The sequence below is a fragment of the Janthinobacterium fluminis genome (assembly GCF_028595325.1).
GTDB classification, from domain to species: domain Bacteria; phylum Pseudomonadota; class Gammaproteobacteria; order Burkholderiales; family Burkholderiaceae_D; genus Janthinobacterium; species Janthinobacterium fluminis.
In genome coordinates, this window is sequence record NZ_JAQQXR010000002.1 from 1 (window position 1) to 57,240 (window position 57,240).

The 57,240-nt window shown below is 66.0% G+C and carries 48 protein-coding genes, 2 rRNA genes and 2 pseudogenes (1 of these 52 only partly in view); 29 read left to right on the top strand and 23 right to left on the bottom strand.

The features are described 5' to 3' along the window. Positions 1–100: ribosomal RNA gene (locus tag OIK44_RS05870) — 23S ribosomal RNA — on the top strand; the annotation flags it as partial. A gap of 141 nt (positions 101–241) precedes the next feature. Next, positions 242–354 (top strand): 5S ribosomal RNA (gene rrf / locus OIK44_RS05875). 159 nt (positions 355–513) lie between these two features. On the opposite strand, the gene uraH is transcribed toward rrf, so the two are convergent. Further along, positions 514–867 (bottom strand): hydroxyisourate hydrolase, encoded by a 354-nt coding sequence (gene uraH, locus OIK44_RS05880; protein ID WP_273669805.1) that lies wholly within the window; start codon positions 865–867, stop codon positions 514–516. 109 nt (positions 868–976) lie between these two features. On the opposite strand from uraH, the gene puuE reads away from it, so the two are divergent. The 16 genes and pseudogenes from puuE to OIK44_RS05960 all read left to right on the top strand — a co-directional run bounded on the left by puuE (position 977) and on the right by OIK44_RS05960 (position 22,566). After that, positions 977–1,930: an allantoinase PuuE gene (puuE, locus tag OIK44_RS05885; protein ID WP_273669806.1), complete on the top strand. Its 954-nt coding sequence runs from the start codon at positions 977–979 to the stop codon at positions 1,928–1,930. A gap of 119 nt (positions 1,931–2,049) precedes the next feature. Continuing rightward, a complete protein-coding gene (gene xdhA, locus OIK44_RS05890) occupies positions 2,050–3,528 on the top strand; it encodes a xanthine dehydrogenase small subunit (RefSeq protein WP_273669807.1) in 1,479 nt (492 codons plus the stop codon). After that, positions 3,525–5,870 (top strand): xanthine dehydrogenase molybdopterin binding subunit, encoded by a 2,346-nt coding sequence (gene xdhB / locus OIK44_RS05895; protein ID WP_273669808.1) that lies wholly within the window; start codon positions 3,525–3,527, stop codon positions 5,868–5,870. The genes xdhA and xdhB overlap by 4 nt, the downstream gene beginning before the upstream one ends. Further along, positions 5,870–6,919, top strand: coding sequence for a xanthine dehydrogenase accessory protein XdhC (gene xdhC, locus OIK44_RS05900; RefSeq protein WP_273670347.1), 1,050 nt, complete (start codon positions 5,870–5,872; stop codon positions 6,917–6,919). Before xdhB ends, xdhC begins: the two co-directional genes overlap by 1 nt. Positions 6,920–6,934: 15 nt before the next feature. Further along, positions 6,935–8,248, top strand: a complete 1,314-nt coding sequence (guaD, locus tag OIK44_RS05905) for a guanine deaminase (RefSeq protein ID WP_273669809.1) — start codon at positions 6,935–6,937, stop codon at positions 8,246–8,248. Between the two features lie 61 nt (positions 8,249–8,309). Next, entirely contained in the window at positions 8,310–9,773 is a 1,464-nt protein-coding gene (locus OIK44_RS05910; RefSeq protein ID WP_273669810.1) for an adenosine deaminase family protein, read from the top strand. A gap of 754 nt (positions 9,774–10,527) precedes the next feature. Beyond that, complete coding sequence (locus OIK44_RS05915; protein ID WP_337587191.1) at positions 10,528–13,944, top strand: TonB-dependent receptor; 3,417 nt, start codon at positions 10,528–10,530, stop codon at positions 13,942–13,944. Positions 13,945–14,081: 137 nt separating this feature from the next. Next, positions 14,082–15,770 carry a bifunctional metallophosphatase/5'-nucleotidase gene (locus tag OIK44_RS05920; protein ID WP_273669812.1) on the top strand — a complete coding sequence of 563 codons (1,689 nt, stop codon included), beginning with the start codon at positions 14,082–14,084 and terminating at the stop codon, positions 15,768–15,770. 20 nt (positions 15,771–15,790) lie between these two features. After that, a complete protein-coding gene (locus tag OIK44_RS05925; protein WP_273669813.1) occupies positions 15,791–17,005 on the top strand; it encodes a phospholipase D-like domain-containing protein in 1,215 nt (404 codons plus the stop codon). Positions 17,006–17,099: 94 nt separating this feature from the next. Beyond that, positions 17,100–17,498 (top strand): annotated as a pseudogene (locus OIK44_RS05930) (S1/P1 nuclease); the annotation flags it as partial. Between the two features lie 257 nt (positions 17,499–17,755). Then, entirely contained in the window at positions 17,756–18,094 is a 339-nt protein-coding gene (locus tag OIK44_RS05935) for a hypothetical protein (RefSeq protein WP_273670363.1), read from the top strand. Between the two features lie 151 nt (positions 18,095–18,245). After that, the gene (locus tag OIK44_RS05940; RefSeq protein ID WP_273669814.1) at positions 18,246–18,917 is read left to right on the top strand and encodes a GntR family transcriptional regulator; all 672 of its coding nucleotides are present in this window, start codon (positions 18,246–18,248) and stop codon (positions 18,915–18,917) included. 83 nt (positions 18,918–19,000) lie between these two features. After that, entirely contained in the window at positions 19,001–19,936 is a 936-nt protein-coding gene (locus tag OIK44_RS05945) for a 4-hydroxyproline epimerase (protein WP_273669815.1), read from the top strand. After that, positions 19,933–21,057, top strand: coding sequence for an NAD(P)/FAD-dependent oxidoreductase (locus OIK44_RS05950; RefSeq protein ID WP_273669816.1), 1,125 nt, complete (start codon positions 19,933–19,935; stop codon positions 21,055–21,057). Before OIK44_RS05945 ends, OIK44_RS05950 begins: the two co-directional genes overlap by 4 nt. Further along, positions 21,050–21,313: a 2Fe-2S iron-sulfur cluster-binding protein gene (locus tag OIK44_RS05955; protein WP_273669817.1), complete on the top strand. Its 264-nt coding sequence runs from the start codon at positions 21,050–21,052 to the stop codon at positions 21,311–21,313. The genes OIK44_RS05950 and OIK44_RS05955 overlap by 8 nt, the downstream gene beginning before the upstream one ends. Then, positions 21,310–22,566, top strand: coding sequence for an NAD(P)/FAD-dependent oxidoreductase (locus OIK44_RS05960; protein WP_273669818.1), 1,257 nt, complete (start codon positions 21,310–21,312; stop codon positions 22,564–22,566). The genes OIK44_RS05955 and OIK44_RS05960 overlap by 4 nt, the downstream gene beginning before the upstream one ends. A 185-nt stretch (positions 22,567–22,751) precedes the next feature. Here OIK44_RS05960 and OIK44_RS05965 read toward each other — a convergent pair whose 3' ends face one another. The 6 genes from OIK44_RS05965 to OIK44_RS05990 all read right to left on the bottom strand — a co-directional run bounded on the left by OIK44_RS05965 (position 22,752) and on the right by OIK44_RS05990 (position 29,523). Beyond that, the gene (locus OIK44_RS05965) at positions 22,752–23,549 is read right to left on the bottom strand and encodes an AraC family transcriptional regulator (protein WP_273669819.1); all 798 of its coding nucleotides are present in this window, start codon (positions 23,547–23,549) and stop codon (positions 22,752–22,754) included. A 55-nt stretch (positions 23,550–23,604) separates the two neighbouring features. Then, on the bottom strand, positions 23,605–24,516 hold the full coding sequence (locus OIK44_RS05970) for a dihydrodipicolinate synthase family protein (protein ID WP_273669820.1): 912 nt from the start codon (positions 24,514–24,516) through the stop codon (positions 23,605–23,607). Positions 24,517–24,641: 125 nt separating this feature from the next. Next, positions 24,642–25,688 (bottom strand): bifunctional nicotinamide-nucleotide adenylyltransferase/Nudix hydroxylase, encoded by a 1,047-nt coding sequence (locus OIK44_RS05975; protein ID WP_273669821.1) that lies wholly within the window; start codon positions 25,686–25,688, stop codon positions 24,642–24,644. Between the two features lie 15 nt (positions 25,689–25,703). Further along, the gene (locus OIK44_RS05980; protein WP_273669822.1) at positions 25,704–27,401 is read right to left on the bottom strand and encodes an NAD+ synthase; all 1,698 of its coding nucleotides are present in this window, start codon (positions 27,399–27,401) and stop codon (positions 25,704–25,706) included. Positions 27,402–27,420: 19 nt separating this feature from the next. After that, complete coding sequence (gene pncB, locus OIK44_RS05985) at positions 27,421–28,611, bottom strand: nicotinate phosphoribosyltransferase (RefSeq protein WP_273669823.1); 1,191 nt, start codon at positions 28,609–28,611, stop codon at positions 27,421–27,423. 45 nt (positions 28,612–28,656) lie between these two features. Further along, positions 28,657–29,523, bottom strand: coding sequence for a cysteine hydrolase family protein (locus OIK44_RS05990; protein WP_273669824.1), 867 nt, complete (start codon positions 29,521–29,523; stop codon positions 28,657–28,659). 174 nt (positions 29,524–29,697) lie between these two features. Here OIK44_RS05990 and OIK44_RS05995 point away from each other — a divergent pair, with 174 nt between their 5' ends. Then, on the top strand, positions 29,698–30,363 hold the full coding sequence (locus OIK44_RS05995; protein WP_273669825.1) for an NUDIX hydrolase: 666 nt from the start codon (positions 29,698–29,700) through the stop codon (positions 30,361–30,363). 18 nt (positions 30,364–30,381) lie between these two features. Here OIK44_RS05995 and OIK44_RS06000 read toward each other — a convergent pair whose 3' ends face one another. Further along, positions 30,382–31,137 carry a DeoR/GlpR family DNA-binding transcription regulator gene (locus tag OIK44_RS06000; RefSeq protein WP_273669826.1) on the bottom strand — a complete coding sequence of 252 codons (756 nt, stop codon included), beginning with the start codon at positions 31,135–31,137 and terminating at the stop codon, positions 30,382–30,384. Positions 31,138–31,259: 122 nt separating this feature from the next. Here OIK44_RS06000 and OIK44_RS06005 point away from each other — a divergent pair. Then, a pseudogene (locus OIK44_RS06005) lies at positions 31,260–31,829 on the top strand (NUDIX domain-containing protein); the annotation flags it as partial. 438 nt (positions 31,830–32,267) lie between these two features. On the opposite strand, the gene OIK44_RS06010 reads toward OIK44_RS06005, so the two are convergent. The 4 genes from OIK44_RS06010 to OIK44_RS06025 all read right to left on the bottom strand — a co-directional run bounded on the left by OIK44_RS06010 (position 32,268) and on the right by OIK44_RS06025 (position 36,916). Continuing rightward, on the bottom strand, positions 32,268–33,239 hold the full coding sequence (locus tag OIK44_RS06010; RefSeq protein ID WP_273669827.1) for an ABC transporter permease: 972 nt from the start codon (positions 33,237–33,239) through the stop codon (positions 32,268–32,270). Between the two features lie 4 nt (positions 33,240–33,243). Beyond that, positions 33,244–34,326, bottom strand: a complete 1,083-nt coding sequence (locus OIK44_RS06015) for an ABC transporter permease (protein WP_273669828.1) — start codon at positions 34,324–34,326, stop codon at positions 33,244–33,246. Beyond that, a complete protein-coding gene (locus OIK44_RS06020) occupies positions 34,323–35,852 on the bottom strand; it encodes an ABC transporter ATP-binding protein (protein ID WP_273669829.1) in 1,530 nt (509 codons plus the stop codon). The genes OIK44_RS06015 and OIK44_RS06020 overlap by 4 nt, the downstream gene beginning before the upstream one ends. A gap of 68 nt (positions 35,853–35,920) precedes the next feature. Then, positions 35,921–36,916, bottom strand: a complete 996-nt coding sequence (locus OIK44_RS06025; protein WP_273669830.1) for a BMP family lipoprotein — start codon at positions 36,914–36,916, stop codon at positions 35,921–35,923. 588 nt (positions 36,917–37,504) lie between these two features. On the opposite strand from OIK44_RS06025, the gene OIK44_RS06030 reads away from it, so the two are divergent. After that, positions 37,505–39,787, top strand: coding sequence for a TonB-dependent receptor (locus OIK44_RS06030; protein ID WP_273669831.1), 2,283 nt, complete (start codon positions 37,505–37,507; stop codon positions 39,785–39,787). Here OIK44_RS06030 and OIK44_RS06035 read toward each other — a convergent pair. Genes OIK44_RS06035 through OIK44_RS06045 form a run of 3 tightly spaced genes read right to left on the bottom strand, consistent with a single transcriptional unit; the run spans position 39,784 to position 42,833 of the window. Next, positions 39,784–40,728, bottom strand: coding sequence for a LysR family transcriptional regulator (locus OIK44_RS06035; RefSeq protein ID WP_273669832.1), 945 nt, complete (start codon positions 40,726–40,728; stop codon positions 39,784–39,786). The two genes, OIK44_RS06030 and OIK44_RS06035, sit on opposite strands and share 4 nt — an antisense overlap. Positions 40,729–40,768: 40 nt before the next feature. Beyond that, entirely contained in the window at positions 40,769–41,692 is a 924-nt protein-coding gene (locus OIK44_RS06040; protein ID WP_273669833.1) for a pseudouridine-5'-phosphate glycosidase, read from the bottom strand. 4 nt (positions 41,693–41,696) lie between these two features. Then, complete coding sequence (locus OIK44_RS06045) at positions 41,697–42,833, bottom strand: PfkB family carbohydrate kinase (protein WP_273669834.1); 1,137 nt, start codon at positions 42,831–42,833, stop codon at positions 41,697–41,699. 331 nt (positions 42,834–43,164) lie between these two features. On the opposite strand from OIK44_RS06045, the gene xapA reads away from it, so the two are divergent. The 7 genes from xapA to OIK44_RS06080 all read left to right on the top strand — a co-directional run bounded on the left by xapA (position 43,165) and on the right by OIK44_RS06080 (position 51,724). After that, entirely contained in the window at positions 43,165–44,004 is an 840-nt protein-coding gene (gene xapA, locus OIK44_RS06050) for a xanthosine phosphorylase (RefSeq protein ID WP_273669835.1), read from the top strand. Between the two features lie 77 nt (positions 44,005–44,081). After that, positions 44,082–45,275: a phosphopentomutase gene (locus tag OIK44_RS06055; protein WP_273669836.1), complete on the top strand. Its 1,194-nt coding sequence runs from the start codon at positions 44,082–44,084 to the stop codon at positions 45,273–45,275. Next, entirely contained in the window at positions 45,272–46,228 is a 957-nt protein-coding gene (gene deoC, locus OIK44_RS06060; protein WP_273669837.1) for a deoxyribose-phosphate aldolase, read from the top strand. The genes OIK44_RS06055 and deoC overlap by 4 nt, the downstream gene beginning before the upstream one ends. 12 nt (positions 46,229–46,240) lie before the next feature. Further along, the gene (locus OIK44_RS06065) at positions 46,241–48,625 is read left to right on the top strand and encodes an aldehyde dehydrogenase family protein (protein WP_420213826.1); all 2,385 of its coding nucleotides are present in this window, start codon (positions 46,241–46,243) and stop codon (positions 48,623–48,625) included. Positions 48,626–48,741: 116 nt separating this feature from the next. Further along, the gene (gene deoA / locus OIK44_RS06070) at positions 48,742–50,064 is read left to right on the top strand and encodes a thymidine phosphorylase (protein ID WP_273669838.1); all 1,323 of its coding nucleotides are present in this window, start codon (positions 48,742–48,744) and stop codon (positions 50,062–50,064) included. A gap of 19 nt (positions 50,065–50,083) precedes the next feature. Continuing rightward, positions 50,084–50,494, top strand: a complete 411-nt coding sequence (locus OIK44_RS06075; protein WP_273669839.1) for a cytidine deaminase — start codon at positions 50,084–50,086, stop codon at positions 50,492–50,494. Positions 50,495–50,503: 9 nt separating this feature from the next. Beyond that, the gene (locus tag OIK44_RS06080; protein WP_273669840.1) at positions 50,504–51,724 is read left to right on the top strand and encodes a nucleoside deaminase; all 1,221 of its coding nucleotides are present in this window, start codon (positions 50,504–50,506) and stop codon (positions 51,722–51,724) included. Positions 51,725–51,845: 121 nt separating this feature from the next. Here OIK44_RS06080 and OIK44_RS06085 read toward each other — a convergent pair whose 3' ends face one another. The 5 genes from OIK44_RS06085 to OIK44_RS06105 form a co-directional block, all read right to left on the bottom strand. After that, positions 51,846–52,250 (bottom strand): YybH family protein, encoded by a 405-nt coding sequence (locus OIK44_RS06085; protein ID WP_273669841.1) that lies wholly within the window; start codon positions 52,248–52,250, stop codon positions 51,846–51,848. Next, on the bottom strand, positions 52,247–52,642 hold the full coding sequence (locus tag OIK44_RS06090; protein WP_273669842.1) for a VOC family protein: 396 nt from the start codon (positions 52,640–52,642) through the stop codon (positions 52,247–52,249). The genes OIK44_RS06085 and OIK44_RS06090 overlap by 4 nt, the downstream gene beginning before the upstream one ends. A gap of 43 nt (positions 52,643–52,685) precedes the next feature. After that, positions 52,686–53,108, bottom strand: coding sequence for a VOC family protein (locus OIK44_RS06095; RefSeq protein ID WP_273669843.1), 423 nt, complete (start codon positions 53,106–53,108; stop codon positions 52,686–52,688). Positions 53,109–53,334: 226 nt separating this feature from the next. Further along, positions 53,335–53,598: a hypothetical protein gene (locus OIK44_RS06100; RefSeq protein WP_273669844.1), complete on the bottom strand. Its 264-nt coding sequence runs from the start codon at positions 53,596–53,598 to the stop codon at positions 53,335–53,337. A gap of 162 nt (positions 53,599–53,760) precedes the next feature. Then, positions 53,761–54,267, bottom strand: a complete 507-nt coding sequence (locus tag OIK44_RS06105) for a hypothetical protein (protein WP_273669845.1) — start codon at positions 54,265–54,267, stop codon at positions 53,761–53,763. A 185-nt stretch (positions 54,268–54,452) separates the two neighbouring features. Here OIK44_RS06105 and OIK44_RS06110 point away from each other — a divergent pair, with 185 nt between their 5' ends. Then, on the top strand, positions 54,453–55,400 hold the full coding sequence (locus tag OIK44_RS06110) for a choice-of-anchor A family protein (RefSeq protein WP_273669846.1): 948 nt from the start codon (positions 54,453–54,455) through the stop codon (positions 55,398–55,400). A gap of 72 nt (positions 55,401–55,472) precedes the next feature. Here OIK44_RS06110 and OIK44_RS06115 read toward each other — a convergent pair whose 3' ends face one another. The 3 genes from OIK44_RS06115 to OIK44_RS06125 all read right to left on the bottom strand — a co-directional run. Beyond that, on the bottom strand, positions 55,473–56,111 hold the full coding sequence (locus OIK44_RS06115) for a LysE family translocator (protein WP_273669847.1): 639 nt from the start codon (positions 56,109–56,111) through the stop codon (positions 55,473–55,475). Between the two features lie 67 nt (positions 56,112–56,178). Then, positions 56,179–56,862: a TetR/AcrR family transcriptional regulator gene (locus OIK44_RS06120; protein ID WP_273669848.1), complete on the bottom strand. Its 684-nt coding sequence runs from the start codon at positions 56,860–56,862 to the stop codon at positions 56,179–56,181. Positions 56,863–56,867: 5 nt separating this feature from the next. Next, positions 56,868–57,240 carry the 3' end of an aminotransferase-like domain-containing protein gene (locus OIK44_RS06125; protein ID WP_273669849.1) on the bottom strand. 1,094 nt of this gene lie beyond the right edge of the window, so only the last 373 of its 1,467 coding nucleotides appear in the window; the start codon falls outside the window, past its right edge; the stop codon is at positions 56,868–56,870.

The following is a 57,240-nucleotide window of genomic DNA, read 5'->3' on the forward strand; positions in this document are numbered from 1 at the left end:
TTTGAAGGGTCGTTCGAGACCAGGACGTTGATAGGCTGGGTGTGGAAGTGCAGTAATGCATTAAGCTAACCAGTACTAATTGCCCGTACGGCTTGTCCCTATAACCTTAGCAGGTGTGGAGATAAGAAATGACGCGCTGCCGTTTGTTGACAATACAAATCGCTGCCCAGTTTTACACTTTACTTCTTCCAGATTGAGCCGCTTGCCGCCCCGTTGGGGGCAGGCGGTTTTACAAGTTATGCCTGATGACCATAGCAAGTTGGTCCCACCCCTTCCCATCCCGAACAGGACCGTGAAACAACTTTGCGCCGATGATAGTGCTGCAACCAGTGTGAAAGTAGGTTATCGTCAGGCTAGTTATATTAAAAAACCCCGTTGGCGCCTTGTGCCTGACGGGGTTTTTTTCGTTTGGGGCTTTGCATGCTCCACGTCCAAAGCCGGGGTCAGACCCCAGAAGGCCGGGGTCAGACCCCTGAGTCCTTGCATCTGATTCTGGGGCTTTGGCGCGCGGACCTAGCTGCCGCGGTAGGTCGAATATGACCACGGCGACACTACCAGCGGCACGTGGTAGTTTTGCTCGGCGTGGGCGATGCCGAAGGCCAGCGTGACGAGGTCGATGAAGCGCGGCGCGGGCAGTTCAATGCCCTGGGCCGCGAAGTAGTCGCCGGCGTTGAATACCAGCTCGTATTGCCCGACTTTCATGCTGTCGCCTTCCAGCAGCGGCGCGCCGCAGCGCCCGTCGGCATTGGTGATGTCCATCTTCAGCAGGGTTTTGCCTTCGGCGCCGACGGAGAACAGCGCAACCTTGACGCCCGCCCCCGGTTTGCCTTGCGCTATGTCCAATACGTGCGTGCTCAGTTTGCCCATTGTTTGTCCTATATGTCGAAGTTGAAAATGCTTATCGTGCAAATCATATACTGGTGCGGGTTTGTCACTATATTATTGGGCATATATTTGTCATCGGCGCCGCCCATCCATGTCTACTTACGATAACTATCCTCGCGATCTGATCGGCTATGGCCGCACGCCGCCCCATCCGCAATGGCCGGGCCGCGCCCGCATTGCCTTGCAGTTCGTACTGAACTATGAGGAGGGCGCGGAAAACAATGTCTTGCACGGCGATGCGGCGTCGGAAACGTTCTTGTCGGAGATGATCGGCGCGGCGGCTTTTCCGATGCGTCACCTTAGCATGGAGTCGATTTACGAATACGGTTCGCGCGCGGGCTTGTGGCGCTTGCTGCGCCTGTTCGAGGAGCGCGCTTTGCCGCTGACGGTGTTCGGCGTGGCCATGGCCTTGAAACGCAACCCGGAGGCTGTGGCGGCCTTTCAGGAGCTGGGCCATGAGATTGCCTGCCACGGTTTGCGCTGGATTTCGTATCAGAATATGGATGAGGCGGGCGAGCGCGCGCATCTGCGCGAGGCCGTCGCCATCATCGAGGAACTGACGGGCGCGACGCCGCAGGGCTGGTACACGGGCCGCGATTCGCCGAATACGCGTAAGCTGGTGGTCGAGCATGGCGGCTTCCGCTACGACTCCGACTATTACGGCGACGATTTGCCGTTCTGGGAGTCGGTTGCGTACACCGACGCGGCCGGTGCGGCGCTGGTGCGGCCGCACTTGGTGGTGCCGTACACGCTGGACACCAACGATATGCGCTTCGCGGCGATGCAGGGTTTTAACTCCGGCACGCAGTTCTTCGATTACTTGAAGGATGCCTTCGACGTGTTGTACGCGGAGGGCGATCCGAATGGCTTGAACCAGCCGAAGATGTTGTCGATTGGTTTGCATTGCCGCCTGGTCGGCCGGCCCGCGCGCGCCGCCGCCCTGGCGCGTTTCCTCGATTATGTGCAGGGCCACGAACAGGTCTGGATCACGCGCCGCATTGATATCGCGGAACACTGGCATTCGGCACATCCATATGTAAAATGAATTAGGGCGCATGGCATAGCCGCAGTATGCGACTTGGCTGATAAGCGACATCAGCGCCAGGCCATAATGGTGAGGCGCCCGAGTGTTAATCTGCGCGCTGGGACAAAGCTGAGGCCACCATGTCGGAACCTGTGAAATTTTATTACCGTGGCGCGGTGCGGGAAGTCGCCGATGTGTCGACGACGCAGACTGTGTTGCAGCATCTGCGCGAGGATTTGCATTGCACCGGCACCAAGGAGGGCTGCGCCGAGGGCGACTGCGGCGCGTGCACCGTGGTGATCGGCAGCTTGCAGAATGGCCTGCTGGAATTGAAGGCCGTCAATTCCTGTATCCAGTTGACGCCCACGCTGGATGGCAAGGCCCTGTTCTCGGTGGAGGATTTGCAGCAGGCCGACGGCACGCTGCATCCGGTGCAACAGGCGCTGGTCGAATGCCACGGTTCCCAGTGCGGTTTCTGTACGCCGGGTTTCGCCATGTCGCTGTGGGGCATGTATTTGAAGCAGGAAGGCAGGCCGCAGCGGCGCGAGATCGACGACGCCCTGTCCGGCAATCTGTGCCGCTGCACCGGCTACCGCCCCATCATCGAGGCGGCCCGGCGTATGGGCGACTATCCCCGCGTCGCATTCGACCGCGCGGCGCTGACGCGGCAATTGCAGGCGCTGCGGCGCGACACGATGGCGACGTACCGCGCGCACGGCCGGCAATTCTTCGCGCCGCGCACGCTGGACGAGCTGGTGCAGGTGCGCGCCGAGCACCCGAACGCGTTGTTGCTGGCCGGTTCGACTGACGTCGGCCTGTGGGTCACCAAGCAGATGCGCGATCTGGGCGACATCATTTATCTCGGCCATGTCGACGCCTTGAAAACGCTGCGGGCGGCCGATGGCGTGCTGGAAATCGGCGCCGGCGTGACACTCAACGATGCCTACGCGGCGCTGTGCGCGCACTACCCGGCGCAATTGTCCGATATGTGGCAGCGCTTCGCCTCGCTGCCGATCCGCAACGCCGGCACGCTGGGCGGCAACGTCGCCAACGGTTCGCCGATCGGCGATTCGATGCCGTGGCTGATCGCGCTGGGCAGCGACATTGTGCTGCGCGGCAGCGCCGGCCAGCGCGTGATGGCGTTGGAAGATTTCTACCTCGCGTATCAAAAGAAGGATTTGCTGGCGGACGAGTTTGTTGCGGCCGTGCGCGTGCCCTTGCCGCGCGCGGGCGTGCAGTTCCGCACCTACAAGCTGGCCAAGCGCTTCGACCAGGATATTTCCGCAGTGTGCGCGGCGTTCGCTTTTACGCTGGACGCCGGCCGCATCAAGGAGGCGCGCATCGCCTTCGGCGGCATGGCGGCCACACCGAAACGGGCCAGTCACGCGGAGGCGTTTTTGAACGGGCAGGAATGGAGCGAGTCCAATCTGTATGCCGCAATGCAGTTGATGGAGCAAGATTACGCGCCGCTGTCCGATATGCGCGCGTCGGGCGCCTACCGGATGAAGGCGGCGCAAAACCTGTTGCGTCGTTTTTGGTTTGAAACCCGCAGCGATACCCCCCTGGCCCCTGGCGGCGTCAATGTTTTCGCCTGCCGCGCCGGAGAGGAATCATCATGAACCATCCAGGCACACCAGCATTGAAGGCGGCGTGGGCCGCGGTCGGCGTGCCGCGCGCGCACGAGTCGGCGCAGTTGCATGTGCTCGGCCAGGCCACCTACACGGATGACATTCCCGAGCTGCAAGGTACGCTGCACGCGGCGCTGGGGCTGTCGCAAAAGCCGCACGCAAAGATTCTCGCCATCGATCTGGCGGCGGTGCTGCAGGCGCGCGGCGTGGTCGCGGCCTATACGGCGCAGGACATTGTCGGCAGCAACGATTGCGGCCCCATCATCCATGACGATCCCATCCTGGCCTCTGGCCTGGTGCAGTATGTCGGGCAGCCGATCTTTATTGTCGTGGCGGACAGCCACGACAATGCGCGCCGCGCCGCGCGCCTGGCCAGCGTCACCTACGAGGAGTTGCCGGCGGTGCTGACGCCGCAGGCGGCCAAGGCGGCGCACTCCTATGTGCTGCCGCCGATGCAGCTCAAACGGGGCGACTACCAGGCCGCGTTTGAACGCGCGCCGCACGTCGTCACGGGTGAATTGTCGGTCGGCGGCCAGGAACAGTTCTATCTGGAAGGCCAGATTTCCTACGCGATTCCGAAGGAAGACCAGGGCATGCTGGTGTTGTGTTCGACCCAGCACCCGAGCGAGATGCAGCACGTGGTTGCGCACGCGCTGGGCGTGCACGCGCACAACATCACGGTCGAATGCCGGCGCATGGGCGGTGGTTTCGGCGGCAAGGAATCGCAGTCGGCCCTGTGGGCGGCGGCGGCCAGCATTGCCGCGTCCAAACTGAAGCGCCCGGTCAAGTTGCGCGCCGACCGCGACGACGATATGCTCGTCACCGGCAAGCGCCACTGTTTTTACTACGAGTACGCGGTCGGCTACGATGCCGACGGCAAGATCCTCGCGGCCAAGGTCGACATGGTGTTGCGCGCCGGCTTTTCGGCCGACTTGTCCGGCCCCGTCGCCACCCGTGCCGTCTGCCATTTCGATAATAGCTATTACCTGTCCGACGTCGAGATCCGCGCCGCCTGCGGCAAGACCAACACGCAGTCGAACACGGCCTTCCGTGGCTTCGGCGGGCCGCAGGGGGCGATCGCCATCGAGTACATCATCGACGATATCGCCCGTAATTTGGGCCGCGATGCGCTGGATATCCGCCGCCTGAATTTTTACGGCCGCAACGACGCCGAGGGCCGCAATGTCACGCCTTATGGGCAGAAAATCGTCGACAACGTGATCGTCGAGTTGAGCGCCGAGCTGGAAGCCAGCAGCGCCTACCGCGTCCGCCGCGCCGCCGTCGACGCCTTCAATCGAAGCAGCCCGGTGCTGAAAAAAGGCTTGGCCTTGACGCCGCTCAAATTCGGCATCGCGTTCAACGTCACCCATCTGAACCAGGCCGGTGCGCTGGTGCATGTGTATGTCGACGGCTCGGTGCTGGTCAACCACGGCGGCACGGAGATGGGGCAGGGCATCAACACCAAGGTGATGCAGGTCGTCGCGCATGAGCTGGGGCTGGATATCGCGCATGTGCGCGCCACCGCCACCGACACCAGCAAGGTTGCCAACACCTCGGCCACGGCCGCCTCGACGGGCGCCGATTTGAATGGCAAGGCGGCGCAGGATGCGGCGCGGCAGATCCGCGAACGGCTGGCCGCCCACGCGGTCAAACTGTACGGCGGCGACGCTGCGGTGGTGGACTTTTACGACAACGCCGTGCACGTCAACGGGCATGTCGTGGCGTTCACCGAGCTGGTGCAAAAAGCGTATCTGGCGCGGGTGCAATTGTGGTCCGACGGTTTCTACGCGACCCCGCATCTGCACTGGGACCCGAAGACGATGAACGGTCATCCGTTTTCGTATTTCGCCTATGGCGCGGCGGTGTCGGAAGTGCTCGTCGACACGCTCACGGGGGAGTGGAAATTATTGCGCGCCGATGTGCTGTACGACGCAGGCCAGTCGCTCAACCCGGCCATCGACCTGGGCCAGGTGGAGGGCGCGTTTATCCAGGGTATGGGCTGGCTGACCACCGAGCAACTGTGGTGGAACGCGGCGGGAAAACTGATGACGCACGCGCCGTCGACGTATAAGATTCCGGGCGTCTCCGATTGCCCCGAGGACTTCCGCGTGCGCCTGTTCAACAATCAGAATGTGGAGGACAGCATTCACCGCTCCAAGGCCGTCGGCGAGCCGCCGCTGCTGCTGCCGTTTTCCGTGTTTTTCGCGATCCGCGACGCCATCTCCAGCGTCGCCGGCCACCGCGTCAATCCGCCGCTCAATGCGCCGGCCACCTGCGAGGAAATCCTCAAGGCCATCGCCGCGGTCGAGTCGGCGGACGCCGGGGCGGCATGATGGACAATTGGCTGACGGGCGCCGGCGATGCCGGGGCGGTGCTGATCACGGTGGCGATCGTCGAGGGTTCCGGCCCGCGCGAAGCCGGCGCGAAGATGCTCGTCACCGCCACGCAGCGGTTTGACACGATAGGCGGCGGCCACCTGGAAATGCGCGCGATCGAGTTGGCGCGGGGCATGCTGGCCGGCGCCGCCGCGCCCGCGCGCATCGAGCGCTTCGCCCTCGGTCCCAGCCTGGGCCAGTGTTGCGGCGGTGTCGTGCATCTGGCCTTTGAACGCGTCGACGCAGACTTGGCCGCCGTGCTGGAGGCCCTGCGCCGGCGCGGCCAGGAAGATAGCTGGCGCGTCAGCGCCATCGACGGCGCGGCCGCATCCCTGCTGTTGGATGCTGCTGGAAACGTCATCGCCGGCACGGGCAAGGACGCGCTGGCGCCGTGCGCGCTGGAACGCGCCGCGCATGTGCTGCGGGACGGCGCCGGGCGGCGCTGGCTGGTCGATCCCTGCCTGGCGCCGCGCGCCCATCTGACGCTGTTCGGCGCCGGCCACGTCGGCGCGGCCATCGTGCGCGCGCTGGCCGAGTTGCCCTGCAATATCACCTGGGTCGACGAACGCGAGGACATGTTCCCTGCGGTCGTGCCGCAGCATGTCCGCATCGAAGCGACGGACATGCCGGAAGCCCTGGTCGGCGAGGCGCCGTCCGGCGCCAGCTTCCTTGTCATGACGCACAGCCACGCGCTCGACCAGCGCTTGACCGAGGCGATCATGGCGCGCGCCGATGTCGGCTGGTTCGGCCTGATCGGTTCGCAGACGAAGCGCCGGCAATTCGAGCACCGGCTGCGCGCGCGCGGCGTGGACCCGGCGCGCATCGAGGCGATGGTGTGCCCGATCGGTTTGCCCGGCATCGGCAACAAGGCCCCGGCCGCGATCGCCGTCGCCGTCTGTGCCCAACTTCTCATGGTGTGGGAGGCGGCCGCGGCGGCCACCCGCGCCACCGCGCCGCTCAGGCTGGCAGCCTCGGGCGGCGTCGTCAAAGTAACTCACCAGTTTTAGAAAAAGAAAGCAATCATGTCGACAGCAACACCCACCCCGCAAGCTTACCGGGCAAGCTTGCTGCACTTCCACGCCGATCCCGCGTTCAGCGAGCAGGCCCACGCCTGGCACGAGGACGGCCTGCTGATTATTGCCGACGGCAAGGTCCAGGCGGCCGGCGACTATGCCCAGTTGCATGCCAGCCTGCCGCCCGGCAGCGTCGTCGAAGACCATCGCGGCAAGCTCATCCTGCCCGGCTTCATCGACACCCATGTGCATTTTCCGCAAACGGACATGATCGCCTCGCCGGCGCCCGGCCTGCTGCCGTGGCTGGAGACTTACACCTTTCCGACGGAGCGCCAGTTCGCCGATCCCGCGCACGCGCGCGACGTGGCCGACTTCTTCCTCGACGAGCTGCTGCGCTGCGGCACAACGACGGCGATGGTGTACTGCACCGTGCATCCGGCATCCGTCGACGCCTTCTTCGCGGCCAGCGAGGCGCGCCAGTTGCGCATGGTGGCCGGCAAGGTGATGATGGACCGCAACTGCCCGGAATTCCTGCGCGACACGGCCGAGGGCGGCGCGCGCGACACGGAAGACTTGATACAGCGCTGGCACAAGCGCGGCCGCGCGCTGTACGCGATCACGCCGCGCTTCGCCCCGACTTCGACGCCAGCCCAGCTGGCGCTGGCCGGCGAGCTGGCGCGCGCTTATCCGGACACCTATCTGCAAACCCATGTGGCGGAAAACGAGGACGAATGCCAATGGGTCAAATCGCTGTTCCCGAACGCCCGCAGCTACCTCGACGTCTACGACCACTACGGCATGCTGCGCCCGCGCGCCATGTACGGCCACTGCATCTGGCTCAGCGAGCGCGACCGCGAACGGATGGCGGAAACCCAGTCGGCGGCGGCGGTGTGCCCGAGCTCCAACCTGTTCCTCGGCAGCGGCCTGTTCGACTTCGAGCGCGCCGACGCGGCCCGCGTGCCGCTGTCGCTGGCGACGGACGTCGGCGGCGGCACCTCGTTCTCGATGTTGCAAACGATGAATGAAGCCTATAAAGTAGCGCGCATGAAAGGCAGTTATTTGCCGGCAATGCGTATGTTTTACCTGGCGACACTGGGCGCCGCCCGCGGCATGCAACTCGAAGGCACGATCGGCAACTTCGCCGCCGGCGCGGAAGCGGACTTCATCGTCCTCGACCCGAAGGCGACGCCGCTGCTGGCGCGCCGCACCGCGCGCTGCAACAGCCTGGAAGAGTTGCTGTTCGCGCTGGCGCTGCTGGGCGACGACCGCGCGGTCGCCGTCACCTTCGCCGCCGGCCGCCGGGTGCACCAGCGCGCCGCCTAGCTATTTTTTCGGCCGACGAGCCCCGCTCCGACAGTGTCCTTAATCCAATAGAAAGCACCACATGCAAAAGAAATTCCCCTGCCTGATGATCGCGCTGGCCCTGGCGGGCGGCGCCCATGCCGCCACGGCGGCGTCGAATGAAGAGGTGACGAAACGCCATTTCGCCGCACTCGTTTCCGGCGCGCAGCCGAAGATGGCCGAGCTGACGATGTTCTTTTCGATGATGCCGAAGGGCGGGGATTTGCACCACCATTACTCGGGCGCCATCTACGCCGAGCAATATCTGGAGTGGGTCGACAAGCAGCACTACTGCGTCGACAAGGCCACTTATCAGATCGTCAGCGTTCCGGCGGCCATCGCCGCCGGCCGCGCCAAGGGGACTTGCCTGTCGTCGGCCGAGGTGATCGCCGACAACGCCATGTACCGCGAGCTGCTGCAGCGCTGGTCGATCAAGGATTTCTCCAACCACGGCGCGCTGCAGTCGCCGCCGGACCGCCAGTTCTTCGACACCTTCGGCTACTTCGGCCCCGTCGCGTCGACCAATACCAACGAAGGTTTGCTGACGCTGAAGCAGCGCGCCATCAAGGAAAACCTGGCCTATATCGAAACCATCTTCGAGCTGGCGCCGTTCACGCAGGACGCCGACTTCGACCAGAAAGTGGCGCAGCCCGGCACCGACCTGGGCGCGCAGATGGCGGCGCTGAGCGCAACGCTGGAGCGTGACGCCGGCTTCCAGCAAAACATTGCCAACTACCTGGCCAATGTGAAGACCAGCAGTGCGGGCGTCGACGACGCCCAGTTCAGCATGCGCTACCAGGCCTATGTGCTGCGCTTCCTGTCGCCGTCGCAAGTGTTTTCGTCGATGCTGGCCGGTTTCAAATTGGCCAGCCAGAGTCCGCAAGTGGTGGGCGTGAATATCGTCGGCGCGGAAAACTTTCATGTGTCGATGCGCGACTACGCGCTGCACATGCAGATGTTCAAATTCCTGAAAGCCAAGTATCCATCCGTCAAGCTGGCGCTGCACGCCGGCGAGCTGGCGCTGGGCATGGTGCCGCCGGAAGGGTTGAGCTTCCACATCAGCGACGCCATCGAGGTGGCCGGCGCCGACCGTATCGGCCACGGCATTGACCTTGCGCATGAAACGAAGGCGCTGGCGATCTTGCAGACGATGCGAGAACGGGGCATTCCCGTGGAAATCAATTTGACCAGCAACGAGTTCATCGCCGGCGTCAAGAACGCGGCGCACCCGCTGGACCTGTACCGCAGGCACGGCGTGCCTTTGGTCATCTCGACCGACGATCCTGGCGTGTCGCGCAACAATCTGTCGGGCGAGTATGTGCTGTTCGCCAGCCGCTACAAGACCGATTATGCGGAAGTCAAAAAGCTGTCCTACAACAGCCTGCGCTATTCCTTCCTGGCGGACGCGGATAAGCAACGCTTGATCAAGCAGCTCGACGGCCGCTTCGCCGCCTTTGAAGCGGCGATCGCTGCGGCGCACAAAAAAACCACAGCGCCTAAACCGTAATCGATGCGGCGCGCGCTCCGCGCGCCGCAGTGCCCCAGTGCGCGGCCGGACTCGCCGGCCGCTTCCTCTCTTTCGTGTTATCGCTACCAATAATATCTTTTTATACATTGTGTGGTGGCCGTGCTACACAATCCGCAGTAAATCCCGTCCTTTTTTTCAATTTGGACGTGAATCAAATTCAAGCAACATTTGCTCATTTATAATCTTGCCCCACGGACTTTTCCCCTTTGATGAAGGGAAAAAACCTTTGTTTTGTTGCGGGCAATTTATATCTTTAATGTATAAATTCTTAAGAAAAAACGTATTTGTCATCCATTTTTCCTTAATGCATAGTGGCGCGAATGTAATGCCAAAAAGTTAAACTATTCGCTATGCGGCAAGTTTTTCGGGGCCCTTACGCGGTCTTTTTTGACTGTTTTCGACGTCATCAATGTGTCATAACCTTGAAATATTTAACCATTACACTCTCGCGTTGCACCGGGCAACGATGAGACGGAAGGGGCCGGCGGGGAAGTTTGCCGAGGCCGCGTATTGGGCATAAATAGGGGTGTGTTTGCGTGAAATGGAAGCGGATGCGCCCGATTTTGTCTGGCGGGGCGGCAGCGTTCAGGCCGGCCGACGTATCAGTTGCAGCATAGTAAAGAAGGGTTTTTCGCGTTATTCGCGCGCAAATCTCACAAAATAAAATAGTCTTTTTTGGGGTTATACAATGATCAATCACAAACGGCTTCGGCTGACGCAGATAGCACTCAGCTTGTCTATCGCGCTGGCAGCGGCACCGTCGTTCGCGCAGAACACCACTTCTGCCATCGGCGGCCGCATCTCCGGCAGCGACGGCCAGCCGGCCAGCGGCGCCACCGTCACCATCGTGCACACGGAATCTGGCTCGGTCAACAATGTTGTCACCGACGCGCAAGGCCGCTACGTTGCGCGCGGCTTGCGCGTCGGCGGTCCTTACACGATCACTATCAGCAAAAACGGCGTGATGGAAAAACGCGAAGGTGTGTTCGTGCAACTGGCCGAGACGGCCAGTGTCGACGCCACCTTGGGCGCCACGGCGATCCAGTCCGTGACCGTGACCGGCAGCGCGGTGCGCTCCGACAAGTTCAGCAAATCGAATATGGGCGCGGGCACGAACATCGGCGCGCGCGAAATGGCGATGCAGGCTTCGATCCAGCGCAATTTGCAGGACTATGCCCGTTCCGATCCGCGCGTGTCGCAAACCGACAAAGAGCGCGGCGAAATGTCCGTGGCCGGCCAGAACTCGCGCTACAACTCGATGACCGTCGACGGCGTGGCCGTCAACGACACCTTCGGCCTGGAAGCGAACGGCAGCCCGACCGCCAAGCAGCCGATCTCGATCGACGCGATCCAGTCGGTGCAGGTGAACGTGGCCAATTACGACGTCACGCAAAAGGGTTACACAGGCGCCAACATCAACGCCGTCACCAAGTCCGGCACGAACACCGCCAAAGGCAGCGTCTACTACGTGTTCCGCAATGACTCGACGGCGGGCGACCGTTACAACAGCAGCAACGACACCTACAGCAAGCCGGCGCCGTTCCGCGAAACGACCAAGGGCATGACCCTCGGCGCGCCGCTGATCGAGGACAAGTTGTTCCTGTTCGCCGCGTATGAAACGCTCGACAGCAGCCGCACCACGGCGCCGTTCGGCCCGCTGGGCAGCAATATGACCAACGTCGGCATCACGCCGGACGCCATCGCCAAGGCCCAGGCCATCGCCAAGAGCAAGTACAACTTCAACGCCGGCAGTTTCGACGCCTCGGGCCAGTCGCTGAAAGTGGACGACCTGTTGTTGAAGCTGGACTGGAACATCAACGAATCGCACCGCGCGATGATGCGCTATTCGCGGACCAACCAGGCCGAGCCGCAATTCCCGAACACCAGTTCCACCGGCCTGTCGCTGTCGTCCCACTGGTTCTCGCAGAAGAAGAGCCTCGAAACCCTGGTCGGTCAATGGTTCGCCGACTGGACCCCGACCTTCGCGACGGAGTTCAAGGTATCGTCGCGCGACTATGACAGCGCGCCGGCGAATAATTCGACGCTGCCGGCAATCGGCTTGTTATTTACCGGCGCCAATCCGGCCGGCACGCCGTCGGCGGTGCCAACCGACCGCCGTTACCTGAATTTCGGTACGGAGCAAAACCGCCACCGCAATATCCTGAACACCAAGACCAAGGACGCCTACCTGGGCGCCAACTGGTCGCTGGGCGCGCACGAGGTGAAGTTCGGCGGCGACTACAGCAAGAACGACGTCTACAACGCCTACCTGCAGAATATGTATGGTAACTATACATTCAGCTGCGTTAGCAGCAGTGCGAACTACACCTATAGTTTCGGCTCGACCAACTGTGGCAATCCGAAGAGCGGGGAGGTCGCGGCGACGCCGGAGCAGATCGCCCAGGCGGTGTTGGAAAACTTTAGTCGCGGCCGGTTTAGCACGTATCAGGTGCAATTCCCGGCCCCCGGCATCGCGCTGGATGACACGGCCGCCCGTTTCAGCCTGAAGAACTACGGCACGTTTGTCCAGGATACCTGGACCGTCAATCCGCGCCTGACCATCTCCTACGGCGTGCGCATCGATTCGGCGCGCATCGGCGAGCGTCCACGCGCCAACACCGCCGCCGCCGCGCCTATGGTGGAAGCGACGGCTGCCAGCGGTTGGCGCCGCACCGGCGGTTTTGGCGTCGACAATACCCTCACCATCGACGGCCAGAATTTGATACAGCCGCGCGCAGGGTTCAATTTGACTCTCGACAGCACGCGCAATATGCAATTGCGCGGCGGCGCGGGCCTGTTCCAGGGCGCGGCTGCGGCCGTGTGGTTGTCCAACCCATTCGCCAACCCAGGCGTGGCGACCCAGGTGCAGGGTTGCGGCACGTCCGGCTATGCATCCTGCCTGAACAAGGATGGTTCCGGCAAGGACGGCGTGTTCAATCCTGATCCGACCAAGCAGCCGAGCATTTCCGTTGGCGCGGCCAACGTTGACGTGCTGGCGCCCGGCCTGCGCCAACCTGCGGTCTGGAAAGCCAATCTGGCATTCGACACGGAACTGCCTTGGTTCGGTATCGTTTTCAGCGCGGAATACCTGTACACCAAGAACCGCGACGGTATTTACTATCAGCACCTGAACCTGGGCGCGCCGACCAAGACCGGCACCGACGGCCGCGCGCTGTACTACACGGCGCAGGGCTATGCCAGCGATTGCTGGGACATGAACGGCAGCGTCAAATCGACCGCTTCCAATGCGGCCGGTTCGTGCAGCAGCAGTCGCGCGCGTGCAGGCAGCAACGTTGCTTACAACAACGTTCTGGCCGCGACCCGGACAGAAAAAGGCGGTGGCAGCCTGGCCACGCTGTCGCTCAGCCGTCCTCTGAGCAAGGGCTTCGGTTGGTCGGTGGCCTATACCTACACGGACGCCACGGAAGTGTCGCCGTTGACGTCGTCCGTGTCGAACTCGAACTGGGCCGGTCGCGCCGTGTTCAACCCGAATGAGGAAGTGGCGGCCAATTCGAGCTATCTGGTGAAGGACCGCATCAACGCACTGCTGAACTTCGAGAAGGCTTTCTTCGGCGCCTACAAGACCACGCTGGGCGTGTTTTATGAAGGCCGCACCGGCAAGCCGTACAGCTGGACCGTCAACAACGACTTGAACGGTGACGGCCTGGCTGGCAACGACTTGATGTTCATCCCTTCGGCGCCAGGCTCGGGCCAGGTAGTGTTCGCCGGCGACGTCGGCGGCAGCCACGCCAACGAGGACAAGTTCTGGTCCGTGGTGAATGCCAACAAGAACCTGAAGAATGCCGCCGGCGGCGTGGTGGGGCGTAACAGCAGCTTCGCGCCGTGGACCAACAGCTTTGACTTGCGCATCCGCCAGGAATTGCCAGGCTTCTCGAAGAACCACAAGGCGTCGTTCACTTTCGACATTTTCAACGTCGGCAATTTGCTGAACAAGAAATGGGGCCGTATCAATGAAGTCGGCTTCCAGTCGAACGGCGGCCAGGCGCGCAGCTTCGTCGATTACGTCGGCCTGGATGCACAGGGCCGTTACATCTACAAAGTACGCGACAAGGTCGAGGACTACGACGTGCGCCAAGCCAAGGGCGAATCCCAGTGGGCGCTCCAGGCAACACTGAAGTACGAGTTCTAAGCTTGTTGCTTCGATAGTGCAGAAACGGCTGGTGGCAACACCGGCCGTTTTTTTTCCCGCTGTGCGGCGCGCCGAGCGCGGCGCCCGCAGCTGATGTACCCTATTGCTTTTTGAAAAATATTACTTTTGCCTACGCCATGAAAACTTACCTGAGCCCCCTCGCGGCCGCCGCCGCCCTGGTCCTGCTGATGGGCGGCTGCGCCACCCGTTCCAGCGGGCCGGTCGACATCAATCTGGTGGCGCTGAACGACTTTCATGGCAATCTGGAGCGCAGCAAATTCCGTTACACCAGCGTCATCGACAAGACCCCGCACACGATCGAGGCGGGCGGCATCGACACGGTGGCGGCGGCCCTGCAGGCCTGGCGCCAGGAAGACCGCGAGCTGCTGCTGGTCGGCGCCGGCGACCTGGTCGGCGCCAGCCCGGCCATGTCGGCGATGTGGGCGGACGAGCCCAGCATCGGCGCGCTGAACCTGCTGGGCCTGCGCGCGACCTCGGTCGGCAACCACGAATTCGACCAGGGCCGCCTGGAGCTGCTACGCCAGCAGGAGGGCGGCTGCGTCTCGCCCCGTCCCGACAAGGCTTGCCAGTACGAACCGACCTACCACGGCGCCAAGTTCAGCTATCTGGCCGCCAATGTGCTCGACAGCGCCACCGGCAAGCCCTTCATGCCGGCCTACCGCGTCGAGACGGCGCACGGCATCAAGATCGCCTTCATCGGCGCCGTGCTGAAAGGCACGGCCTCGGTGGTGCTGGCCTCCGGCATCGCCGGCCTGGAGTTCGGCGACGAGGCCGACGCCGTCAACCGCGTGCTGCCGGAGCTGCGCGCCCAGGGCGTCGGCGTGTTCGTCGTGCTGCTCCACCAGGGCGGGCACAGCAGCGAGCCTTTCGACCAGCCCGACTGCAGCACCCTGAAAGGCCCCATCGTCGACGTCGTCGAGCGGCTGCACCCGTCCATCAGCGTCGTCGTCAGCGGGCACTCGCACACCGGCTACACTTGCCGCGTCGACGGCCGCCTGGTGACCCAGGCCGACATGGGCGGCCACATGCTTTCGCGCATCAAGCTCAGCGTCGACCCCGACAGCAAGCGCGTGCTCGCCGCGAGCGCGCGCAACATCGTCATGACCCAGGGCACCTATCCGGAAGACCCGGTCATGAGCGAGTACCTGAACGCCGTGCGCGAGCGCAGCGCGGCGGCGCTGGCGCGGCCGGTGGCGCGCCTGGCCGTCGCCAGCGTCGGGCGCGAGAAATCGGCCGCGGGCGAGACGGCGCTGGGGAATCTGGTGGCCGACGCCACGCTGGCGGCCGGCCAGGCGGCCGGCGCGCAGATCGCCTTCATGAACAACGGCGGCCTGCGCAAGGACCTCGAAGCCGGCGCCGACCTGGTCAGCACGACGGGGCAGACGCAGATGGTGCTGCCCTTCGGTAACACGCTGGTCGTGATGACGCTGACGGGCGCGCAGATCCGCGCGCTGCTGGAACAGCAATGGGGCCAGGACGGCGCCGATCTGCACGGCGTGCTGCAGGTGTCGGACGGCTTTCAGTACCGCTGGGACGGCAGGCGGCCGCAGGGCCAGCGCGTGCTGCCCGGCAGCGTGCGCTTGAAGGGCGCGCCGCTGGACGACGCCAAGCCGTACCGCGTGGTGGTGAACAACTTCCTGGCCGAGGGCGGCGACAATTTCCCCGTGTTTGCCGAAGGCACGCAGCGCGTCCGCACCCACATCCGCGACACCGACGCGCTGGCCGACTATCTGGGCAAACGCGACCGCGCCGGCAATCCGGCCGGCAGCGCGACGCCGGCCGGCCGCATCCAGCGCGTTCAATAACACTTTACGGAAGCTTTCCCATGCATCGATTTTTATTCACCGCCTTGCTTGGCGCGGCCGGCCTGGCCCGCGCCGATTTCACCATCCCCGGCTACGAGCTGGTGCAGACCGCGCCGCTGGAAACGCGCCTGTCCAATCCCGACCTGCGCGACGCCGTGGCGGTGTGGTCGGAACTGTTCGACGCCGCCAAAACGGACATCGCCATCGGCCAGTTCTACGCCGTCGGCAAGGCCGGCAGCGCCTTCGACAAGGTGCTGGCGCGCCTGACGGCGGCGGGCCGGCGCGGCGTCAAGATCCGCTTCCTGCTGGACCAGAAGGGCGTCGGCCTGTCGGACCCGGCCACCATCGCGCAACTGAAGGCGATTCCGAACCTGGAAATGCGCGTCATCGACTTCAACAAGCTGACCGGCAACGGCATCCTGCACGCCAAATACCTGGTCGTCGACGGCGCCACCGCCTACGTCGGCAGCCAGAACTTCGACTGGCGCTCGTTCGAGCACATCCACGAGACGGGCTTGCGCATCAGCGACGCCAAGGTGGCGGCCCAGGTGCAAGCCGTGTTCGAGCAGGATTGGCGGGCCCAGGCGCTGTCGGCGCAGGGGTTGCCGGTGGCGCCGCTGAACACCAAGGTGGCGCCGGCCGACTATGCGCAAAACGCTTTCCTGCTGGCCAGCCCGAACGCCTACAACCCGGCCGGCGTGGGCGACTCGGAAAGCGGCCTGCCGGCGCTGCTGGCCGAGGCCACCAGCGAGGTGCGCATCCAGCTGCTCGACTACGCGCCGCTCAGCTACGGGCCGAACCGCACGCGGCCGTATTACGCCGTCATCGACAACGCGCTGCGCGCCGCGCTGGGACGGGGCGTCAAGGTCAAGCTGATGGTGTCGAACTGGAACACCGAGGCGCCGGCGCTGGCCTATCTGAAAAGCCTGAGCCTGCTGCCCGGCATCGAAATACGCATCGTCACCATTCCCCCGGCGGCCAGCGGCTTCATCCCCTTCGCCCGCGTCATCCACAGCAAGAACATGGTGATAGACGGCAAGCTGGCCTGGGTCGGCACCAGCAACTGGGCCGGCGGCTACCTGGACCTGTCGCGCAACCTGGAAGTGGTGATGCGCAACGAAAAAATGGCGCAGCGCCTGGGCGCGCTGCACGAGCAGACGTGGAACTCGGCGTATGCGCAACCGCTGGACGTCAACAAGCACTACCCGAAACCGGGCAAGGCCAGCCCCGAGTGAGGCGGGCAGCACATTTTCTAAAGAGATCACCGCAATGATGAAAAAAATAGCCTGCGCGCTGGCGCTGGGCGGCGCCTTCGCCTCGTTTAACGCCATGGCGTGGGGCAACGACGGCCACCGCGCCGTCGGCGCCATCGCCGACCAGCTGATCCAGGGCAGCAACGCGCAGCGCCAGGTGGCGGCGCTGCTGCAGGCGGGCGAGAGCCTGGAGAAGGTCGCCAACTGGGCCGACTGCGTGAAGGGCACCTTCTGCGGCCCGCAAACGGCGGAAATGCTCGAATACACAACGGCCAACCCGAAGCACAGCGAGTACCACTACACCGACATCCCGTTCCAGAACGCCCACTACCATGACGGCGCCGTCGGCAGCGCCGCCGACGACATCGTGCAGACCTTGAAGCAGGCCATCGCCGTGCTGCAGGGGCGTGACGACGCGGCCAGCAACCCGCACCGCTTCAGCAAGCGCCAGGCGCTGATCCTGCTGACCCATCTGGCCGGCGATATCCACCAGCCGCTGCACGTGGGCGCGGCCTACGTCGGCAAGGACGGCGGCTTCGTCGTGCCGGCGGCGCATGGGCAGATCGACGCCGTCAACATGTTCGACGCCCGCGGCGGCAACAATCTGCTGCTCGACGACGCCAGGTTGGCGACGGCCAGCGCCGAACTGATTCCGGCGGCGCCGCCCGGGCCAAGGCCGAGGCCGCCACCAAACCCGTTACCAAGCCCTTCCACTCCTACTGGGACAGCACGGTGGTCGACTACGCGATGCGGCGCATCGGCGCGCGCACGCCGGAGCAATTCGCCCGGCTCGTCATCGCCGCCCAGCCCGCCGTGGCCGCCAACACCGGCGCGCCGGCCAACTGGCCCTACCAGTGGGCCGACGACGCGCTGCAGGCGTCGAAACTGGCGTATGCCGACGTCGCGCCGGGGCAGGCCAGCATACAAACGAGCAAAAATGGCGATCACTACCGCGTCTGGGCGCTGGAAGTGCCGCAGAACTACCCCGTGCCCAGCTCGGCGCTGGCCAAGGCCCAACTGACCAAGGGCGGCTACCACCTGGCGTCGCTGCTGCAGGCGATCTGGCCCTAATCTGGCCTGAACGGCGCCGCCAGCCGGGGACAGACCACGATTTTCGAGAAAGAATTTCTGGAAAATCGTGGTCTGTCCCCGGCTTTTGCCTGGCGCATGGATTATGATGATTTTTATGTCGAACCTTTTCCCCCCCGGAGCCCGCCTTTTGATGACGTCCCTTCCCGCCGATGCCAAGCCGGCCGCGTCCAAGCTGCGCGCCGCCGACATGGCCTATGACCGCATCGAGAGCATGATCGTCACGCTGCAGCTCAAGCCCGGCGCGCCCATTGTCGAAGCCGAGCTGGTCGAGGGCACCGGCATGGGCCGCACGCCGGTGCGCGAAGCCTTGATGCGGATGGTCGCGAATGGCCTGATCGACCAGTTGCCGCGGCGCGGCCTGACCGTCAGCGCCATCGAGGCGGCCGAGCACCTGACGTTGATCGAAACGCGCCGCGTGCTGGAGCGCCTGATCGTCGCCAGCGCCGCGCGCCGCGCCGCGCCGCCGCTGCGCAAGGCCATCCTGGCGAGCGCGCAAAAGATGGTCGGCGCCGCCGCCAAGAGCGATTTGAAGGGGTATATGCTGGCCGACCAGGGCCTGGACCACGTCATCCACGAAGCCTGCCGCAATCCGTCGGCGGTGGCGGCGGTGGTGCCGCTGGTGATCAAGTGCCGGCGCTTCTGGTACGCCTACCAGCACGAGGGCGACATCGAACAGGGCGCCGCCTGCCATCTGCAACTGGCCGCCGCCATCGCCGCCGGCGACGCCGACGCCGCCGTGCGCGGCGCCGACGCGCTGATGGATTACCTGGAATCGTTCACGCGCAAGGTGATCGACGGCTGATACCCGCGGGTGTGCTGAAATCGTCGTTCTCGGTCAGGCTTTCCGGCCAAGACAGCAAGGATTAACTCGATTAATCTGAGCCCATGAAAAAGATCTCGATACTCGACACCCACACCGGCGGCGAGCCGACCCGGCTGATCCTCGACGGCGGCCCCGACCTAGGCGCAGGCCCGCTGGGCGAGCGCCTGGAGCGCTTCCGCCGCGACCACGACCGGCTGCGCTCGGCCACCGTCTGCGAGCCGCGCGGCTCCGACGTCATGGTCGGCGCGCTGCTGTGCCAGCCGCACGCGCCCGATTGCGCGGCCGGCGTCATCTTCTTCAACAACACCGCCTACCTGGGCATGTGCGGCCACGGCATGATAGGTTGCATCGCCTCGCTGGCCCACCTGGGCCGCATCGGCCCCGGCCGCCACCGCATCGACACGCCCGTCGGCGTCGTCGAAGGCGAGCTGCACGCCGACGGCAGCGTCACCGTCCACAATGTGCCGGCCTACCGCGCGCACCGCAACGTCGCGCTGGACGTCGAGGGGCATGGCCGCGTGGTCGGCGACGTCGCCTGGGGCGGCAACTGGTTTTTCCTGGTCGCCGAACATGGCCTGCGGGTCGAGCATTCCAACATCGACGCGCTGACCGATTTCGCCTGGAGTGCGCGGCAGGCGCTGGAGCGCGCCGGCGTCCGCGGCGCCGACGGCGCGCTGATCGATCACGTCGAACTGTTCGCGGCGTCGGCCACGCCGGGCGTCGACAGCCGCAACTTCGTGCTATGTCCGGGCAAGGCCTACGACCGCTCGCCCTGCGGCACCGGCACCAGCGCCAAGGTGGCCTGCCTGGCTGCCGACGGCAAGCTGGCGCCCGGCCAGCTGTGGCGCCAGGAGAGCATCATCGGCAGCGTGTTCGAGGCGTCCTACCGCATCGACGGCGAGCGCATCCTGCCGAGCATCCGCGGCCGCGCCCACGTCAGCGCCGAGGCGACGCTGCTGCTGGACCCGAGCGACCCGCTGGTCTGGGGCATCCGTTGACGGCAGGCGCCGACGTGCTGGTGATCGGCGCCGGCATCGTCGGCGCCGCCTGCGCGGATGAACTGGCGGCGCGCGGCCTGCGCGTGCTGGTCGTCGAAGAGGGCGTGGTCGGCGGCGGCGCCACCGCCGCCGGCATGGGCCACCTGGTGGCCATGGACGACAATCCGGCCGAGCTGGCGCTGACGCGCTACTCGCTGGAGCTGTGGCGGCGCTTCGTCGCCGAGGCGCCGCAGCGGCACGAATACAGCCCCTGCGGCACGATCTGGGTCGCCGCCGACGACGAGGAAATGGCGGCCGCGCGCGCCAAGCGCGGCATGCTGACGGCCGCCGGCATCGCCTGCGAACCGCTCGACGCCGCAGCGCTGTACGCCTGCGAACCGCGCCTGCGGCCCGGCCTGGCCGGCGGCTTGCGCGTCGGCGGCGACGCCGTCGTCTACCCGCCCAAGAGCGCGCGCATTCTGCTCGAACGCGCCTGCGCGCGCGGCGCCCGCCTGCTGGCGGCGCGCGTGCGCAGCATCGACGCGCACGGCGTGGCGCTGGAGGGCGGCGAGCGGATCGCCGCCGGCATGGTCGTCGTCGCCAACGGCGTCGCTGCCGCCGCGCTGCTGCCGGAGCTGCCGATCCGCCCGAAAAAAGGCCACGTCATGATCACCGACCGCTACCCCGGCTTCGTGCGCCACCAACTGGTCGAACTGGGCTACGTCAAAAGCGCCCACGCGGCCAGCGGCGAATCGGTCGCCTTCAACGTCCAGCCGCGCCCGACCGGACAACTGCTGATCGGCTCCTCGCGCCAGTTCGACAGCGCCGACCGCGACGTCGACGTGCGCCTCATGCAGCGCATGCTGGCGCGCGCCGCCGACTACCTGCCGGGGCTGGCGCAACTGAACGCACTGCGCTGCTGGACCGGCCTGCGCGCCGCCAGCCCGGACGGCCTGCCGCTGATCGGCCCGCACCCGGCGCGCCGCAACGTCTGGCTGGCGAGCGGCCACGAAGGGCTCGGCATCACCACCGCGCTGGCCACCGCACAACTGCTGGCGTCGCACATCTGCGGCTCGGCAGCGCCGATCCCGGCCGAAGCCTACCTGCCGGCGCGCTTCGCGCAACTGGACGCGCATGCCTGAGCGGATCGAACTCAGCATCGACAAGCGCGCCGTCAGCGTCGCCGCCGGCAGCAGCGTCGCGGCGGCCATCGCCATCGCCGGCGGCGGCATCACGCGGCGCTCGGTCGGCGGCGCGGCGCGCGCGCCGCTGTGCGGCATGGGCGTCTGCCAGGAATGCCGCGTCACGATCGACGGCCGCGCGCACCGGCTGGCGTGCCAGACCCCGTGCGCGCCCGGCATGCAGGTGCAAACGGCGGCGCGCGAGGGCGCGGCATGACACAGCACTTCGACGTATTGATCATCGGCGCCGGCCCGGCCGGCCTGGCCGCCGCCGCCGGCGCCGCCACGGCCGGAGGCAGGATCGGCATCGTCGACGACAACCCGCTGGCCGGCGGCCAGATCTGGCGCGGCGGGCCGGAGCACGGCAAGGACGCCCGCGGCGCGGCGCTTTGGGGCGCGCTGCGCAACGCCGGCAACGTCGAATTCCTCGCCCGGACCCGCGTACTCTACCCGTCGGGGGCGCAAGAACTGCGGGCCGAAACGCCCGCCGCCGCACTGACGCTGCGCTACGGCCGCCTGATCATCGCCACCGGCGCCCGCGAGCGGCTGCTGCCGTTCCCCGGCTGGACCCTGCCGGGCGTGACGGGCGCCGGCGGCCTGCAGGCGCTGGCCAAAGGCGGCTACCCGGTGGCGGGGAAACGTATCGTCGTGGCCGGCTCCGGGCCGCTGCTGCTGGCCGTCGGCGCCACCCTGCGCGAGCGCGGCGCCCACATACTGGCCATCGTCGAACAAACGCCGCTGCGGCGGCTGGCGCGCTTCGCGCTGGCGCTGCCCGCCGCACCGGGCAAACTGACGCAAGCGCTGCAACTGCGGCGCCAGCTGAGCGGCGTGCCCTACCACGGCGGCGCCTACATCCGCGCGGCCGGCGGCGACGGCCAACTGCGCGACGTCACCCTACAACAGGGCGCGGCCCGGCGCACAATCGAATGCGAGCACCTGGCCTGCGGCTACGGCCTGATCCCCAACCTCGAACTGGCCGGCGCGCTGGGCTGCGCGATGGAGGACGGCGCCGTCGCGGTCGACGGCTGGCAGCAAAGCAGCGTGCCCGGCACCTACTGCGCCGGTGAAAGCACCGGCGTGGGCGGCGTCGACCTGGCGCTGGCGGAAGGACGCATCGCCGGACTGGCCACCGTCAACGCCACGCGGCAAGCGGCGCGCCACCTGGCGGAACGGGCGCGCTGGCAGCGCTTCGCCGCCCGCCTGTCGCGCGCGTTCGCCCTGCGTCCCGAACTGCGCGGCCTGTGCGACGACGACACCATCGTCTGCCGCTGCGAAGACGTGCGGCACGGCGAACTGGCGCGGCACGCCAACTGGCGCAGCGCCAAACTGCACACCCGCTGTGGCATGGGCGCATGCCAGGGGCGCATCTGCGGCGGCGCCGCCGCCACCCTCTACGGCTGGCGGCAAGACGACATACGCCTGCCGCTGAGTCCTGCGCGCATCGCCAGCCTCCTCGCCGACCCCGAATAAGTACCGAAATCCGCCCCTGGGGTCAGGTCTAGACATGACGGTTTGTCGTTTTATTGGTACGTTTATTTGCGGAAAACCGCCATGTCTAGACCTGACCCCAGTATTGAATTACGCACCTGGGGTCAGGTCTAGACATGCTGGGTTGTCGTTTTTTTGGTACGTTTATGGGCGGAAAACCGTCATGTCTAGACCTGACCCCAGGGGTGTTTGCAAGTTTTTTGGGCGCGGTAGTCGCTCGGGGTGAGGCCGACTTTTTCTTTGAATTGGCGGGTGAAGGCGCTGTGGTCGTGGTAGCCGCAGGCGATGGCGATGTCGGTGATGTTTTGTCGCCCGGCGAGTAGGGCGGTCGCCGCGTCGAGCCGGGTTTTGATGATCATTTGCCGCGGCGTCAGGTGGAAGATGCGCTGGAAGTAGCGTTCGATTTGCGACGCCGATAGCCCGGCGATGCGCGCCAGGTCGCTCAGTTGGATGGCTTGTTCGTAGTTGTCGCGGATGTGGTCGGCCGCCGCCGAGATGCGCCCATATACGGGGTGGGCTTTGTCGGGCATGTTGAGGTCGCGCGAGATGCCGCTCAGGCCGACGATGCGGCCGCTATGGTCGCGCAGCGCCATTTTTTGTGTCATGCACCAGCCGGGGTCGCGGTCCGGGTATAGGTGGAGTTCGAGCCGGTCGCGGATGTCCGGCCCGCCCGCCAGTATGCTTTGGTCTTGTTCGTGGTAGTTGCCGGCGTAGGCGGCCGGGAAGACGTCGGCGGCGCGCCGGCCCAGGAGCGCCGCTTTGTCGCGCAGGCCGCAGCGGTTGGCCAGTGTCTGGTTCACCACGACGTAGCGCCCTTGCAGGTCTTTGACGAAGAAGACGACGTCGGGCAGCAGGTCGAATAGCGGCTCGGTGAAGAAGACGTCGTCGATCAGCGCCGCCAGCCGCCGCCGCGGTGTGTCGCGGCCGCTGGCGTCGGCAGGCTCGGTTGGCGTTGTCTGTGTCATGCGCTTGCGGCTTTCTCCGGTGGCATTGCGGACGCGGCTGGCGCTGCGCCGCTGTCTATCGCAGCCCGCTCAGGTCGGGCCGCCGGTCCAGCGCCGCGCGGACGATGTGCGCGACGTGTTCCCGTTCCGCGCCGCTCAGCGGCTGGCGCGGCCGCCGCACGTTTTCGTTGCCGACGCCGACCAGGGTTTCGACCAGTTTCAGGTTCTGCACCAGTTTGTTGCTGACGTCCAGGTGCAGCAGCGGCATGAACCATTGGTAGAGTTTCAGGGCCTCGTCCCAGCGCTGCGCTTTCATCAGTTGGTACAGTACCACGGTTTCTTTCGGGAATGCCACCACCAGCCCCGCCAGCAGGCCGTCGGCGCCCACCGCCAGGCCTTCGAACGCGAGGTCGTCGACGCCCATGAAGAGTTGGTAGCGTTGGCCGAGGGCGTTGCGCAGGTCGGTGATGCGGCGCACGTTGTCGCTCGATTCCTTGATCGCCACCAGCCATTCGCAGTCGGCCAGGTCGAGGAAGTCTTGCGGTGTCAGGTCGACTTTGTAGCTGACCGGGTTGTTGTAGACCATGATCGGCAGCTGGGCCGCTTCGGCGATGGCGCGCAGGTTGTCTTTCGCTTCGCGCGCGTCGGCCGCGTACAGCACGGAGGGCATGACCATCAAGCCTTGCACGCCCATGTCGGCGGCTTGCTGGACGAAGCGGCAGGCGTTGCGGGTGCGCGTTTCGGAGACGTTGACCAGCACCGGCACGCGTTTGTCCGCCACCGCCAGCGCGGTTGCCGTCACCGCCAGTTTTTCGTCGAAGGACAGGGTGCTGGCTTCGCCCAGCGAGCCGCAGGTCACCAGGCCGTGCACGCCGTTCTCGATCTGGAAGGCGAAGTGCCGTTCCATTGCCGCGTGGTCCAGGTCTTCGTTGTCCTTGAACTTCGTCGTCACCGCCGGGAAGACGCCTTGCCACTTCGTTATAGCCATTGTTTCACTCCTTTTGTTGGGGAAATTGACAACTGGCGTACATGGTAATGCGCATCTAATATATTTACAACATATTTAAATGGCGGGCGGGGGATGCCCGCGCGGGGCTGCCGCGCGGGCCGGTTTCAGTCTTCCCGCGTCAGCCGCAGGAAGTGGTCGAGGATGTGGAAGTGGTCGTCGAAGAACTGCTCTTCCATGCCGGCCAGGTCGGCGATCGGCGTCCAGCGCGCCTGCGCGGCGTCGTCGGCGCCTTGCACCGCCGGCAGTTGTTCGGTTTGCAGGTCGAAGAAGTGGGCGTGGGTGATGGTGCGGCCGCGCAGGCTGCGTGCCGGGTGGTCGAAGACTTTGACGTCGACCAGGGCCGCCGCCAGCGACGAGGCGAGCACCGCCAGCCCGGTTTCCTCGGCCAGTTCGCGCAGCGCGCCCTGCAGCACGCGCTCGTGCTGCTCGATGAAGCCGCCCGGCAGCGCCCACAGTCCTTTGCCGGGGAAGCCGCCGCGTTGGATCAGCAGGACGTGGCCGGCCGTTTTGACGAGGGCGTCGGCGGTGGAGAAGATCGGCGCGTAGGGCGCGGCGCGCCAGGCGGCCCGGTAGGCCTGCACGGCCTTGTGTTCCTGCACCAGCGGCCGGTAGCACGGCAGCAGGCTCCAGGCGCGCAGGTAGTGGCGCACCGCCAGCGGGACCAGCGCGTCGACCACGGCCAGCGAGACGTCGATGTCTTCGGCTTCGAAAAGCACGCTGCGGATCGCGGTGGCGTGGATGTCGGCGGCGTCGCTGATGAAGATTTCCTGCCATTGCGGGAAGTGGTTCAGGTAGTGGCTGGAGTTGTCCTTGATGTAGCCGACCAGGGCGATGCGCCTGGCGCCGGCCGCGCACTGCTGTACTTTTTTGCTGACCACGCCGGCCCAGCGGGCGTCTTCGTAGTAGTCGCGCACGGCCACGTAGCTGACGCGCCCGCGCTCTTCGGGGGCGAGGGTGGCGGTGATCATCGCGGCGCGTTCCTGCCAGGTGAAGGGGTTTTTCGCGCTGCGGGCGTGGAAGGACGAGCCGAGCACGACGATCACTTTGGGCGCCGCGTCGAGGGCCATGCGCAGCAGGCTGGCGTGGCCCTTGTGGAAGGGCTGGAAGCGTCCGATCAGGACGGCGGCGTCGGCGTTTGCGTGGGTGTTCATCAGGTCTGCTTCCCTTTAGTATTTGGCGGTGATGGGCATCTGGCGGCCGCTGCCGAAGGCGCGCGAGCGGACGCGGATGATGGGCGGCGCCTGGCGCCGCTTGTATTCGTTGCGGGCGACCATGCCGAGTATGCGGGCGATCAGTTTTTTGCCGTCTTCGCCTTGCAGCAGTTGTTCGACGAAGGCGCTGGCCGCCGCCGCTTCGGCCTGCGGCAGGCGCTTGCCTTCGATGTGCCACTTGAGGATTTCGTCGAGCACTTCGTATGGCGGCAGGCTGTCGGTGTCTTGCTGCCCCGGCGCCAGTTCGGCCGACGGCGGTTTGCTCAGCACGGCCGCCGGGATGATGTCGCGGCCGGCGTGTTCGTTGACGTGGCGCGCCAGCGCGTAGACCTCGGTTTTGTAGAGGTCGCCGAGCAGGCCCAGGCCGCCGTTGGTGTCGCCGTACAGCGTGCAGTAGCCGACCGAGATTTCGCTCTTGTTGCCGGTGGTGAGCAGCAGCGCGCCGAAGCTGTTCGAGTATTCCATCAGGATGGTGCCGCGCACGCGCGCCTGCAGGTTTTCCAGCGCCAGCCCTTGCAGCGGCGCGTCGAAGGCGGCGCCGAAGCCGGCGCGGTAGTTGTCCACCAGCGCCAGGATGGGGTGGGTGTAGAGTGTCACGCCGAGCCTGTCGCACAGGGCCACCGAGTCCGACACCGAGCCTTCGCTGGAGTAGGCCGACGGCATGGTGATGGCGAAGACATTGTCGGCGCCGAGCGCCTCGGCCGCCAGCGCCAGCGTCAGCGCGGAGTCGATGCCGCCCGAGGAGCCGACCACGGCCTTGGTGAAGTTGCAGCGCCGCGCGTAGTCCTGCAGGCCCAGCACGATCTGGCGGCGCGTGAAGTCCGGCACGGACAGGCCGGCCGGCGGCGGCACCGGCAGGGCTTCGCCGTCGGCGCCGCTGAAGCGGCCGGCGGCGAAGCCGATGACCTGGAAGTCTTCCTTGAAGCGCTGCGCCTCGAAGGCCACGCCCTGGCCCGGCGCGACGGCGAAGGAGCCGCCGTCGAACACCAGCTGGTCCTGGCCGCCGATCTGGTTGACGTAGACGATGGGCAGGCCGGTGCGTTCGGCGGCGGCGCGGAACAGGTCGTGGCGCTGCTGGCGCTTGCCGATGTCGGACGGGCTGGCGTTGATGCTGACCACCAGTTCCGGGCCGGCCGCGCGCAGCGCCGTGAAGGGGTTGACCCGGTAGTCGCGGCCGGCGTCGTTCCAGCCGTCCTCGCAGACCATGAAGCCGATGCGGTGGCCGGCGACGTCGAGCACGCAGGCGCCTTCCGGGCCGGGCTCGAAGTGGCGGCGCTCGTCGAAGATGCCGTAGGTCGGCAGCAGCTGTTTGTAGTATTCGGCGACGACGGCGCCGTCCTGGATCGCCAGCAGGGCGTTGTACAGCGGCTTGCCGGGGCCGGTGTTGCGGCGCACGCTGCCGAGCACCGTTACCAGCCGCGGCACGCGGCGCGAGGCGTCGATGATCTGTTCGAGTGCGCCGTCGAGCCGGCGCAGGAAGGCGGCGTCTTCCAGCAGGTCGGCCGGGTAGTAGCCGCACAGCGACAGTTCCGAGAATACGATGATGTCGGCGCCCGCGGCGGCGGCGCCGGCCATGTGGCGCTCGGTGGCGGCGGCGTTGCCGGCGAAGTCGCCGACGGTGTAGTTCAGCTGGGCGATGGCAAGCTTGAGCATGTTCTGATTCCTCCTGATGTCAGGCCGGGGTGTGGTGGAAGATCTGGCGCAGGTAGGCGAGGAAGGTTTCGTCCTTGCACAGCGTCTTGCCGGCCGAGTCGGACAGCTTGGCGACCGGCTGGCCGTTGCAGGACACCAGCTTCATGACGACGTTCAGCGGCGTCGCGCCGGTGTCGTTGCTCAGGTTGGTGCCGATGCCGAAGCCGGTCATGCAGCGGTCGGCGAAGTGGCGGTACAGCGCGAACGCCGTTTCCAGGTCCAGGCCGTCGGAGAACACCAGGCGCTTGGTGTTGGCGTCGATGCGCAGCGCGGCGTAGTGCGCCAGCGCCTTTTCGCCCCACACGAGCGGGTCGCCGGAGTCGTGGCGCAGGCCGTCGAACAGCTTGGCGAAGTACAGGTCGAAGTCGGCCAGGAAGGCGTCCATGCCGACGACGTCGGTCAGCGCCGTGCCCAGGTCGCCGCGGTATTCCTGCACCCAGTTTTCCAGCGCCGCCTTCTGGAAGTCGCGCAGGCGCACGCCGAACGACTGGTAGGACTGCAGGTATTCGTGGGCCATCGTGCCGATCGGGATCAGGCCGTGCTTCTTGGCCAGGTAGACGTTCGAGGTGCCCTTGAAGTACTGCGGCAGGGCGCGCGCCAGCGTGGCGACGACTTCGTCCTGCCAGTCGCCGGAGAAGCGGCGGCGCACGCCGAAGTCGAAGAATTCAAACGGGTGCTTGCGCGCCGGCTCGGCGCCGAAGGCGCGCAGCAGGGCGATTTTCGCCTCCAGGCGGCGGCGCGCCTCGGCCAGCAGCGGCGCCTGCTCGAAGCGGCGGAAGTACAGTTCGTTGACGATGTAGAGGACGAAGATCTCGAAGCCCATCACATGCACCTGCGGGCCCTTGGCGCGTATCGTCAGCGCGCCGGCGTCGTTGCCGACGCTGATGAATTTGCGCTGGAAGCGGAAGATGGTGAGGAAGTCGACGAAGTCGCTTTTGATGTAGCGCAGGCCGCGCAGGTAGGCCAGCTCGTCGTCGGCGAAGGACAGCGCGCACAGATGGTCCAGCTCGCGCTCTACGTCCGCTTGCAGCTCGGCCAGCGGGTAGGCCGGGATGTTGCGGCAGACGAAGGCGTATTCCGTTTCGGCGCCGGGGTGGCTGTGCAGCAGCGCCTGCCACATCGTGAATTTGTACAGGTCGGTTTCAAGCAGGCTGCGGACAATGGGTTTCATGGTGCGTGATGGCTACGGTAAGGGGGAACAGGATAGTCTTTTTTTTCAGCGCGCCGCGTTCGCCAGCAATTCCGGCAGCACGTCGGCGGCGCTGGCGGTTTGCACGCCACAACGCAGCATGGCGCGGACGAAGTCATGGTACTGCGCGTCGCAGCCGGCGACGGCGCTCATGCAGTCGGTCAGCAGCACGAGTTTTTCCACGTTCGCCGCGCCGATGTGGGCGACGATGTGCTCGGTGGTGGCCTTGACGCAGTGGCTGCCGGCCTCGCCGCAAATGTAGATGCGGTCGTTGCGCGCCAGCGTCGCGATCAGGCCGCGGTTCAGCTGCGTGGCCGGGTCGTCGCGGTCCGGCACTTCGGCCAGCACGGCCGAATAGTGTTCGGTCCACGGGTTTTCGCCCTTGTTCACCATGTTGACGGCGCCGAAGCCGGCGTCCTGCCAGCCGTTGCAGGCGGCGCGCACGTCGGCGTGGATGTTGTGGCCCCAGGCGCCGATTTCGCAGTGCACCGGCCACACCATCAGGCGGTAGCGGCCGCTCGCTTCCAGTGTGTCCAGATAGGCCAGCACGCGCGGCAGCGCGTCGCGCCGGCGCGGCAGGTAGCGGCCGGCGCGCACGTCGGCGGCGGCGATTTCCGTGAAGGGGGCAAGCGCCGCGCCGCCGGCGTCGAACCAGAAGGTCGGGTGGGCGATGTCGATGCGCTGGTGGCTGTCGAGCGTGACGCTGATGCCGCTCAGGCCGCGGCCGGCGCGTTTGATCAGGTCGGCGATGCGCAGCATGTCGGCGTGGGCGCCGCTGACGGGCAGCGCGGGCGCTTCGTTGCCGCCCAGCGGATGCGCCGGCAGATAGTGCGCCGGCAGGTCGCAAAAATCGTTTTGCGGATCGATGACGAGTAGGTGAAGCTTGCGTCTCATGTGGCTCTCCTGTGGTGGCAGTGAGTGTAGTGTAGGCTTGTTAGTTATATTTTGCAACTAAGTAAATTGCATGCGCTCAAAAAGAATATCGACCAGTCCTATTTTTATGCGTGCCCGCCTCTTTTGCGTGTAGACTTAGGATAGATATGGAACTAAGTTGTGCTGGAGCAGAGAATGAACGATGTGATTTGTACTGTAGACGTGGTTTTGCTCACTATCAAGGACAACGGTTTGAGCGTGGCTTTGCTCAAGCGCGACCGCGAGCCCTACAAGGACGTGCTGGCGCTGCCCGGCGGCTTCGTCCATGTGCGCGAGGACGCCGACGCGCGCGGCGCGGCGATGCGGGTATTGAAGGAGAAAACCGGCATTGTCGCGCCCTACCTGGAGCAGTTGGCGACGTTCTCCGGGCCGCTGCGCGATCCGCGCGGCTGGTCGCTGTCGATCGCCTATTACGCGCTGGTGTCGTTTGAGGTGATCGGCCGGGCCGGCCATCCGGACGTGCAGATGCTCAGCGTCGACCAGCGTCTGGAACTGCCGTTCGACCACCGCGGCATCGTCGACGCGGCGGTGGCGCGCTTGCGCAGCAAGAGCCAGTATTCGTCCTTGCCCTGTTATCTGGCCGGCGACACGTTCACGCTGCCGCAATTGCAGCGCATTTACGAGGCGCTGATGGGTGAGCCGCTCAACAAGGTCAGCTTCCGCCGCAAGATGGCGGAGATGGCGATGCTGGAAGCGGTCGAGGGGCGGATGGAGGCGGGCGGCGCGCACCGCCCGGCGCAGTTGTACCGCTTGAAGCCGGCGCTGCGCGAGCACCTGGCCGTGCTGGAACGGGGTTTGTAGAGGCCCTGCCGGCGCCGTTCAGGCCAGCGTGACGGCGATGCCCATCGCGCGGTAGGGCGCGATCAGCGCCTCGGCGACGCCGGCGTTGACGACGATGGCGTCGACCTGGTTCAGCGGCGCGATCTGGAACGGCGAGGCCGTGTCGAGCTTTTCCGGCGAGGCCAGCACGACGGTCTGCGCGGCGGCGTTGCTCAGCGCGCGCTTGACGCAGGCTTCCTCGAAATCGCCGGTGCTGATGCCGGCCTCGGGATGCAGGCTGCACACGCCCATGAAATACAGGTCGGCGCGGACGCGGCCGATGGCTTCGATGGCGGCCGCGCCGACGCCGACGATCGAATGCTTGAACAGGCGTCCGCCCAACATGATCACCTCGATGTGCGCGTGCTCGACCAGTTCGACCGCAACCGACGGGCTGTGCGTGACGACGGTGGCGCGCAGGTCGGCCGGCAGATGGCGCACCAGTTGCAAGGCGGTGGTGCCGCCGTCGATGAAGACCACCTGTCCCGGCGCGATCATCGCGGCGGCGGCGCGGCCGATGGCTGGCTTGGCGTCGCTGGCAATGTGCCGGCGCGCGGCGAACGGCGCCATCGCCGGCGAGGCGGGCAGGGCGCCGCCGTGCACGCGCTGCAGCAAGCCCTCCTTGGCCAGCTCGCGCAGGTCGCGCCGTATCGTGTCCTCCGACAGGCCCAGTTGTTCGCTCAGCGCTTTGGCGACGATCTGGCCGTCCCGTTTCAGCAGCTCCAGCAGATGTTGTTTGCGTTGGCGTGTCAGCATGGTGATGTTTGCATGAATAATCTTGATATTGCACGATATTGCATGATATCTTTTGCAAACACAAGCCCGTCGTGCCAGTCGCCCTGCGCCGACGCACCAATGTCACCTCACCGGAGCACGCCATGCCAGATCGCCGAGTCAGAATCCACACAGTCGAGACTTTGTCGGATGACTGGTATTTGCTGCGGAAGACCACCTTCGACTACCTGCGCCGGGACGGCAGCTGGCAGACCCAGACGCGCGAAACCTACGACCGGGGCAACGGCGCCACCATCCTGCTGTACAACCGCGCGCGCCGCAGCGTGATTCTGATCCGCCAGTTCCGTTTCCCGACCTACGGCAACGGTCATGACGGCTTCCTGATCGAAACGGCGGCCGGCCTGCTCGACCAGGCCAGCCCGGAGGAGCGCATCAAGGCCGAGGTGGAGGAGGAAACCGGCTACCGCGTGGCCGCCGTGCACAAGGTGTTCGAGGCCTTCATGAGTCCCGGTTCCGTCACGGAGCGGCTGTACTTTTTCGTCGCCGAGTACGAGCCCGGCGCGCGCGCCGGCGAGGGCGGCGGGCTGGCGGCGGAAGGGGAGGATATCGAGGTGCTGGAATTGCCGCTGGAGCAGGCGCTGCAGATGGTGGCGGACGGCCGCATCGTCGACGGCAAGACCATCATGCTGCTGCAGTACGCGCAGTTGCACCTGCTGCCGCCGCCGTTGCCGCGCAAGGAGTCGATGATGATCTTGATCGCCGGCCCTTACCGCTCCGGCAGCGGCGACGATCCGGCGTTGATGGCGGCCAATGTCGCGGCGATGGAGGCGTATGCGCTGCCCTTGTACGAGGCCGGCCACATGCCGGTGCTGGGCGAATGGCTGGCGCTGCCGCTGCTGAAACTGGCCGGTTCGACGCGGCCGGGGGATGCCGCCTTCGAGCGGATCTTCCATGCGCACGCGACGCGCCTGCTCGGCAGTTGCGACGCCGTGCTGCGCGTCGGCGGCGCCTCCGTCGGCGCCGACGCGATGGCGGACACGGCGCGCCGCCTGGGCTTACCCGTCTACCATACGCTGGCCGAGATTGACGGCGCTCGCGCTAGTTGAGCCGCAGCCGCCGCGGAACGCGGCGTCCCGCGGCCCGGCGCGCAATCAGCGCGATTTGATGAACGGCGTGCCGAGCGCTTTCGGCGCCACCGATTTGGCCATCAGGCCGGCCAGCACGATGACGGTGACGACATACGGCACCATCTGGATCAGCGAGCCGGGAATGCGGCCGATGCCGGGCAGGTCGACGCCTTCGATCTGGATCTGCACGGCGCCGAAGAAGCCGAACATCAGGCAGCCGAGGAAGGTGTAGACGGGCCGCCAGTTGCCGAACACCATGGCCGTCAGCGCCAGATAGCCGGCGCCGGCCGACATGTCGCGCAGGAAGAAGCCGCTCTGGACGATGGCCAGATAGGCCCCCGAGAACGAGCACAGCACGCCGGCGACGAGCATCGCCAGGTAGCGCGTCGCCTCGACGCTGACGCCGGCGGCGTCGGCCGCGTGCGGGTTTTCGCCGCAGGCGCGCAGGCGCAGGCCGAAGCGGCTGTGGTAGAGCAGCCAGTGCACCAGCGGCACCAGCGCGAACGCCACATACACGAGCGCCGAGTGGCCGCCTATCAGGTGGGCGTACAGCCAGCCGAGGAAGGGGATGCCCTCGACGTAGCTGGTGCCGGGCAGCACGACGTCGAACAGGCGCGCCTGGCCCAGGTCCGGCGTGCGTCCGCCCTGCTGGAAGAAGAACTGGGCCAGCACGAAGGTCAGGCCGCTCATGGCGATGTTGATGGCGATGCCGGCCACCAGCTGGTTGCCTTTCTGCGTGATGCTGACATAGCCTTGCAGCAGGGCCAGCATGACGCACACGGCCATGCCGGCGGCCACGCCGTACCACGGGTTTTGCGTCGAGTAGGCGACCGCGGCCGAGGTGAAGGCGCTGGCCAGGATCTTGCCTTCGAGGCCGATGTCGATGACGCCGCTGCGTTCGGCGAACAGGCCGGCCATCGCGGCGAAAATCAGCACCGGCGCGTTGCGCACGGTCGATACCAGGATGCTGGCGAAATGGAAGTCGTCGAATGTCATGGTGTTAGTCCTTGCGCCGTTTGAGCATGGCCGCCACGGCCGGCGCGTAGAAGTTTTCCATCGCGCCGCAGAAGAGGATGATCAAGCCCTGGATGAAGATGAACGTCTCGGTGGGGATGTTGGGTTTTTCCAGCGACAGGTCGAAGCCGCCCTGGATCAGCGCGCCGAACAGGATGGCCGACAGGAAGATGCCGACCGGATGCTGGCGCCCCATCAGCGCGATGGCGATGCCGATGAAGCCGGCGCCGGCCGTGAAGTTCAGGCTCAGGTAGTGGGTCGAGCCCATGATGGAGTTGACCGAGCCGAGCCCGGCCAGCGCGCCCGAGATCAGCATGACGACGATGATCATCTTGCTGATCGAGATGCCGGCGTAGTGGGCGGCGTGCTGGTTCAGGCCGGTGGCGCGAAGTTTGAAGCCCCAGGCCGAGCGCCACATCATGACGCCGTAGACGGCCAGCGCGACGATGGCCAGCGGGAAGCTGACGTTCAGCGGCGTGTCGCCCAGCATCGGCAGCCAGGTGTTCAGGCGCGGCATCGCGCCGCTGTCGGCGAACAGGCGGCTGGCCGTGTTTTGCTCGCCGGCCGGGATCAGGTATTTGACGATGATGAAGTTCATCAGGCTGGCGGCGATGAAGTTGAACATGATCGTCGTGACGACGATGTGGCTGCCCCGTTTCGCCTGCAGGTAGCCGGGCACGCTGGCCCACAGCGCGCCGAACAGGGCCGCGCCCAGCATGGCGGCGGGAATCAGGGCCCAGGCCGGCAGGCTGCCGTCCAGGGCCAGCATGGCCAGCGTCAGGCCCAGGCCGCCGAAATACATCTGGCCTTCGCTGCCGATGTTGAACATGCCGGCCTGCATCGCCACCGACACGGACAGGCCGGTGAAGATGAAGGTGCTGGCGTAGAACAGCGTGTAGCTCAAGCCTTCCGGGTTGATGATGGCGCTATTGACGAGTATGCCCAGCGATTCGGCCGGGTTTTCGCCGAGCAGATAAATCACCAGGGCGGCCACCAGCAGCGCCGACAGCAAATTGAGTACGGGCAGGACGAAGGCCGTCGCCCAGCGTGGCAGGTCGTGGTTGTTCATGATTTATGCTCCCCACCCATCAGCAGGCCGATGCGGGTGGTATCGAATTGATCGATAGGTAGTTCTCCAGTGATGCGTCCGCCGCACATGACGAGGATGCGGTCGGCCAGCGCGCGCACCTCCTCCAGTTCGACCGACACGAGTAAGATGGCGACGCCGGCGTCGCGCAGCGCCAGCAGTTGCGTGTGGATGCTTTCGATGGTGCCGATGTCGACGCCGCGGGTGGGCTGCCCGACCAGCATCAGCGTCGGCTTGGCCAGCACTTCGCGGGCGATGACGACTTTTTGCTGGTTGCCGCCGGACAGCAGGCCGATGCGCAGGTCCGGGTTGGCCGGGCGCACGTCGAAGGTCTTCAGCAGCTCGGCGCAGCGCGCCGCGATGGCCTTGAAGTCGAACATGCCCCAGCGCTTGTTCAGGCGGTCCTGGTAGCCCAGCATGGTGTTGTGCATCACCGAAAAATTCTTGACGACGCCGTCGCGCAGGCGGTCTTCCGGAATGTGGGCGATGCCCAGGTCGCGGAAGACGCGCGGCAAGCCGTCGGCGTCGCTCCGCTTGCCGAAGGGCAGGTCCTTGCCGAGGAAGCTGGCCGTGCCCGAGCTGGGCAGGCGCATGCCCGACAAAATCTCCATCAGCTCGCTCTGGCCGTTGCCGGACACGCCGGCGATGGCGACGATTTCGCCGGCCCGCAGCTGGAAGTTGATGTCGGCCAGCAGCTTGACTTGCTGGGCGTCGGCCAGTTGCAAGTCCTTCACGTCGAGCACGGTGGCGCCCGGCCGGTAGGGCGCGCGCGGCAGTTGGCTCTGGATGGGCCGGCCCACCATCATGTTCGCCAGCGCCTCCTTCGAGGTGCCGGCCGTGGCGACGGCGCCGACGACGCGGCCGCCGCGCATCACGGTGACGTTGTCGGTGATGTCGAGGATTTCCTGCAGCTTGTGGGTGATCAGCACGATGGTCTTGCCCTGCTCCTTGAACAGGCGCAGGATCGCGAACAGCGAGGTGGTTTCCTGGGCCGTCAGCACGGCCGTCGGCTCGTCGAGGATCAGGATGTTGGCGCTGCGGTAAATCTGCTTGAGGATTTCCACGCGCTGCTGGGCGCCGACGGACAAGTCCTCGATCTTGGCGAGGGGGTCGACGTCGAGGCGGTAGCGCTGGCAAATCTCGCGCAGCTTCGCCTCGGTGGCGGCGCGCTGGCCGGCCAGCTGGAAGCCGCCCTCGGTGCCCAGCATGACGTTGTCGAGCACGGTGAAATTTTCCACCAGCATGAAGTGCTGGTGCACCATGCCGATGCCCAGGCCGATCGCCTCCTGGCTGTTGCGGATCGCCCGGACCTGGCCGTCGAGCAGGATGTCGCCGCCGTCGGCGCGGTAATAGCCGTACAGGATGCTCATCAAGGTCGATTTGCCGGCGCCGTTTTCCCCCACCAGGCCGTGGATCGAGCCCTTGGCGATGCTGAAATTGACGTCGGCGTTCGCCTTCACATGGCCAAAATGCTTGGAGATGTGGCGAAATTCTACTGCTGCATGCATATGTTCACTAGGTAAAAACGCGCCGCGCGGGGCAAGCCCGGCGGCGCGCTTTGAGTTGACGTGTGAGTTTAAACCGGGCAGCTATTGCCGGTGCGGTAGTCGATGACTTTGACCTTGCCGCCGATAATATCCTTGCGGGCGTCCAGCACGCGCTTCTCGATTTCCGGGGTGATCAGCTTGCGGTTGTCGGCGTCCAGCGCCCAGTCGACGCCGCCTTCCTTCAGGCCCATGCTGCTGATGCCGGCCTTCCAGGTGCCGTTCTTCGCCTGCATGAAGCTTTCATAGATGACGTTGTCGACGCGCTTGACCATCGAGGTCAGCATCGTGCCCGGATACAGGTGGTTCTGGTTGGAATCGACGCCGATGGCCAGCTTGCCTTTTTCCTTGGCCGTTTGCAGCGTGCCCATGCCGCTGCCGCCGGCGACGGCGAAGACGACGTCGACGCCGCGCTCGAACTGCGAGCGCGCCAGTTCGCCGCCCTTGGCCGGATCGTTCCAGGCGCCGGAGGTGGTGCCGACCATGTTTTGCGTCACTTCCGCCTTGGCGTTGACGGCCTTCGCGCCCTGCGCGTAGCCGCAGGCGAAGGTGCGGATCAGGGGGATGTCGATGCCGCCGATGAAGCCCAGCTTCTTCGACTTGCTGGCCATGGCCGCCGCCACGCCGACCAGGTAAGAGCCTTCCTCTTCCCGGAACACGACGGAGTTGACGTTGCCGCCGGCGGTGTTGCCGTCGACCAGCACGAATTTCACTTTAGGAAATTCCTTGGCGACCTTTTGCACGGCCTGGGTTTGCGAGAAGCCGATGGCGGCGATCAGGTCGAGGTTTTTGCGCGCCAGGCCGCGCAGCACCTGCTCGGCCTGGGTATCGCTGGACGCCTGCACTTCGATGAAGTTGATCTTGGTGTCTTTCTTGAAGCGTTGTGCGCCCTCGAAAGCGGATTGGTTGAACGACTTGTCGAACTTGCCGCCCGCGTCATACACGATGCCCAATTTTGGGTCAGCCGCGGACGCGCTGGCCGACATAAACAAGGCTGCGATCGTCAAACTAAATTGTGTAAGTTTCATGAATTGGCTCCTGGAAGATCGATATTGTATATTTTTTATAGGTGAAACATCTAATTTGGGGCATTTTCCGCTCTTTGTCGGTTTGCGTCCAATCAACCTTGCTAGCTTTGCATGCCTGTCCGCGGCGGCCGGCGCGTGCACTTTTTTTCAATTTCACAACAGTCGCCGCCGCGGCGCCGCGCGGCGGTTTTCGCGTCCGATGTCGCGCCATCGCAACGGTTGGCGCATCGGCGCAGGCGCAGGGCGCGGCGCTTTTCGCCCGCGCGCGCATGCCGGCCGGACGGCCTTCGCTATCCTTGGGCGGGGGAGTCAACACAGGGGAAACTGCGCCTTGGCAGACCGCGCAAGGCGCATGCCTGCACGGTTTGGCGGCCGGCGCCAGGCAAGCACACACTCGTTTCGCCACTATGCATCAAGCATATATGTATGACAAATACGATTTTGTTTAAGTATTTATACGAACGACATATAAATAAGCGGGGCCGTCTTTGTGATTTTCAGGCAAATACTTTCATGCTAGCATCATCGGTACTTTGCATTTTTGTAAGGTTTTAAACGCTGAAGCACCCCCGCACAAGGAATTGAACGATGATGAAGAAAACGAAGAATATGCTGCCGGGCCGGCACGCGGCGCGCTCGCTGAGCGCGCTGGCGGTGGCCGCGGCTTTCCCGCTGCACACGGCGCTGGCGCAGGAAGCGCCGGCGGCGGAGGCGGCCAAGGCCCAGCCCGGCCAACTGGAAACGGTGATCGTGACGGCGCAGCGCCGCTCGGAAAACATCAAGGACGTGCCGATGGCGATCTCGACCATGAAAGGCGAGAAGCTGGACGTGCTGACGGCCGGCGGCCAGGACGTGCGCTTCATGTCCGGCCGCACGCCGAGCCTGAACGTGGAGTCCGAGTTCGGCCGCTCCTTCCCGCGCTTCTATGTGCGCGGCCTGGGCAATATCGACTTCGACTTGAACGCTTCGCAGCCGGTCGGCCTGGTCTATGACGACGTGGTGCAGGAAAACCCCATCCTCAAAGGCTTCCCGGTGTTCGACGTCGAGCAGGTCGAGGTGTTGCGCGGACCGCAGGGCACGCTGTTCGGCCGCAATTCGCCGGCCGGCGTCATCAAGTTCGAGTCGGTCAAGCCGAGCAACAAGTATGAGGGGTATGTCAGCGGCGGTTTCGGCAACTACGGCGCCGTGAACCTGGAGGGGGCGTATAACATCCCCTTCAACGAGCAGTGGGCGGCCCGCCTGTCGCTGCAGTCGCAGACCCGCAACGACCGCGTGCACAATACGCGCACGACCGGCACCCGCGACCTGGAGGGCTATGACGACAAGGCCGCCCGCCTGCAACTGTCTTTCAAGCCGAGCAAGGATTTCGGCGCGCTCTTGAATCTGCACCACCGCAAGATGGACGGCAGCGCCACCCTGTTCCGCGCCAACATCATCAAGAAGGGCACCAACCAGCTGGTCGACGGCTTCGACTACGGCAGCTACCCGACGGACGGCATCAACGAGCAGACCCTGACCAGCAGCGGCGCCAGCCTGCGCCTGCGCTGGGACCTGGACGGCGTCACCCTGCATTCGATCAGCGCCTATGAAAAGGCCAAGTATTCGAGCCGCGCCGACGTCGACGGCGGCTATGGCGCCTCCTACGCGCCGCCGACGGGGCCGGGCTTCATCCCGTTCACGGCCGAAACGGGCGACGGCTTGCCGAAGCACCGCCAGTTGTCGCAGGAATTCCGCGTCGAGTCCAACACCAAGGAGCGCCTGCAATGGATCGCCGGCGTGTACGCCTTCGACGAAGACATCACGGTCGACAGCAACAGCTACGACACGCTGAACGCCAACAAGCTCAATGGCTTCGCCCAGCAGCATCAGAAGAGCAAGTCGTGGGCGCTGTTCGGCTCGCTGAACTATGCGCTGAGCAATGCATGGAAGGTGCGCGCCGGCCTGCGCTACACGGACGACAAGAAAGACTTCAGCGCCTACCGCAGCCTCGACCCGCGCATCCCTTCGCAATACGTGGGCGCCATCGGTCCGCTGACGGCCAAGCCCGAGTCGCACAACTACAGCTGGGACTTGAGCACCAACTACGAGCTGAGCAAGGAAACCAATCTGTACGCGCGCATCGCCACCGGCTACCGCGCGCCGAGTATCCAGGGCCGCATCCTGTTCGGCGACACGATCTCGATCGGCGGCGCGGAGAAGAACCTGTCCTACGAGGCCGGCATCAAGCAAGACCTGTTCGACAAGCGCGCGCGGCTCTCGGCCACGCTCTACCAGTATCGCGTCAAGGATTTGCAGTTGACGGCCGGCAGCGGCGCGGTCAACCAGAACCGTCTCGTGAATGCGGAAAAAGCCGTCGGCCAGGGCGTCGAGCTGGACTTCCAGGCGATCCTGTCGGACGAATTCCGCCTGACGCTGGGCGGCAGCTACAACGACACGCAGATCAAGGACCCGAACCTGTTCGTGGCCACCTGCGGCAACGGCTGCACGGTGACGTCGCCGTCCGGCCCGGCGCCCGGCACCTCGGCGATCAACGGCAATCCGCTGCCGCGCGCGCCGAAGTGGACCGGCAATGTCACGCTGCGCTACAGCAAGCCGCTCGGCGACGGCGAGTTCTATGCCTACACGGACTGGTCGTACCGCTCGACCTACAATATGTTCCTCGACGAGGCCAAGGAGTACCGGGCCAAGTCGCTGGTCGAGGGCGGCCTGCGGGTCGGCTACAAATGGGCCGACAGCAAGTATGAAGTGGCTGCGTATGGCCGCAACATCACCAACCAGGTGCAGTTGATCGGCGCGATCAACTTCAACAACCTGACCGGCATCGTCAACGAACCACGCAGTTACGGCGTGCAGTTCAAGGCGAACTTCTAAGCCGGTTTTTTGTCGGCGCTGTCTGGCGCGGCCCAATCCGCGCGGGTCGGCGGGTTGATGATGTTGAGGAAGGCGCGCACCACCGGCGCGTCGTCCAGCGTCGTGTAGCTGACGTACAGATTCGCCGACGGCGGATTGCTTTTGATCGGCAGGAAGACGACGCCGGGCCAGCCGATGCGGCTGGTCGTTTCCGGCACCAGCGTGAAGCCGAGGCCGGCGCCGACCATCGCCAGCAGCGTCTGCGGCTCGGTGGCTTCCTGGAAGATCACGGGCTGGAAGCCGGCCTTGACGCAGCATTGCACCAGGTAGCGGGGGAAGGCCGACTTGTCCAGCGCCAGCGTCAGCATCGGCTCGTGCTCCAGGTCGATCAACTCGATCGCCGTTTCCTTCGCCAACGCGTGCTGCTCGTTGACGGCCACGCAGACGTTCTCGCGGAAGCACAGCTCCTGGCGCAGATTGTCGTGGCGCAGGTCGTCGTCGTTGAGCTTGGGCTCGCGCCAGAAACCCACGTCGATCTGCTTGGCGCGCAAGGCTTCGTACTGCACGTTCGGGCCGGACTCGTGCAGCGTCCACGTGACGCGCGGATACTTGGTCTGGAACTCTTCCAGCAGGCTGGGGATCGGCCCCCACATGGCCGATCCGACGATGCCCACGCGCAGCCGGCCGACTTCGCCGCGGTCGATCTGGCGTATCGTGTCGATTGTCATGCGCATCTTCGCCAGCATCTCGGCGGCCTCCGACATCAGCGCCTTGCCGGCCACCGTCAGCTCGAAGGTGCGGGTGGTGCGGGCGAACAGGCGCACCCCCAGCTCGCTTTCGAGCTTCATGATCTGCTGGCTCAGCGGCGGCTGCGAAATGTGCAGCCGCTCGGCGGCGCGGCTGAAGCTCTTTTCCTCTGCGACGGCGAGAAAATACCGTAACTGTTTCAAGTCGATGGTCATGGCGTTCTTTATCTGGACAGCGCGCGGATCGGGAAAGGCGTTACAGCGGCGTCCGGCGCGCCGGCAGCGCGCGCGCCAGCGCCGCGCCGACCCTGGCGTTGTTCTTCACCAGCGCGATGTTGGTCGCCAGGCTGCGCCCGCCCGTCAATTCCTTGATGCGCGCCAGCAGGTAGGGCGTGACCTGCTTGCCCTTGACGCCGCCCAGCTCCGCCTCGCGCAGCGCCTGCTGGGTGATCGCGTCGATATGGTCCTTCGGCATCGCGTCGGCCGGCGGCACGGGATTGCCGATGACCACGCCGCCCTTCAGGCCCAGCTGCCACTTGGTCTGGATGAAGGCGGCCTGTTCGGCCGCCGTGTCGATCTGGAAGTCGGCCTTGAAGCCGCTCTCGCGCGTGAAGAAGGCGGGGAAGCCGGGCTGGCCGACGGAGAGCACCGGCACGCCGTGGGTTTCCAGGTATTCCAGCGTCAGGCCGATGTCGAGGATGGACTTGACGCCGGCGCACACCACCGCCACCGAGGTCTGCGCCAGTTCCTGCAGGTCGGCCGAGATGTCGAAACTGGTTTCGGCGCCGCGGTGCACGCCGCCGATGCCGCCCGTGACGAAGACGGCGATGCCGGCCAGCTCGGCGCAGATCATCGTCGCCGCCACCGTCGTCGCGCCCAGCTTCGACTGCGACAGCGCGTAGGGCAGGTCGCGCCGGCTGACCTTCATCGCCTCCGGCGAGTTGCCCAGCAGCTCCAGTTGCGCCGGCGCCAGGCCGATGCAGATCCGCCCGTCGATGATGGCGATGGTGGCCGGCACGGCGCCGCCGTCGCGGATGATTTGTTCGACCTCCTGGGCCATCTGCACATTCTGCGGGTAGGGCATGCCGTGCGAAATGATGGTCGATTCCAGCGCGACGATGGGCAGGCCGGCGGCGCGGGCGGCGGCTACTTCGGGGGAAAATGCGAGCAAATGGTGCATGGTGTCAGTCCAGTTGGAAAAGGGTGGGGATGGCTGCGGCCGGGTCGGCGTCGCCCAGCTCGTCGAGCGCGCCGGGCGCCAGCAGCGGCGACACGGTGAGCGCCGATTCCAGCGTCATGGCGGCCAGCTTCAGGCCGCGCCGGCAGGCCAGCCGTAAGTCGGCGCTGTCCTGGTATAGCGACCAGCAGGCGGCGGCCGCGAAGGCGTCGCCGGCGCCGGTCACGTCGATGCTCTGCGCGGCGGGCGCGGGCAGGTGATGGATGCCGTCGGCGCCGCTGTAGTAGACGCCGCCGCCGCCGCAGGTGACGATGACGTGCAGCGCGCCCTGCGCCTGCACGGCGCGGCAGGCCCGCTGCAGCGCGGCGGCGTCGGGCAGCGGGTGGCCGACGCGGGTTTCCAGCTCGCCGCGGTTGAGGATCAGCAAATACAGGCCGCGCAAATCCAGCGGCAGGCGGTTCATCTTCGGCTGCGAGACGGCGACCAGCACCAGCGGCACGCCGTCGTGGCGGGCGTCGGCCAGCAGCGCGGCGACGCTGTCGTGCGGCAGATTCAGGTCGGCGACGGTGAGGGCGGCGGCGCCGCGCTGCGGCCGGCGGCCGGCCAGGAAGGACACCGTCAGCTCCTCGTACAACTGCATGTCGGCCAGCGCCAGCACCATCTCGCCGCCGGCGTCGAGCACCGCCGTGTAGGTGCCGCTGCTGGTGCCGGCCAGGCGCAGGCTGCCGCGCGTGTCGATGCCGGCGGCCTCGGCGTGCGCCTGCAGCGCGGCGCCGGCGGCGTCGTCGCCGAGCACCGTCAGCAGCGCCGCCGGCAGGCCCAGGCGCGCCAGGTTCTCGGCGATGTTGCGGGCGACGCCGCCGAAGACTTCCTCGGCGCTGGCCGGGTTCGAAGTGCCCATCTGCAGCGGCGCCAGCGTGCGCAGCTTGCGGTCCAGGTTGGCCGCGCCTATGCACATCACGGGGCGGCCGTCGGGCAGCACATAGGCGCGGCCGAGCAGGCGGCGCTCGCGGATCAGGCCGGCGATGTGGCCGGCCACGGCCGAGCGCGACAGGCCCAGCCCGGCGGCCAGATCCTGCTGGGAGATGAAGGGGTTGGCGCGTATCAGTTGATACAACTGATCCTTTTTAGACATATCGGTCACAGGGGCGGGGAAAATAAACAATTGTTTTCAATCGTAAACATTTGTCCGTTAACTGTCAATCGGCGGCCGGATGCGGTTTTTGTATAATACGGCTTATTTATACGAACTTTGTATAAATGTAGAAGAAAAATGGTATTTGCCATACATATAGCAGATGATGCATAGTGACGGTCGATAGCAGTACCAGCCCCATTCGATGCAGACGCGGCACGCTTGCATACCTGACACGCAGTCGCTTGAGGGAGCCGGCCCGGCCCGCGCCAACGCAGCACCGAGATCGCCGCGCCTAGCATCAACTGAACATCATCCATTAAAAATAACGAGGATAACCATGTCTAACAATTCCCCATTCCACGCCGCCGACATCATCCGCGCCCGTTTGCCCGCGAACTTCGTGCCGCGCGTGGCGATGATCCTCGGCTCCGGCCTGGGCGTGCTGGCCGAGCAGATGAGCGATGCGGTGACGATCAGTTTCGATGCCTTGCCGGGCTTCCCGATCAGCACCGTGCACGGCCACGCCGGCGAGCTGGTGATCGGCACGCTGTCGGGCGTGTCGGTGGTGTGCATGAAGGGCCGCGGCCATTTCTACGAGGGCTACGGCATGGGCGTGATGACCAGCGCGATCCGCACCCTGAAGCTGCTCGGCTGCGAGATGCTGTTCGTGACCAACGCGGCCGGTTCGCTGCGCGCCGAGGTGGACGCCGGTTCGCTGGTGGCCATCACCGACCACATCAATCTGCTGCCGGGCACGCCGATGGTCGGCCCGAACGACGAGCGTTTCGGCCCGCGCTTCTTCAGCATGGCCAACGCCTACGACGCCGAGCTGCGCGGGCAGGTCAAGGCGACTGCCGCCGCCGCCGGCATCACGCTGCACGAGGGCGTGTTCGTCGCCTACCCCGGCCCGAACTTCGAGACGGCCGCCGAAATCCGCATGATGGCGCGCCTGGGCGCCGACACGGTCGGCATGTCGGTGGTGCCGGAGGTGGTGTCGGCGCGCCATTGCGGCCTGAAGGTGGTCGGCGTGTCCGTCATCACCAACCTGGCCGAGGGCATGTCGCCGTTCCCGCTGTCGCACGAGCAGACTCTGAAATACGCCGCCATCGGCGCCAAGGATCTGGTCGCGCTGATCCTGGCCTTCCTGGCCGGCGTCGCCGCCAAGCCGCAGGCGTAAGCAAGTGGAGCAGGCCGGATGCAGTTTGTCCGGCCTTGTCGTTTCAACCGTCAGCACTTTTCATACCGAGCCCTATCATGTCACGCGCCTTTATCCTTTTGCTTGATTCCTTCGGCCTGGGTGCCACGCCGGACGCCGCCAAATACGGCGACGCCGGCGCCAACACCTTCGGCCATATCGCCGGCTGGGCCGCGCGCAGCGGCCAGCCGATGCGCCTGCCCAACCTGGAGCGCCTCGGCCTGGCCGCCGCCGCCCACCTCGCCTGCGGCGAGTGGGCCGAAGGCTTCAGCCGGCGCGACGGCTTCGGCGGCGCCTACGGCGCGGCGCGCGAGCGCTCCACCGGCAAGGATACGCAGAGCGGACATTGGGAGATCGCCGGCGTGCCGGTCGATTTCGACTGGGGCTATTTCCCGCGCACGACGCCGTCCTTCCCGGCCGAGCTGACCGCCGCGCTGCAGGCCGCCAGCGGCGTGCCCGGCTTCCTCGGCGATTGCCACGCGTCGGGCACGGAGATCATCAACCGCTTCGGCGACGAGCACGTCGCCAGCGGCAAGCTGATTATCTACACCTCGGGCGATTCGGTGATGCAGATCGCCGCGCACGAGCAGGCTTTCGGCCTGCAGCGCCTGTACGAGGTGTGCGAGGCGGCCTTCAAGCTGGTCGCGCCGTACAACATCGGCCGCGTCATCGCGCGCCCCTTCACCGGCGCCAACGGCAATTACACGCGCACCTCGAACCGCCACGACTACGCCGTCGCGCCGCCGGCGCCGACGCTGCTCGACCACGTCAAGAACGCCGGCGGCGAAGTCGTCGGCCTGGGCAAGATCAGCGACATCTTCGCCGGCCAGGGCATTTCGCGGGTGGTCAAGGGCGTCGACAATATGGCGCTGTTCGACGCGCTGCTGAAGGTCGCCGACGAGGTCGGCGACGGCTCGCTGAGCTTCGTCAATTTCGTCGATTTCGACCAGGCCTTCGGCCACCGCCGCAATGTGCAGGGCTACTCGGACGCGCTGCACGAGATGGACGCGCGCCTGCCGGAGTTCATCGCCAAGCTGAGGCCGGGCGACCTGGTCGTGATCACCGCCGACCACGGCTGCGACCCGACCTGGCCCGGCTCGGACCACACCCGCGAGCACATCCCGATGATTTTCTTCGGCCCCGGCGTCGTCCCGCGCGCGCTCGGCGTTTCCGACAGCTTTTCCGATATCGGCCAAACCCTCGCCGCCCATCTTGGCGTACCACCACTTGCACATGGAACCAGCCTGCTATGACTATTACCCCGGATTTCAAGCGTAACGAGGCTACCGGCCTCGACCTCGGTTGGATCAACCAGATCCACGTCAACCGCGCCGCCGCCGATCGCCGCGCCGCCAGCCTGGCGAACCGCCGCACCGTGAAGAAAGAATACCAGGCCGCGTGGCTGGTGAAGGCGATCCAGATGATCGACCTGACCACGCTGGGCGGCGACGACACGCCGGGCCGCGTCGAGCGCCTGTGCATGAAGGCGCTGCGGCCGCTGCGCGCCGACCTGATGGCGGCGCTCGGCATCGGCGAGCTGAGCACCGGCGCCGTCTGCGTCTACCACGAGATGATCGCGCCGGCCGTGCGCGTGCTGGACGGCCGCCTCGGCGTGGCCGCCGTGTCGACCGGCTTCCCGGCCGGCCTGACGAGCATGGAAACGAAGCTGCGCGAGATCGAGCTGTCGGTCGCCGCCGGCGCATCCGAAATCGACATCGTCATCACGCGCCAGCACGTCTTGACGGGCAATTGGCAAACCCTGTACGACGAGATGCTGGCCTACCGCAAGGCTTGCGGCGCCGCCCACGTCAAGGCGATCCTCGCCACCGGCGACCTGCTGACGCTGGAAAACGTCGCCAAGGCTTCCTGGGTCTGCATGATGGCCGGCGCCGATTTCATCAAGACCTCGACCGGCAAGGAGGGCGTCAACGCCACCATTCCGGTGGCCCTGACGATGGTGCGCGCGATCCGCGAATACCACGAGCAGACCGGCTTCATGGTCGGCTTCAAGCCGGCCGGCGGCGTCAGCTCGGCGAAGAGCGCGCTGCAATATCTGACCCTGATGAAGGAGGAGCTGGGCAACGCGTGGCTGCAGCCGCACCTGTTCCGCATCGGCGCGTCGAGCCTGCTGACCGACATCGAGCGCCAGCTTGAGCACTACGTCACCGGGCACTACTCGGCCAACCACCGCCACGCGCAACCTTAAAGAACAATCGTCATGCCAACAATTAACGAGATCCTCACCACTATGGACTACGGCCCCGCACCGGAAAGTCAACAAGAAGCGCAAGCGTGGCTGGAGCAGCGCGGCCGCACATTCGGTCTGTTCATCGACAACGCCTGGAGCGAGGCGGGCGAGCTGTTCGCCTCGACCAACCCGGCCGACGGCAAGCCGCTGGCCGAGCTGACCCAGGCCAGCGAGGCCGACGTCGACCGCGCCGTCGCGGCGGCGCGCCGCGCCCAGCCGCTGTGGCAGGGCCTGGGCGGCCATGGCCGCGCCCGCGTCATGTACGCGCTGGCGCGCCTGCTGCAAAAGCACGCCCGCCTGTTCGCCGTGCTGGAAACGCTCGACAACGGCAAGACGATACGCGAAACGCGCGACGTCGACATGCCGCAGGCCGCGCGCCACTTCTACTACCACGCCGGCTGGGCGCAATTGCAGGCCGAGGACTTCGCCGACTACCGCGCCGTCGGCGTCGTCGGCCAGATCGTGCCGTGGAATTTCCCGCTGCTGATGCTGTCCTGGAAAATCGCCCCGGCCCTGGCCGCCGGCAACACGGTGGTCTTCAAGCCGGCCGAGTTCACCTCGCTGACGGCGCTGCTGTTCGCCGAGCTGTGCCTGCAGGCCGGCGTGCCGGCCGGCGTCGTCAACATCGTCACCGGCGACGGCCGCGTCGGCGCGGCCATCGTCAAGCACCCCGGCATCGACAAGCTGGCCTTCACCGGCTCGACCGAAGTGGGCCGCCTGATCCGCGTCGCCAGCGCCGGCAGCGGCAAGAAGCTGTCGCTGGAACTGGGCGGCAAGTCGCCCTTCATCGTCTTCGAGGACGCCGACCTGGACGCCGCCGTCGAGGGCCTGGTCGATTCGATCTGGTTCAACCAGGGCCAGGTGTGCTGCGCCGGCTCGCGCCTGCTGGTGCAGGAATCCGTGCAGGAGCGCTTCCTGGCCAAGGTGCGCGCGCGCATGCAGCAGTTGCGCGTCGGCGCGCCGCTCGACAAGTCGAGCGACATGGGCGCGCTGGTCGACCCGGTGCAGCGCCAGCGCATCGCCGCGCTGGTCGACTCGGCCCGCGCCGAGGGCTGCACGGTATGGCAGCCGGCCTGCGAACTGCCGGCCGAGGGCGCCTGGTTCGCGCCCACCCTGATCACCGGCGCGTCGACCTCGGCCGCCGTGGCGCAAGCCGAAATCTTCGGCCCGGTGCTGGTGGCGATGAGCTTCCGCACGCCGCCTGAGGCGGTGCAACTGGCCAACAACAGCGTCTACGGCCTGGCCGCCTGCGTCTGGACCGAATCGATCAGCCTGGCGCTCGACATGGCGCCGCAGATCAAGGCCGGCGTGGTGTGGATCAACAGCGCCAACCAGTTCGACGCCGCCTGCGGCTTCGGCGGCTACAAGGAATCGGGCTTCGGCCGCGAAGGCGGCCGCGAAGGCATGCTGGAATACCTGACGCCGCTGTCCGAGGACGCCCGCCCGGCCGCCCCGCTGGCGCAGGCGCAGGCCAAGCCGAAGGCGGCCGCGGCGGCGGCCGGCGACCCCTTCGCCATCGACCGCACGGCGAAAATGTACATAGGCGGCAAACAGGCCCGCCCCGACAGCGCCTACAGCCGCGCCGTGTTCGGCGCCGGCGGCGCCTTCCTGGCCGACGTCGGCGAGGGCAGCCGCAAGGACATCCGCAACGCCGTCGAGGCGGCCCACAAGGCGTCCGGCTGGAGCCGCGCCAGCGCGCACAACCGCGCGCAGGTGCTGTACTACATCGCGGAGAACCTGGCCGCGCGGGCCGCCGAATTCGCCGCCCGCATCGCCGCCATGACCGGCAGTAAAAATCCGGAAAAAGAAGTGCAGGCGTCGATCGAACGGCTGTTCTACTACGCCGCCTGGGCCGACAAATACGACGGCCTGGCGCACCAGCCGCCGACGCAGGGCGTCACCGTCGCCCTCAACGAGCCGCTCGGCGTGATCGGCATCGTCTGCCCGAACGAGGCGCCGCTGCTGGGCTTCGTCGCGCTGGTGGCACCGGCCATCGCGCTGGGCAACCGCGTCGTCGCCGTACCGTCGGAGGCGCACCCGCTCTCGGCCATCGACCTGTACCAGGTGTTCGACACCTCGGACCTGCCGGGCGGCGTCGTCAACATCGTCACCGGCAGCGCCGACGAGCTGGCGCGCACGCTGGCGACGCACTGCGACATCGACGCCGTCTGGCGCCACGACGGCTCGGCCGAGGGTTGCGCCGAAGTCGAACGCCTGTCGGCCGCTTCGCTGAAGCGCACCTGGGTCGGCGGCGCCAGGGGGCGCGACTGGTATAGTACGGCGCAAAGCGGCGGCCGCGCGGTACTGGCGCACGCCAGCCAGGTCAAGAACGTCTGGATTCCCTACGGCGTCTAAACAGCATTGAAGTCAACCGGGGCCGAACCTCCGTCGCGAGCCTGCGACGCGGGGCTCGGCCCCAAGTCGCTTCATCACCCCGCGACTATCACCTACCTACACAGGCGGAGCAAGAGATGTTTTTAAACCAAGAGATCATTCGTAAAAAACGCGACGGCGGCGCCCTGAGCGCGGCGGAAATCCAATTCTTCGTGCGCGGCATCACCGACGGCAGCGTCAGCGAAGGCCAGATCGCCGCGCTGGCGATGGCCGTGTTCTTCAACGACATGAACATGGACGAGCGCGTCGCCTTCACGCTGGCGATGCGCGACTCCGGCGACGTGCTGGACTGGCGCTCGCTGAACCTGCCCGGCCCGGTCGTCGACAAGCACTCGACCGGCGGCGTCGGCGACGTCGTCTCGCTGCTGCTGGGACCGATGATCGCCGCCTGCGGCGGTTTCGTGCCGATGATCTCGGGCCGCGGCCTGGGCCACACCGGCGGCACGCTCGACAAATTCGACGCCATCCCCGGCTACTGCACGGTGCCGGACAACGCCCTGTTCCGCAAGGTGGTGCAGGAGGTCGGCGTGGCCATCATCGGCCAGACGGCGCAACTGGCGCCGTCCGACAAACGCTTCTACAGCATCCGCGACGTCACCGCGACGGTCGAATCGGTGGCCATGATCACCGGCTCCATCCTGTCGAAAAAACTCTCGGCCGGGCTGGACGCGCTGGTCATGGACGTCAAAGTCGGCAGCGGCGCCTTCATGCCGAGCTACGCCAAATCCGTTGAGCTGGCCGAGAGCATCGTCGCCGTCGGCAACGGCGCCGGCATGCACACCTCGGCGATCCTGACCGACATGAACGAATCGCTGGCGCCGGCCGCCGGCAACGCCCTCGAAGTGCGCTGCGCGATGGACTACCTGAGCGGCCGTTCGCGCCCGGCGCGCCTGCATGAAGTGACGCTGGCGCTGTGCGCCGAGATGCTGGTGCTGGGCGGCCTGGCCGACAGCGAAACGGCGGCGCGCGCCAAACTGATGGCGGCGCTCGACTCCGGCGCCGCCGCCGAGCGCTTCGCGCGCATGGTCAGCGCGCTGGGCGGCCCGGCCGACCTGCTCGACAAACCCGACAGCCACCTGGAGCGCGCCCCCATCGTCGTGCCGGCGCCGGCCCTGCAAGCGGGCTACGCCAGCGCCTGCGACTGCCGCGGCCTGGGCCTGGCCGTGGTCGGCCTGGGCGGCGGCCGGCGCCGTCCGAGCGACGCCATCGACTTCGCCGTCGGCCTGACCGAACTGGCCGGCCTGGGCGACGCCATCGCCGTCGGCCAGCCGCTCGCGATCGTCCACGCCCGCAGCGAAGCGGCGGCCCAGCAAGCCGTGCGCGAAGTGCAGGCGGCCTACACCATCGGCGCCGTCGCGCCGGCCGCCAATCCGGTCGTCTACCGCTCGATCCGCCCATAATTCACCAGGAAAACACCAGATGGACAACCAACAACTGATCGCCGAAGCGAAGGCCGCGCGCCTGCTGGCCTACACGCCGTACTCGAACTTCAAGGTCGGCGCGGCGCTGCTGTGCCACGACGGCCGCGTCTTCCGCGGCTGCAATGTGGAAAACGCCTCCTACCCGCTGTGCAACTGCGCCGAGCGCACCGCCTTCTTCAGCGCCCTCGCGCACGGCTACCGACCGGGTGACTTCGACAAATTGGTCGTCGTCGGCGAGACGGACGGCCCGATCGCCCCGTGCGGCGCCTGCCGCCAGGTGATCCTGGAACTGGGCGGCAACGAGCTGCCGGTGCTGCTGACCAACCTGAAGGGCGACATGTTCGAAACCACCGCCAGCGAACAACTGCCGAACGCGTTCGGCGGCGCCGATCTGAAAAAACGTCCGTAAAGCTGCGCTGTGAACAAGACCATTGACGTGCAGGCGGCGGTCGCCATCGCCGCCGCCGAAGCGATGACGGCGAAGACGCAGGGCACCTTCGGCGTCGGCGGCGTGCTGCTCGACCAGTCGGGCAACGTGCTGTGCTCAATGCACAACAACGTCGTCAAGAACGGCCTGATATTCGACCCGACCGCGCACGGCGAGCGCCAGCTGGTCGACTGGTATTTTGCCGAGCGGGCCAGGGGCGCGGCGCTGCCGCCGCCCGAAGACATCACCATCGTCACCTCGCTCGACCCGTGCTGCATGTGCGCGGGCGCGATCCTGGAGGCGGGCTTCAACGTCGTGGTGGCGGCCGGCGACGCCAAGGCCGGCGTCAACTACGACGGCAATGCCGGCTTCGCCGCGCTGCCCGAAACGCTGCGGGCGCGGGCGGCGGCCAGCTTCTGCTACCCGGCCGTGCGCGGGCGCAGCGAATATGCGCGCGCCGCGTCGGGCGCCGCGCCGAAGTCCTTCTTCATCGGCAAAACCGTCACCGAAGCGACCCAGGCCCTATGCTCGCTGGTGTTCGAGTCGACCTCCGCCGACGTGATGGAACTGCTCAACGCCGATCCGGGCCAGGACAGCCTGCGCGATCCGGCCAGCCTGCCGGCCGACCATCCCATCGTGCTGGCGCTGCAAGGCCAGGACCCGGCGGCGCTGGCCTATCGCGGCCCGCCGCAGCGGCCCGGCGCCGGGCTGGCGCCGTTTCTGCTGGCGGCGATGCAACAGGACCGGCTCGACGGCGGCAGCGGCGACGCCTGCGCGCTGCTCGACCGGTTTGGCAACCTGCTGCTGTGCGTGCCGGGCAAGCGGGCGCAATCGGCGATCCGCACGCCGTTCATGGAATGCACGCGGCGCTACGCGCAACTGCGCTACGAGTTGATGAATGGCGCCGATGCGGCCTTGCAGGACGAGGTGAAGCGCTATCTGGCGCACCCGAAGGAGGGCACTTTCGTGTTCGCCGTCGGGCCGGACGACAGCGCGGCCAGCTTCATGAATCTGGGGGCCTACGGCTCGACGATGGAGGGGCCGCTGCCGGCCAACAACCCGGCGCAGTTCCAGTACGTGCGCGCCGGCGCCGACGAGGCGGCGCTGCATGCCTGGTGCGCGGCGATGCCGCCGCTGTACCGCAACGTCATCAACATCCGGCCGGTGCAGGTTGCCGACCGGGCGCTGCTTGAGGCGCTGGCGGCGGCTTAGGCCAATAGCCGGGGGCGGACCGCAAACTGCCACGTCAACAGCCGGGGTCAGACCCCAAGCAGCCGGGGTCAGACCCCAACTGCCAGGTCAACAGCCGGGGTCGGACCCCAAACTGCCGGGGTCAGACCCCTGGCGTTTCGACCGGCATCAGCAGGTTGGCGTCGCGCGTGAGCCGCCACGCGCCGTCCGCGCCCTTGCGCAAGATCGACAGCGTATGGCCGGCCCGCTGCGTGGCGGCGCCGCCCTGCGCTGGCACGATGCGCACCGACAGCCGCGTGCGGCAATACGCCATATCCCCCGCCACCACGACTTCCTCGACCTCGCTGTCGGCCTCGATCCGCTGCGTGCGCAACAGCCCGCGCAAGCCGTCCGCGAACGTCTCGCGCCCGAGCATCGGCTCCTGTCCCGGCACCAGAAACAGCACATCGGGCGCCATCAGCGCCAGCACCTGCTCGATATCGCCGTCGCGGCTGGCGCGCAACCAGGTCGCGATCAACTGGCGGATCGCGCGCTCGTCCTGGCTCATGGCTTCTCCATCAACACACCGGGATTGAACTGCATCATGCCGAACATATTGCCGTCGGGGTCGCGGATATAGACCAGCGTGCCGACCCCCTCGACCGGCATTTTCGGCACGATGACGGCGCCGCCCAGCTCCGTGGCGCGCTCGATGGCGGCGTCGATCTGCGCGACGTCGATGGTGCAGACGAAGGCATTTACCGACTGCATATCGGCCGGCGGCGGGCCGCGCCGCGGCAGCAGGCCGCCGTCGATGCCGGGCTTGCCTGAGCCCGTATCGACCAGCCAATAATCGTGCTCGCCCCACTGCTTGAAAGTCCAGCCGAACAAGCTGCCGTAATAATCGATCAGCGCCTGCGGCTGCGAAGCCTGTATCTCAAAATGAACTGTGCGTGACATGGAAATCTCCTATTGCAAGGAAACATGAACGTGAGCGCGGCGCTCACCACGGGTCGTAGGTGCCCAGGCTCCACAAATGGCCTTCCGGATCGCGGCAAGTGAAACCGCGCCCGCCGTAATCCTCGTCCTGGATATCGAGCACGATAACGGCGCCCACCTCGCGGGCGCGGCGGTACACGGCGTCGGCGTCGGCGACGACCAGATAACAGCTTTGGGTATTGAAATTTCCGACCTCATCGGGCTGGCGCACCAGGCGGCCGTACTCGGAAGCGAAGACCGAACCGAGCATCACCATACCGTTGCCGAAACTGAGCTGGGCATGCGCGATCGTGCCATCCTCGTTCGGCACCACCAACTGCCGCTCAAAGCCGAGCGCCCGGCACAACCACTCAATGGCGGCGGGCGCATTGCGATAGCGCAGACAGGGCATCAATGTTGCCCGGGTATTCTTCGGAATCGTCGACATGGAAAACTCCTACAACGGGGCTCAAAATAGCTTTGATACCAACCACCCGTGCGGCGTTCGCCCCAAGTGCGCGCTACAGGCGCGCGTTGATACTAATCAGAGTGGCGCGCACAAGGCGCCCTTCAATATAGTCCACGTATTCCATCCCCACAAGTTTGGGGTCAGGTCTAGACATGACGGTTTTCATCCCAACAAGCTTGGGGTCAGGTCTAGACATGGCGGTTTTTTATTGCCGCGCAGCTCCGTGCTTGCCGGCGCCGCCGTTTATGCCGGTGACGCGGATCACCCAGCGCAGCAGCAGGAAGCCGACGAACAGGGCGATGATCAGCGGCACGATGGTGATGACGATGGCCAGCGCGATGCAACTCAGCAGCAGGGCCGGCCAGGACATCGTACTCAGCGTGCGGGCGGTGAGGCGGGCGAAGCGCGAAAACGCCTGGCCGGCTTCCTTGAACGGGGAAGCGTAGGGTGGGGGATTGATGTCTTTCATGCCGGCTCTCCTGTCGTGTGCGCGATCCGGGCGCGGGCTGCGGCCGGTCGATGCTGAAACTGTAGCGCGGCGGCCGGCGTGCCGGCCCGGTTTTCCGACGAAGCGCCGAAACAGCGGCATGGCCGGTGGCGGCGCGCGACGAAAGGCGCGCCGCCCGGGTGCTTACTCGAAGACTTTGAGCTTGAGCTGCACGCTCAGCGCGCCATACAGCCGGTCCTTGTAGGAGGGGATGACGGCCACGTTCACGCCGACGCTTTTGTATTCGTAGCTGATGGTGGGGATGACGGCGGGGAACCAGCCGCCGTTGCGCGTTTTCGGGTAGCCGTCGAAGGCGCCGACGACGGCGCCGAGGCGGAACGGTCCGAACGTGAGGGGTTGGTAATACACGCCGACATAGTTCGAATACATGCGGTCGCTATTATAGAAGCGCCCGGCGGTGGCCGAGGCCACCGTCGAGAAGCGGTATTCGGCGCCTATGCCGGGGTTGCTGTCGTTCAGGTTCTTGTCGCGCTGGAAATGGTAAGAGTAGAAACCGGCGTTCAGCCAGACCTCTTTCAGCGGCTTGTTGTCGAGCATCTCGAACGATTGCGCGCGGGCGCCCGAGCACAATGCCAGCAGCAGGGCGGTGCAGATCCACGGCAGCTTGCGCGCCGGCGACGGTTGATTCATGACGTTCCTTGTAGGATGGTTAAGACAAGTCGATATTGGCGCCGAGCTTACCCGTCCGCATGCCCACCTTGCAAGCCTGCCTGAAAATTAATTTGGGGAAGGATGCCGCGATGCGTTTACGCGACAAACAAAATGGCGCAGACATGATATCCTTGAAGTAATTTAAATTGCATTGAGGGAATAAAATGTCAACCATATCGAAATCCTCAGCCCTCTTCCTGTTGCCCGTTCTGCTCGCGGCCGGATCGGCACAGGCCGGTGTGCTCGACCTTGGCATTGGCGGCGCCAACCTGTATTCCCTGGGTAATTTCAGTGCCAGCGGCAGCGACGTCGAGGGCGCCGTGCTGGTCGCCGGCAACCTGAGCGCCTCGAACTACGCGATCAACGGCAAGAACAAGGATGCTTACGGCGGCTATTCGCTGGTGGTCGGCGGCAACCTGAACTACAGCTCCGGCTCGATCAAACACGGCCAATACTATATTGGCGGCGCGAAGACCACCAGCAACGTCGGCTTCAACAGTTCCACGGCCTCGTCGACGCTGCCGCTGTCGTTCGCGGCCACGGCCAACCAGGTCAAACAGACCTCGGGCGCCCTGTCCCACGTGGCGGCCACGGCGAGCAGCTCGGTCCAGTACGGCGGCATGACGCTGACGGGCAGCGGCAGCGGTGTCGAAGTGTTCAACATCAGCGGCGCCAGCCTGGCCAGCGTCAACCATTTCAACTTCGGCAGCCAGTTGAGCAAGCACGAAACGTTGATCTTCAACATCAGCGGCAAGGACGCGATCGGCTTCAACCAGAACGGCGTGGGCCTGGACGGCTTCAAGGACTACAACGTCTTGTTCAATTTCTACGAAGCGACCCACCTGAACCTGCAGAACGTCGGCGTCTACGGCAGCCTGCTGGCGCCGCTGGCGACCGTGACGGGCGGCGGCGGCCAGATCAACGGTAACGTCATCGTCGGCAACTGGGCCTCGAACATCCAGGTCAATGCCAGCCGCTTCTTCCAGCCGACCCAGCTGGGCGGCTTCGCCTCCGCCGTGCCGGAGCCGGAAAGCTACGCGATGCTGTTGGCCGGGCTGGGCCTGATCGGCTTCATGGCGCGCCGCAAAGCGCGTGCCCGGAGCGGCGCATAAAACGGCGCGCTGGCGCAGCATCGACCCGCCTTCGTGGCGGGTTTTTTTATATGGATGGCCGCGGCGGCGCGCTCAGCCGCGCTGGCTGCCCAGCAGCTTCAGGCCCAGCAGCACGAAGATGGAGCCGCCCAGGTATTTGACGGACTTCACGAAGCGGCTGTTCTTCACCTTGTGCTTGAGCTGGCTCACGGAGAATGAATAGAAGATGTGGACGGCGGTGACGCTGGCGGCGCTGGTCAAATACATCAGCGCGAACTGCCAGCCCAGCGGGCGGGTCTGGTCGATAAACTGCGGCATGAAGGCGGACAGGAAGATCAGCGTCTTTGGATTGCTGATCGACACCAGGAAGGCGGAGCGGAACAGCGCGCCCTTGGCCATCGGCGCCGGCGCGGCGTCGACGCCGGCGTCGATGGCCGGGGCGTCCTGGCGGGCGTTGCGGATCTGCCCGACGCCGAGGAAAATCAGGTAGGCCGCGCCCAGCACCTTCATCACGAGGAAAAATTCCGGCAGTGCGGCGATGGTCGCGCCGACGCCGCCCGCCACCAGCATGACGATCAGCAGCTGCGCCGCCAGGTTGCCGAGAATGGTCACCAGCGCCGACGCCGAACCGTACTTCAGGCTATTGCGTATCACCAGCACGACGTTCGGCCCCGGCGAGATGGTCAGGATGAAGTAGGTGGCGGCGAAGGTCAGCCAGACGTGAAAGGCCATGAGGCGTCCGATGTAAATGGTGGAGCGACGATTATGCGCAGTGCGGCGCCGGACCGCCAGCCTTTTTTCACGCCTGTTGTGCGCCGGCCCGCTGCGGCGCGACGTGCACGGCCGCCAGCACCATCCGCGTGATGAGCTGCTCGGCGTCGTCGAAGTCCTGGCCGGTGAGCTGCTGGCGGTCCAGCACCAGCGCCATCTGCGCCGCGAAGTCGGCGTAGGACTGCGTCATGGCCCAGATCGCGAACAGCAAATGGGTGGCGTTGAGCGGCGCGATCTGGCCGGCCGCCATCCACTTCTCGAACACGGCGATGTCCTTGCGCAGCAGCGGCACCACGCGCTGGCGGATCTGCGCGCCGTACAACTGGGCGCCGCCGATGACCTCCATCGCGTACACGCGCGAGGCCCACGGCTGCTCGCGCGAGAAGCGCAGCTTGGCGCGGATGTAGGCGCGCAGCATGGCGTGCGGCTCCCGCCCGTCGTCGGCCAGGCTGTCCATGCGCGCCAGCCATTCGTCGAGCACGTCGTCGAGCACGCGCCGGTACAGCGCCTGCTTGGTGGGGAAGTAGTACATCAGGTTCTGCTTCGACAGGCCGCTGCTGTCGGCGATGGCGGCGATCGAGGCGCCCTCGTAGCCGCATTCGGCGAACGCGCGCACGGCCTGCGCGACGATCTCGGCCTCCAGCTTGTCGCGGTGCAGCAGGCGGCGCTTGGGCGGGGGCGGCGCGGCCGGCGGTTTTTTGGCTGGCGGCATGGCGCTCACTCCGGCCGGACCAACTTCAGGAACTGCAGCAGCTGCGGCGAGTCCGAGTAGGCGACGTTGAAGCGGAACCACACCGTCTCCGGCGGGCGCAGCATGAAGAACTCGTTCGGCGACAGCAGGATGCCGGACTGCAGCGCCAGGTCGGCGATGACCTTGCCGTTCCATTCCGGCGTGGCCGCCGCGGCCCAGCCGGCGCTGACGAACATGCCGCCGCGCGGGCGCGCCAGCGGCGCCATGCCGGCCTGCGCCAGGCAGTCGATGCTGCGCGCGCGGGCCGCGTCGAGCTGGCTGATCAGGCGCTCGATCATGCGCCGGTGCGCCCGCGCCGACACGGCGTGGTAGACGGCGCGCTCGTTGATTTCCGAGGTC

Bases quoted from the DNA above. Each gene is read 5' to 3' on its own strand.
- OIK44_RS06120 (WP_273669848.1), bottom strand. From the start codon at position 56,862: ATGCCGCCAGCCAAAAAACCGCCGGCCGCGCCGCCCCCGCCCAAGCGC.
- OIK44_RS05980 (WP_273669822.1), bottom strand. From the start codon at position 27,401: ATGCTCAAGCTTGCCATCGCCCAGCTGAACTACACCGTCGGCGACTTC.
- puuE (WP_273669806.1), top strand. From the start codon at position 977: ATGTCTACTTACGATAACTATCCTCGCGATCTGATCGGCTATGGCCGC.
- xdhB (WP_273669808.1), top strand. From the start codon at position 3,525: ATGAACCATCCAGGCACACCAGCATTGAAGGCGGCGTGGGCCGCGGTC.
- OIK44_RS06100 (WP_273669844.1), bottom strand. From the start codon at position 53,598: ATGAAAGACATCAATCCCCCACCCTACGCTTCCCCGTTCAAGGAAGCC.
- xdhA (WP_273669807.1), top strand. From the start codon at position 2,050: ATGTCGGAACCTGTGAAATTTTATTACCGTGGCGCGGTGCGGGAAGTC.
- OIK44_RS05975 (WP_273669821.1), bottom strand. From the start codon at position 25,688: ATGAACACCCACGCAAACGCCGACGCCGCCGTCCTGATCGGACGCTTC.
- OIK44_RS05960 (WP_273669818.1), top strand. From the start codon at position 21,310: ATGACACAGCACTTCGACGTATTGATCATCGGCGCCGGCCCGGCCGGC.
- OIK44_RS06030 (WP_273669831.1), top strand. From the start codon at position 37,505: ATGATGAAGAAAACGAAGAATATGCTGCCGGGCCGGCACGCGGCGCGC.
- OIK44_RS06055 (WP_273669836.1), top strand. From the start codon at position 44,082: ATGTCACGCGCCTTTATCCTTTTGCTTGATTCCTTCGGCCTGGGTGCC.
- OIK44_RS05945 (WP_273669815.1), top strand. From the start codon at position 19,001: ATGAAAAAGATCTCGATACTCGACACCCACACCGGCGGCGAGCCGACC.
- OIK44_RS06015 (WP_273669828.1), bottom strand. From the start codon at position 34,326: ATGAACAACCACGACCTGCCACGCTGGGCGACGGCCTTCGTCCTGCCC.
- OIK44_RS06095 (WP_273669843.1), bottom strand. From the start codon at position 53,108: ATGTCGACGATTCCGAAGAATACCCGGGCAACATTGATGCCCTGTCTG.
- OIK44_RS06075 (WP_273669839.1), top strand. From the start codon at position 50,084: ATGGACAACCAACAACTGATCGCCGAAGCGAAGGCCGCGCGCCTGCTG.
- guaD (WP_273669809.1), top strand. From the start codon at position 6,935: ATGTCGACAGCAACACCCACCCCGCAAGCTTACCGGGCAAGCTTGCTG.
- OIK44_RS05965 (WP_273669819.1), bottom strand. From the start codon at position 23,549: ATGACACAGACAACGCCAACCGAGCCTGCCGACGCCAGCGGCCGCGAC.
- OIK44_RS06110 (WP_273669846.1), top strand. From the start codon at position 54,453: ATGTCAACCATATCGAAATCCTCAGCCCTCTTCCTGTTGCCCGTTCTG.
- OIK44_RS06000 (WP_273669826.1), bottom strand. From the start codon at position 31,137: ATGCTGACACGCCAACGCAAACAACATCTGCTGGAGCTGCTGAAACGG.
- deoC (WP_273669837.1), top strand. From the start codon at position 45,272: ATGACTATTACCCCGGATTTCAAGCGTAACGAGGCTACCGGCCTCGAC.
- OIK44_RS06035 (WP_273669832.1), bottom strand. From the start codon at position 40,728: ATGACCATCGACTTGAAACAGTTACGGTATTTTCTCGCCGTCGCAGAG.
- OIK44_RS06090 (WP_273669842.1), bottom strand. From the start codon at position 52,642: ATGTCACGCACAGTTCATTTTGAGATACAGGCTTCGCAGCCGCAGGCG.
- OIK44_RS06085 (WP_273669841.1), bottom strand. From the start codon at position 52,250: ATGAGCCAGGACGAGCGCGCGATCCGCCAGTTGATCGCGACCTGGTTG.
- OIK44_RS05990 (WP_273669824.1), bottom strand. From the start codon at position 29,523: ATGAGACGCAAGCTTCACCTACTCGTCATCGATCCGCAAAACGATTTT.
- deoA (WP_273669838.1), top strand. From the start codon at position 48,742: ATGTTTTTAAACCAAGAGATCATTCGTAAAAAACGCGACGGCGGCGCC.
- OIK44_RS06020 (WP_273669829.1), bottom strand. From the start codon at position 35,852: ATGCATGCAGCAGTAGAATTTCGCCACATCTCCAAGCATTTTGGCCAT.
- OIK44_RS06105 (WP_273669845.1), bottom strand. From the start codon at position 54,267: ATGAATCAACCGTCGCCGGCGCGCAAGCTGCCGTGGATCTGCACCGCC.
- OIK44_RS05920 (WP_273669812.1), top strand. From the start codon at position 14,082: ATGAAAACTTACCTGAGCCCCCTCGCGGCCGCCGCCGCCCTGGTCCTG.
- xapA (WP_273669835.1), top strand. From the start codon at position 43,165: ATGTCTAACAATTCCCCATTCCACGCCGCCGACATCATCCGCGCCCGT.
- OIK44_RS05995 (WP_273669825.1), top strand. From the start codon at position 29,698: ATGAACGATGTGATTTGTACTGTAGACGTGGTTTTGCTCACTATCAAG.
- OIK44_RS05970 (WP_273669820.1), bottom strand. From the start codon at position 24,516: ATGGCTATAACGAAGTGGCAAGGCGTCTTCCCGGCGGTGACGACGAAG.
- OIK44_RS05925 (WP_273669813.1), top strand. From the start codon at position 15,791: ATGCATCGATTTTTATTCACCGCCTTGCTTGGCGCGGCCGGCCTGGCC.
- OIK44_RS06010 (WP_273669827.1), bottom strand. From the start codon at position 33,239: ATGACATTCGACGACTTCCATTTCGCCAGCATCCTGGTATCGACCGTG.
- OIK44_RS05940 (WP_273669814.1), top strand. From the start codon at position 18,246: ATGACGTCCCTTCCCGCCGATGCCAAGCCGGCCGCGTCCAAGCTGCGC.
- OIK44_RS05955 (WP_273669817.1), top strand. From the start codon at position 21,050: ATGCCTGAGCGGATCGAACTCAGCATCGACAAGCGCGCCGTCAGCGTC.
- OIK44_RS06040 (WP_273669833.1), bottom strand. From the start codon at position 41,692: ATGCACCATTTGCTCGCATTTTCCCCCGAAGTAGCCGCCGCCCGCGCC.
- OIK44_RS05910 (WP_273669810.1), top strand. From the start codon at position 8,310: ATGCAAAAGAAATTCCCCTGCCTGATGATCGCGCTGGCCCTGGCGGGC.
- xdhC (WP_273670347.1), top strand. From the start codon at position 5,870: ATGGACAATTGGCTGACGGGCGCCGGCGATGCCGGGGCGGTGCTGATC.
- OIK44_RS06025 (WP_273669830.1), bottom strand. From the start codon at position 36,916: ATGAAACTTACACAATTTAGTTTGACGATCGCAGCCTTGTTTATGTCG.
- uraH (WP_273669805.1), bottom strand. From the start codon at position 867: ATGGGCAAACTGAGCACGCACGTATTGGACATAGCGCAAGGCAAACCG.
- pncB (WP_273669823.1), bottom strand. From the start codon at position 28,611: ATGAAACCCATTGTCCGCAGCCTGCTTGAAACCGACCTGTACAAATTC.
- OIK44_RS06065 (WP_420213826.1), top strand. From the start codon at position 46,241: ATGCCAACAATTAACGAGATCCTCACCACTATGGACTACGGCCCCGCA.
- OIK44_RS06115 (WP_273669847.1), bottom strand. From the start codon at position 56,111: ATGGCCTTTCACGTCTGGCTGACCTTCGCCGCCACCTACTTCATCCTG.